Origin of the sequence: Pseudothauera nasutitermitis, from assembly GCF_004801295.1 — a bacterium.
Lineage (GTDB): Bacteria > Pseudomonadota > Gammaproteobacteria > Burkholderiales > Rhodocyclaceae > Pseudothauera > Pseudothauera nasutitermitis.
Window position 1 is genome coordinate 571,966 of record NZ_SSOC01000002.1, and the last position, 56,791, is coordinate 628,756.

At 66.3% G+C, this 56,791-nt stretch carries 50 protein-coding genes (2 of these 50 running past the window's edge); 26 read left to right on the forward strand and 24 right to left on the reverse strand.

Annotated features, from left to right (window positions below):
- A protein-coding gene (locus tag E6C76_RS06765; RefSeq protein WP_136347474.1) for a nitronate monooxygenase crosses the window boundary here: on the reverse strand, window positions 1-654 show its 5' portion. The gene continues 594 nt to the left of window position 1, outside the view; only the first 654 of its 1,248 coding nucleotides appear in the window; the start codon lies at window positions 652-654; the stop codon falls past the left edge of the window.
- A 279-nt stretch (window positions 655-933) separates the two neighbouring features.
- On the opposite strand from E6C76_RS06765, the gene E6C76_RS22220 reads away from it, so the two are divergent.
- The 3 genes from E6C76_RS22220 to E6C76_RS06780 all read left to right on the forward strand — a co-directional run bounded on the left by E6C76_RS22220 (window position 934) and on the right by E6C76_RS06780 (window position 2,972).
- Window positions 934-1,134, forward strand: coding sequence for a hypothetical protein (locus tag E6C76_RS22220; RefSeq protein WP_211090128.1), 201 nt, complete (start codon window positions 934-936; stop codon window positions 1,132-1,134).
- A 227-nt stretch (window positions 1,135-1,361) separates the two neighbouring features.
- Entirely contained in the window at window positions 1,362-2,168 is an 807-nt protein-coding gene (locus E6C76_RS06775) for an acetoacetate decarboxylase family protein (RefSeq protein WP_168734262.1), read from the forward strand.
- 180 nt (window positions 2,169-2,348) lie between these two features.
- A complete protein-coding gene (locus E6C76_RS06780) occupies window positions 2,349-2,972 on the forward strand; it encodes a TetR/AcrR family transcriptional regulator (protein ID WP_136347476.1) in 624 nt (207 codons plus the stop codon).
- Window positions 2,973-2,989: 17 nt separating this feature from the next.
- Here E6C76_RS06780 and E6C76_RS06785 read toward each other — a convergent pair whose 3' ends face one another.
- The 3 genes from E6C76_RS06785 to E6C76_RS06795 are packed head-to-tail and all read right to left on the reverse strand — an operon-like array spanning window position 2,990 to window position 3,706.
- Complete coding sequence (locus E6C76_RS06785) at window positions 2,990-3,265, reverse strand: hypothetical protein (RefSeq protein ID WP_136347477.1); 276 nt, start codon at window positions 3,263-3,265, stop codon at window positions 2,990-2,992.
- A 23-nt stretch (window positions 3,266-3,288) separates the two neighbouring features.
- Complete coding sequence (locus E6C76_RS06790) at window positions 3,289-3,489, reverse strand: hypothetical protein (RefSeq protein WP_136347478.1); 201 nt, start codon at window positions 3,487-3,489, stop codon at window positions 3,289-3,291.
- Between the two features lie 19 nt (window positions 3,490-3,508).
- On the reverse strand, window positions 3,509-3,706 hold the full coding sequence (locus E6C76_RS06795; protein WP_136347479.1) for an oxidoreductase: 198 nt from the start codon (window positions 3,704-3,706) through the stop codon (window positions 3,509-3,511).
- A gap of 111 nt (window positions 3,707-3,817) precedes the next feature.
- Here E6C76_RS06795 and E6C76_RS06800 point away from each other — a divergent pair, with 111 nt between their 5' ends.
- Genes E6C76_RS06800 through E6C76_RS06815 form a run of 4 tightly spaced genes read left to right on the forward strand, consistent with a single transcriptional unit; the run spans window position 3,818 to window position 7,807 of the window.
- A complete protein-coding gene (locus E6C76_RS06800; RefSeq protein ID WP_136347480.1) occupies window positions 3,818-4,786 on the forward strand; it encodes an acetoacetate decarboxylase (ADC) in 969 nt (322 codons plus the stop codon).
- A gap of 16 nt (window positions 4,787-4,802) precedes the next feature.
- Window positions 4,803-6,242 (forward strand): coniferyl aldehyde dehydrogenase, encoded by a 1,440-nt coding sequence (locus tag E6C76_RS06805; RefSeq protein WP_136347481.1) that lies wholly within the window; start codon window positions 4,803-4,805, stop codon window positions 6,240-6,242.
- Window positions 6,239-6,727, forward strand: a complete 489-nt coding sequence (locus E6C76_RS06810; RefSeq protein WP_136347482.1) for a MerR family transcriptional regulator — start codon at window positions 6,239-6,241, stop codon at window positions 6,725-6,727. The genes E6C76_RS06805 and E6C76_RS06810 overlap by 4 nt, the downstream gene beginning before the upstream one ends.
- Complete coding sequence (locus E6C76_RS06815) at window positions 6,728-7,807, forward strand: saccharopine dehydrogenase family protein (protein ID WP_211090129.1); 1,080 nt, start codon at window positions 6,728-6,730, stop codon at window positions 7,805-7,807.
- A gap of 249 nt (window positions 7,808-8,056) precedes the next feature.
- Here the strand turns inward: E6C76_RS06815 and E6C76_RS06820 are convergent, their stop codons facing one another.
- Genes E6C76_RS06820 through E6C76_RS06835 form a run of 4 tightly spaced genes read right to left on the reverse strand, consistent with a single transcriptional unit; the run spans window position 8,057 to window position 11,823 of the window.
- Window positions 8,057-8,809 (reverse strand): SDR family oxidoreductase, encoded by a 753-nt coding sequence (locus E6C76_RS06820; RefSeq protein WP_136347483.1) that lies wholly within the window; start codon window positions 8,807-8,809, stop codon window positions 8,057-8,059.
- A 23-nt stretch (window positions 8,810-8,832) separates the two neighbouring features.
- Window positions 8,833-9,528, reverse strand: a complete 696-nt coding sequence (locus E6C76_RS06825) for a histidine phosphatase family protein (protein WP_136347484.1) — start codon at window positions 9,526-9,528, stop codon at window positions 8,833-8,835.
- A gap of 2 nt (window positions 9,529-9,530) precedes the next feature.
- Window positions 9,531-10,598 (reverse strand): phosphotransferase family protein, encoded by a 1,068-nt coding sequence (locus tag E6C76_RS06830; RefSeq protein ID WP_136347485.1) that lies wholly within the window; start codon window positions 10,596-10,598, stop codon window positions 9,531-9,533.
- On the reverse strand, window positions 10,585-11,823 hold the full coding sequence (locus E6C76_RS06835; RefSeq protein WP_136347486.1) for an acyl-CoA dehydrogenase family protein: 1,239 nt from the start codon (window positions 11,821-11,823) through the stop codon (window positions 10,585-10,587). The genes E6C76_RS06830 and E6C76_RS06835 overlap by 14 nt, the downstream gene beginning before the upstream one ends.
- Before the next feature lie 97 nt (window positions 11,824-11,920).
- On the opposite strand from E6C76_RS06835, the gene E6C76_RS06840 reads away from it, so the two are divergent.
- Window positions 11,921-12,844, forward strand: coding sequence for a LysR family transcriptional regulator (locus tag E6C76_RS06840; protein WP_211090130.1), 924 nt, complete (start codon window positions 11,921-11,923; stop codon window positions 12,842-12,844).
- Between the two features lie 47 nt (window positions 12,845-12,891).
- On the opposite strand, the gene E6C76_RS06845 is transcribed toward E6C76_RS06840, so the two are convergent.
- Window positions 12,892-13,839: an SDR family oxidoreductase gene (locus tag E6C76_RS06845; protein ID WP_211090131.1), complete on the reverse strand. Its 948-nt coding sequence runs from the start codon at window positions 13,837-13,839 to the stop codon at window positions 12,892-12,894.
- A gap of 90 nt (window positions 13,840-13,929) precedes the next feature.
- Between E6C76_RS06845 and E6C76_RS06850 the strand changes: the two genes are divergently transcribed.
- Window positions 13,930-14,379 (forward strand): MerR family transcriptional regulator, encoded by a 450-nt coding sequence (locus E6C76_RS06850; RefSeq protein ID WP_136347488.1) that lies wholly within the window; start codon window positions 13,930-13,932, stop codon window positions 14,377-14,379.
- 304 nt (window positions 14,380-14,683) lie between these two features.
- Here the strand turns inward: E6C76_RS06850 and E6C76_RS22225 are convergent, their stop codons facing one another.
- Both E6C76_RS22225 and E6C76_RS06860 read right to left on the reverse strand, forming a co-directional pair.
- Window positions 14,684-15,175: a hypothetical protein gene (locus tag E6C76_RS22225; RefSeq protein ID WP_211090132.1), complete on the reverse strand. Its 492-nt coding sequence runs from the start codon at window positions 15,173-15,175 to the stop codon at window positions 14,684-14,686.
- Between the two features lie 110 nt (window positions 15,176-15,285).
- Window positions 15,286-16,230, reverse strand: a complete 945-nt coding sequence (locus E6C76_RS06860) for an SdiA-regulated domain-containing protein (RefSeq protein ID WP_168734263.1) — start codon at window positions 16,228-16,230, stop codon at window positions 15,286-15,288.
- Window positions 16,231-16,362: 132 nt separating this feature from the next.
- Between E6C76_RS06860 and E6C76_RS06865 the strand changes: the two genes are divergently transcribed.
- From E6C76_RS06865 to E6C76_RS06915, 11 genes are all read left to right on the forward strand, one after another.
- A complete protein-coding gene (locus E6C76_RS06865; protein ID WP_136347490.1) occupies window positions 16,363-16,836 on the forward strand; it encodes a tellurite resistance TerB family protein in 474 nt (157 codons plus the stop codon).
- A gap of 84 nt (window positions 16,837-16,920) precedes the next feature.
- A complete protein-coding gene (leuE, locus tag E6C76_RS06870; RefSeq protein ID WP_136347491.1) occupies window positions 16,921-17,580 on the forward strand; it encodes a leucine efflux protein LeuE in 660 nt (219 codons plus the stop codon).
- A 77-nt stretch (window positions 17,581-17,657) separates the two neighbouring features.
- On the forward strand, window positions 17,658-18,164 hold the full coding sequence (locus E6C76_RS06875; protein WP_136347492.1) for a sigma-70 family RNA polymerase sigma factor: 507 nt from the start codon (window positions 17,658-17,660) through the stop codon (window positions 18,162-18,164).
- A gap of 10 nt (window positions 18,165-18,174) precedes the next feature.
- Window positions 18,175-19,188, forward strand: coding sequence for a FecR domain-containing protein (locus tag E6C76_RS06880; RefSeq protein ID WP_136347493.1), 1,014 nt, complete (start codon window positions 18,175-18,177; stop codon window positions 19,186-19,188).
- A gap of 105 nt (window positions 19,189-19,293) precedes the next feature.
- Window positions 19,294-21,786: a TonB-dependent siderophore receptor gene (locus E6C76_RS06885; RefSeq protein ID WP_168734264.1), complete on the forward strand. Its 2,493-nt coding sequence runs from the start codon at window positions 19,294-19,296 to the stop codon at window positions 21,784-21,786.
- A gap of 38 nt (window positions 21,787-21,824) precedes the next feature.
- Window positions 21,825-23,099, forward strand: a complete 1,275-nt coding sequence (locus E6C76_RS06890) for a YncE family protein (protein WP_211090133.1) — start codon at window positions 21,825-21,827, stop codon at window positions 23,097-23,099.
- 249 nt (window positions 23,100-23,348) lie between these two features.
- On the forward strand, window positions 23,349-24,515 hold the full coding sequence (locus E6C76_RS06895; protein ID WP_136347495.1) for a YncE family protein: 1,167 nt from the start codon (window positions 23,349-23,351) through the stop codon (window positions 24,513-24,515).
- A 92-nt stretch (window positions 24,516-24,607) separates the two neighbouring features.
- Entirely contained in the window at window positions 24,608-25,312 is a 705-nt protein-coding gene (locus E6C76_RS06900; protein WP_168734265.1) for a 2'-5' RNA ligase family protein, read from the forward strand.
- Between the two features lie 83 nt (window positions 25,313-25,395).
- The gene (xpt, locus tag E6C76_RS06905) at window positions 25,396-25,995 is read left to right on the forward strand and encodes a xanthine phosphoribosyltransferase (protein ID WP_136347497.1); all 600 of its coding nucleotides are present in this window, start codon (window positions 25,396-25,398) and stop codon (window positions 25,993-25,995) included.
- A 66-nt stretch (window positions 25,996-26,061) separates the two neighbouring features.
- A complete protein-coding gene (locus E6C76_RS06910) occupies window positions 26,062-26,919 on the forward strand; it encodes an HDOD domain-containing protein (protein WP_136347498.1) in 858 nt (285 codons plus the stop codon).
- Between the two features lie 79 nt (window positions 26,920-26,998).
- The gene (locus E6C76_RS06915; protein WP_136347499.1) at window positions 26,999-28,132 is read left to right on the forward strand and encodes an HD-GYP domain-containing protein; all 1,134 of its coding nucleotides are present in this window, start codon (window positions 26,999-27,001) and stop codon (window positions 28,130-28,132) included.
- A 48-nt stretch (window positions 28,133-28,180) separates the two neighbouring features.
- Here the strand turns inward: E6C76_RS06915 and E6C76_RS06920 are convergent, their stop codons facing one another.
- Window positions 28,181-29,125, reverse strand: coding sequence for an alpha/beta hydrolase (locus E6C76_RS06920; RefSeq protein WP_168734266.1), 945 nt, complete (start codon window positions 29,123-29,125; stop codon window positions 28,181-28,183).
- A gap of 161 nt (window positions 29,126-29,286) precedes the next feature.
- On the opposite strand from E6C76_RS06920, the gene ppk2 reads away from it, so the two are divergent.
- Together ppk2 and E6C76_RS06930 are read left to right on the forward strand one after the other, a co-directional pair.
- Complete coding sequence (gene ppk2, locus E6C76_RS06925; protein WP_136347500.1) at window positions 29,287-30,471, forward strand: polyphosphate kinase 2; 1,185 nt, start codon at window positions 29,287-29,289, stop codon at window positions 30,469-30,471.
- A gap of 26 nt (window positions 30,472-30,497) precedes the next feature.
- Window positions 30,498-31,637 carry a trans-sulfuration enzyme family protein gene (locus E6C76_RS06930; RefSeq protein ID WP_136347501.1) on the forward strand — a complete coding sequence of 380 codons (1,140 nt, stop codon included), beginning with the start codon at window positions 30,498-30,500 and terminating at the stop codon, window positions 31,635-31,637.
- Between the two features lie 90 nt (window positions 31,638-31,727).
- Here the strand turns inward: E6C76_RS06930 and E6C76_RS22230 are convergent, their stop codons facing one another.
- The 9 genes from E6C76_RS22230 to E6C76_RS06970 all read right to left on the reverse strand — a co-directional run bounded on the left by E6C76_RS22230 (window position 31,728) and on the right by E6C76_RS06970 (window position 50,041).
- On the reverse strand, window positions 31,728-31,886 hold the full coding sequence (locus tag E6C76_RS22230) for a hypothetical protein (RefSeq protein ID WP_211090134.1): 159 nt from the start codon (window positions 31,884-31,886) through the stop codon (window positions 31,728-31,730).
- Window positions 31,873-32,286 carry a DUF6036 family nucleotidyltransferase gene (locus E6C76_RS06935; RefSeq protein ID WP_211090135.1) on the reverse strand — a complete coding sequence of 138 codons (414 nt, stop codon included), beginning with the start codon at window positions 32,284-32,286 and terminating at the stop codon, window positions 31,873-31,875. Before E6C76_RS06935 ends, E6C76_RS22230 begins: the two co-directional genes overlap by 14 nt.
- Entirely contained in the window at window positions 32,283-32,984 is a 702-nt protein-coding gene (locus E6C76_RS06940) for a helix-turn-helix transcriptional regulator (protein ID WP_136347502.1), read from the reverse strand. The genes E6C76_RS06935 and E6C76_RS06940 overlap by 4 nt, the downstream gene beginning before the upstream one ends.
- Before the next feature lie 55 nt (window positions 32,985-33,039).
- Window positions 33,040-33,762 (reverse strand): S-layer family protein, encoded by a 723-nt coding sequence (locus E6C76_RS06945; protein WP_136347503.1) that lies wholly within the window; start codon window positions 33,760-33,762, stop codon window positions 33,040-33,042.
- Between the two features lie 151 nt (window positions 33,763-33,913).
- Window positions 33,914-34,321, reverse strand: a complete 408-nt coding sequence (locus E6C76_RS06950) for a hypothetical protein (protein ID WP_136347504.1) — start codon at window positions 34,319-34,321, stop codon at window positions 33,914-33,916.
- An 8-nt stretch (window positions 34,322-34,329) separates the two neighbouring features.
- Window positions 34,330-36,735, reverse strand: coding sequence for a hemagglutinin repeat-containing protein (locus E6C76_RS06955; protein WP_211090136.1), 2,406 nt, complete (start codon window positions 36,733-36,735; stop codon window positions 34,330-34,332).
- Window positions 36,699-37,163: an SMI1/KNR4 family protein gene (locus E6C76_RS06960; protein WP_136347505.1), complete on the reverse strand. Its 465-nt coding sequence runs from the start codon at window positions 37,161-37,163 to the stop codon at window positions 36,699-36,701. Before E6C76_RS06960 ends, E6C76_RS06955 begins: the two co-directional genes overlap by 37 nt.
- Before the next feature lie 5 nt (window positions 37,164-37,168).
- Window positions 37,169-48,298 carry a hemagglutinin repeat-containing protein gene (locus E6C76_RS06965; protein ID WP_136347506.1) on the reverse strand — a complete coding sequence of 3,710 codons (11,130 nt, stop codon included), beginning with the start codon at window positions 48,296-48,298 and terminating at the stop codon, window positions 37,169-37,171.
- Between the two features lie 24 nt (window positions 48,299-48,322).
- Entirely contained in the window at window positions 48,323-50,041 is a 1,719-nt protein-coding gene (locus E6C76_RS06970; protein ID WP_136347507.1) for a ShlB/FhaC/HecB family hemolysin secretion/activation protein, read from the reverse strand.
- 331 nt (window positions 50,042-50,372) lie between these two features.
- On the opposite strand from E6C76_RS06970, the gene E6C76_RS06975 reads away from it, so the two are divergent.
- The 4 genes from E6C76_RS06975 to E6C76_RS06990 all read left to right on the forward strand — a co-directional run bounded on the left by E6C76_RS06975 (window position 50,373) and on the right by E6C76_RS06990 (window position 55,375).
- A complete protein-coding gene (locus E6C76_RS06975) occupies window positions 50,373-53,060 on the forward strand; it encodes a DUF2339 domain-containing protein (protein WP_136347508.1) in 2,688 nt (895 codons plus the stop codon).
- A complete protein-coding gene (locus E6C76_RS06980) occupies window positions 53,060-54,457 on the forward strand; it encodes a DUF3999 domain-containing protein (protein ID WP_136347509.1) in 1,398 nt (465 codons plus the stop codon). Before E6C76_RS06975 ends, E6C76_RS06980 begins: the two co-directional genes overlap by 1 nt.
- Before the next feature lie 81 nt (window positions 54,458-54,538).
- Entirely contained in the window at window positions 54,539-55,153 is a 615-nt protein-coding gene (locus E6C76_RS06985) for a YitT family protein (protein ID WP_136347510.1), read from the forward strand.
- A 9-nt stretch (window positions 55,154-55,162) separates the two neighbouring features.
- Window positions 55,163-55,375: a hypothetical protein gene (locus E6C76_RS06990; RefSeq protein WP_136347511.1), complete on the forward strand. Its 213-nt coding sequence runs from the start codon at window positions 55,163-55,165 to the stop codon at window positions 55,373-55,375.
- 15 nt (window positions 55,376-55,390) lie between these two features.
- Here the strand turns inward: E6C76_RS06990 and ureG are convergent, their stop codons facing one another.
- The 3 genes in view from ureG to ureE are tightly spaced (at most 39 nt apart) and all read right to left on the reverse strand, a layout consistent with a single transcriptional unit that may run on beyond the window.
- Window positions 55,391-56,014 carry an urease accessory protein UreG gene (gene ureG / locus E6C76_RS06995; RefSeq protein ID WP_136347512.1) on the reverse strand — a complete coding sequence of 208 codons (624 nt, stop codon included), beginning with the start codon at window positions 56,012-56,014 and terminating at the stop codon, window positions 55,391-55,393.
- Window positions 56,015-56,053: 39 nt separating this feature from the next.
- A complete protein-coding gene (locus tag E6C76_RS07000) occupies window positions 56,054-56,752 on the reverse strand; it encodes an urease accessory protein UreF (protein WP_136347513.1) in 699 nt (232 codons plus the stop codon).
- Window positions 56,753-56,765: 13 nt separating this feature from the next.
- Window positions 56,766-56,791 carry the 3' end of an urease accessory protein UreE gene (gene ureE / locus E6C76_RS07005; RefSeq protein WP_136347514.1) on the reverse strand. It continues 460 nt past the right edge of the window, so only the last 26 of its 486 coding nucleotides appear in the window; its start codon lies off the right edge, out of view; the stop codon is at window positions 56,766-56,768.

Consider the following 56,791-nt stretch of genomic DNA (forward strand, 5'->3'; position numbering starts at 1 on the left):
GGCCAGGTCGTACTGCGACCAGTCCATGCCGAAGCCCAGGTGGCCGCCGGCCAGCGGGCCTTCCACCACCACGTAGTCGGGCAGACGGTTGGTGCGCGCGCTCTTCTTCAGGAAGAGCTGCAGCGCGCGCAGCGACGAGACGATGATGCCCAGCCTGGCGTCGCGGAAGCGCGGATGGTCCTCGATCAGCGCAAAGGAACCCAGGTGCAGGCCGGCCGCCAGCGTGATGCCGTCGATGCCCGCATCCAGCGCGGCCGTCAGGCGCACCTTCAGGGTTTCCCTGGGGGCGTTCATCGTCAGCTTTTCCATGCAGTTGATGAACACCATGCCGGGGCCGCGCTTGGCCTCCATGGTGCGCCCGACGTGCAGGGCGGTGGCCTCGGCCAGCAGGCCCAGGTCGAACTGCACCACCGACTTGTCGGAGTTCTCGACGTTGAACTTGTACTGCTGCAGCTTGTTCTTGACGTACTTGGTCTTGAAGCGGCGGTCGGTGACCGTGGGGACCATGGCATCCGAGATGTGACCGATGCCTCCCAGCCGCGCGGCCTCCAGCGAGAGTTCGGCGGTCGAGATGTCCACCCCCATGCCGCCTATCATGATCGGCACGAACTCCTGCTTGCCGAACATCAGGCGAAAATCGTCCACACGCTTCATTACTTCGGTATCCCCTCCAGGCGTAGCCCGCGATTATCGCCCGGAACGTGCTTTCTATCTAGGGCAAGCAGCAGAACCACAGCCCCCGGCCTGTTCCCATGCACGGGACGCCATGCCCCCGCCAGGCTGGAAGCGCCAGACCGATCTGCCCTCCCCGGCCTCACCCGGCCGCCTTGCATACGATTTGACGTCGCATGGCAAATCAAAAAATGGGAACGATTCGCAATAATAAAGGCGAGCCACCCCATCGCCCGGCGGCGCTTTTCCCCGGAGATTTGCGTGAGCAGCGCGGCAACGCCCGAATCGATTTCCACGCTCTACCAGGACCACCACGGCTGGCTGCTCGCCTGGCTGGGGCGCGAGGTCGGCTGCTCGCAGCAGGCCGCCGACCTCGCGCAGGATACCTTGACGTTCTCGGTCCTGGGCAGCAGCCCGAGCCGCAGCTTCTTGGTCGTGCTCATTGCAAAGCTCCCCGATTGAGGCTCGCGTGTGGCCGGTGCCATCTGCCCCCCAGACTTGAGTGGTTCACACGGAATTCCCCGTTGACCACATCACAATGCTCAAATACATTCCGACTGGTCGGTATGTATTGTTTGACCTTCCGGGTGTGCCCTGTCCTTGAGCGGACTGTTCATGCTCAAGGCCCCCAGGGGAGCCATTCGAGCCCTTCCGACGAATCCCTCCATACGAATCGAAAGGAAACTGAAATGAGCTTCGTGAAGACCATTGATGAAATCGAAAGCAAGAAAAGGGAGTCGGTTGACTTCTTTGGGGCCGAGATGCTGACGGTTGCCTGGGAGACCAGGCCAGAGATCATCGAGCGGCTCTTGCCCGCACCGCTGAAGCCAGCAGCAGCGCCATTGGCATTCGCCTTCATCGGGTGGTACCCGGCCACCAACTTTGGCGTGACCTACCACGAGGCCGCCTTGTTCGTGCGCGCCTCCTACAACGGCGAGGAGGGCAATTACTGTCTGTCGATGCCCGTCGACAACGACATTGCCATGGCGGGAGGGCGTGAGGTATTCGGGTTTCCGAAGAAGATGGCGACCTTCCATTTCGCCAAGGAGGGCGCCAGGGTTCAGGGCTGGGTCGAGCGCAAGGGTCATCGCTTCGTGGAGCTGAGTGCCGACCTGGATGCGCCGTTCAATGACGCCGAGGCCATGCAGCAGTTCATGCTTTCCACCAGCACGGCCGATGGCAAGGTCCGTGGGCTTTCCTACAACGTCAAGCATTTCATCACGCCTGACAGTTCGGGCTTCGAGTTCAGCCCCAGGCTGGTTCGGCAGGAAACCGTCATCCATCCCAAGGCCCTCCAGGTCGGCAAGGCCACGGTCAACCTCGCGTTCTCGCTGGATGATCCGTGGGCGGAAGTGGAGGTGGTCAAGATCCTGGGTGCCATGTACACCGTGGGGGACAATGCCATGCTGAAAGGTTCGGTTGTCGCCGAGATTGATCCGGATAACTTCCGTCCCCATGCGTTCCTCAAGTGGGACTCGGATCTCATGCCTTGTTGATTCGCAAGCATCTGCTGCCCGCGCCCGATGTCGGCGCGGGCGCAGAAAACTGCTAGGGTGTTATGCGCCGACGCCAGCACGCCAGACAAGTCGGAGGGGTGCTGACAAAATTCATGAATGATCCGGGAGGCTCCATATAGAATCAGGCGCCTCCCTGTTGCTTGATGAAGGAAACTCACCTTGCCCGATGCGCCGAAGAAAAGTACCCGGAGAAAATTGCCGGAATCGGTGCGGCGAGAGGCCATCCTGAAAGCCGCCCAGCTTTGCTTTGCCAGGCGGGGCTACACGGAAACGTCGGTGAGCGACATCGCGGATGCCGCGCAACTCACGAAGGGCGGTGTGTACTTCCACTTCGCTTCAAAAGAGGAAATCAGGCTGGCACTCATCCGTGAATTCACCAGTCAGACCTTGAGTGCCATCGACAATATCGTCGATGGCGATGCCGGGGCGACGCAAAACCTGCGAAAGACACTGGCACTTCTGCTCGAACGCATGAGCAGAGAGGACGGGCTGCTTCTGTCCGTCATCGAGGCCGTGGCCAGGCACCATTCAGGCATAGATGAGATACGCGCCTACTACCAGGCGCTGAGCACGAAGATCATCCACTTGATTCTGGATGGGCGTGCATCGGGTGAGTTCCATGGGGAAATTGATGCCGAAATGGTCGCCGAGGCCCTGCTGTCGATGCTCAGTGGACTGGCCCTGCACCATGAACTCGACCGTGCGGGCGTGCATTTGTGCAAACAGCAAGACCAGATGATCGACTACATGATCGGCATTGCGCGAGGCGCAGCCAACGGATGACTCCGTTGGCTGCAGCGTCAAGCCTGTGACAGGCGCCGAATCCAGCGGCGGTATCTGGCGTTGCGAATGACAGTGTCCACCTGTTGCTCCAGGAGCGCACACACAGGAGACACGTTGGGATTGGTCGTCCGCCCCAGACTCAACCGACGCATCTGATGCTTCACCATCGCCATGTAGCCGATGGATGCAAGCACCTTGTTCTTCCAGGTGATGCCTCGCATCATCGGTGCATTCCGAGCACCTTCACGCCACACTTTCGGCAGATGTGGGTCCATCGCCAATGCAGTGGCCATACCCACCATCTCTATTCCACTGTTCAAGACCTGTTCTGCAATCGGCGGATGCCGCCGGTGACCATGATCGGGATCGTCGCCACCGATGAGATGTCCCTGGCGAACTCCAGGAAGTAGGCTTCACGTGCCAGGGTCTGACCGTCGCGGGCCTGCCCGTGCATGGCGGGCGCCTCGTAGCTGCCGCCTGACAGTTCGATCAGATCGACCCCCAGGGGATTGAGCATCTCGATGACCCTCTTGACATCATCCGAACTGACCCCCGCGTTGAAAGTCCGCTGAATTGATCTTGACTGCAACTGCGAACTGCTTGCCCACACTGGCCCGAACGCCTTTGACGATCTCGACCAGCAGCCATGCCCGATTCTCGACCGAACCGCCCCACTGGTCTTGCCCTTTGTTTGTGATCGGGGAAAGAAACTGGCTGAGCAGGTAGCGGCACATCGTCGAGGCGGAATGCTCGATTGAGCGTGAGCTGACACGAGGGGGTTGACCTTGAAGTTAACTTAAAACTTATGCTCTGCGGTGATGTCATTTCATCTCCGAGGCAACACTATGAAAATCACTTCCCTGGCCCCCATCTTCGGCGCATGCCTGCTGGCTGCGGCTACATTCGCGCAAGCGACCGAGACCACAGTAATCAAGATCGGTGACCACGATGTCCCCGTGGTGAAAGGCGGCCTGTACGATCGCTTCCGCTCCAATCCGCCGCTTTCCGTCATCGCCGCCGAGTCGCCGGGCACCGACCTGAGCTGGTTCAAGGGGATCGCCAAGGAAAAGGTCGATATTGGCTTTGAAAGCTATTCGCCGAACTTCTATTACGAAAACAGCCGTGTAACGGCCATCTTCACCGCCGATCTGGCACGGCTGCGCGAGTTGATGCCGCCCGAGGTTCTGGAACAGGTGCAGCCGCTGCAAGTGTGGCCGGGCCGGGGCGTTGTCGCGCTGACCGCCTACGCCTACCACTACTGCGACAACGACCGCTACAACGAGATCGGCCTGTCCGTCGTCACCAACAAACCCGGCTCGTCGAGCTGGGGGCCGTTCTCCTTGATGGGTCAGTCGTTTTCCGATGACTTCTGGGGCTACGTGCTGAAGCTGCCCGTCGATACCGAACTGGCCGAGGTGCGCGGCGTGGTTGGCTACAACCTGCCCAAGTGGCTGACGCGCATCGACTACAACGAGGATGAGAACAACGTCGTCGTAAAAATCTTCGACAGCGAAACCCAGGCGCTGGACGTCACGCTTCAGACGCGCAAGCTCGACGTTTCTTCCAGCAAGGAAAATCGGGTGACGACCCGCTTCACGAACATCGACCAGCAAGGGCAACTGACCACTGGCTACAGCACTTCCCGCCAGTTGCGACACGCCAGCACGTCCAGCGCGGACGCCGTGAAGCTCACGCTGACGGACGGCAGCCTTTCGCGCTTCATCGAGTCGCTGAAGCTGGGAAAGATGGTCAAGTACGAGTACGTGCCCAACTTCCAGGCGGCGCTGTACGCGCCCAAGCCGCTGAAGCCCTAACCGCCGGAGAAACATCATGACGCTCGATGAAGACAGCACCCGCATGGCCGACCTGCTGCACCGGCAACGCCACGCATTCCTGCACGACGGCCCGCCGGGCCTGCCGCTGCGCAAGGCCCGGCTCGCCCGGTTGCGCGCCGCCGTGCTCGCGCACCGCGAAGCGATCAAGGATGCGGTCAGCGCCGATTTCGGCAACCGTTCGCGCCATGAGACTGACATCATGGAGCTGGCCTGCGTCGTCCAGGCCATCGACTACCTCTCCAGCCACTTGCGCCGCTTCATGAAGCGCGAGCGCCGCCATGTGCATTTCTTCTACCGCGCGGCGCGCGCCTACGTGGAATACCAGCCGCTGGGTGTCGTGGGCGTGATGGCGCCGTGGAACTACCCTATCTCCCTCACGCTGGTGCCGCTGGCCACCGCGCTGGCCGCGGGCAACCGCGCCATGCTCAAGCCCTCGGAGCTGACCCCGCGCACCAGCGAGGCGCTGCGGCACATGCTGGCCGAGGCCTTTTCCGAGGAGGAGGTGGCCGTGGTGCTGGGCGGCCCCGAGGTCGGCGCCGCGTTCAGCGCACTGCCGTTCGACCACCTGCTGTTCACCGGCAGCACGCAGGTGGGCCGCAAGGTGATGCGCGCCGCCAGTGACAACCTGGTGCCCGTGACCCTGGAGCTGGGCGGCAAGAGCCCCGCCATCGTGGCGTGCGGCCACGTCAACGACCGCACCGTGCAGAGCCTGGTGTACGGCAAGCTGTCCAACGCCGGCCAGACCTGCGTGGCACCGGACTACGCCCTGGTACACGAAGACGACCTGGAGGCGTTCATCGCCCGGTACACCGCCACGGTGCAACGCTTCTACCCGGACGGCCCGGCCAGCCCCGACTACACGACCATCATCAGCGACCGCCACTACGACCGGCTGCGCGGGTTGGTCGATGACGCGCGCCGCAATGGCGCCCGCGTGATCGAGGTGGGCGAACGCCCCGCCCACCTGCCTGGGCGCGAGCGCACCCTGGTGCCGACGCTCGTCGTCAACGCGGGCGACGAAGCGCCCCTCATGCAGGAGGAAATCTTCGGCCCCATCCTGCCCGTGCGCACCTACGGCAGCATCGACAAAGCTATCGCCTACGTGAACGCGCGGCCTCGCCCGCTCGCGCTCTACTACTTCGGTGCCGAGGACGGTGACTGCGCCCGGCTGCTGGCGCGTACCACGTCGGGCAACGTGGGCATCAACAACACCTTGATGCACGTGGCGCAGGACGATCTGCCTTTCGGCGGCGTCGGCCCCAGCGGCATGGGGGCCTACCACGGCATCGAGGGCTTCCGTGCGATGAGCCATGCCAAGGGTGTCTTCGTGCAGGGCCGTTGGAACTTCCCCGGCCTGCTGCACGCGCCGTTCGGCAAGCTCGCCGACATGGCCATCTCGTTCACGCTGGGAAAAAACAAGACGTCATCGCAATGAAGATCGGAGAACTCGCCCAGCGCACGGGCCTCGCGCCGTCGCGTATCCGTTTTTACCAGCGCATTGGCCTGCTGAAGACGGTGGAGCGGCAGGCCAACGGCTACCGCAGCTATCCCGAAGATGCGGTTCTCGTGCTCCGGCTGATTTCGAGCGCGCAGAAAGCAGGCTTCAGCCTGGACGAGCTACGCGCGCTGCTGCCTGACGACCTGGTCACCTGGGAACACGGTGACCTGATCGGCACCCTGCGCCGCAAGGTGCAGGACATCAAGGTATTGCAAGTGCAGCTTGCCGAGAACAGAGCGCACCTGCTTGCGCTGCTGGCCCAAATTGAAGCCAAACCTGTCGGCATGGATTGCGCCGCGAATGCCAGGCGAGTGCTGTCAGAAATGCAACTCGGCGTGCAGCCAGAGCAGCCGCCCGGCCTTGAGCAAGCGATGACGGTTCCCGCCGTCAGATCTGTTCCATCTCCCAAACAGGAGCGATGAATGAGCAAGCAAAGCGGAAGTCCCGAGCACATGCGCTGGATGATCTACGGTGCGAATGGCTACACCGGGGAACTGATCGCCCGCGAAGCGGCGCGGCGCGGGCTAAAGCCCGTGCTGGCGGGCCGCAGGCGCGAAAGCGTCGAGGCGCTGGCGCGCACCTTGGGGCTGGAGGCGCGTGCTTTCGGTCTCGATGACGTGACGGCGCTGACCGCACAAATCCAGGGCCATGCGCTGGTGCTGAACTGCGCCGGCCCGTTCTCGGCCACCGCCGCGCCGATGATGGAAGCCTGCCTGCGCGCGGGTGCGCATTACCTGGACATCACCGGCGAGATTGCCGTGTTCGAGCACGCGCAGTCGCTTGATGCCCGCGCGCGGGAGGCCGGCGTGGTGCTGTGCCCGGGCGTGGGCTTCGACGTCATCCCCACCGACTGCGTGGCCTCCGCGCTGAAAGCGGCGCTGCCGGATGCCACGCATCTCGCGCTGGGTTTCGACTCGCGCTCGGGCTTCTCGCCCGGCACCGCCAAGACCTCGGTAGAGGGATTGGCCCAAGGCGGCAAGGTGCGCCGCGACGGGCAGATCGTCACCGTGTCGCTGGCCTACGAGGTGCGCCGCATCGACTTCGGCGACGGGGAGAAAGACGCGATGACCATTCCCTGGGGCGACGTATCCACCGCCTACCACACCACCGGCATTCCGAACATTCAGGCATTCATTCCAGGCTCGCCCCGCATGATCGCCAGCGCCAGGCGCGCCAACTATGTCCGGCCGCTGCTGGGGTTGTCGTGGGTGCAGAAGCTGATCAAGGCGCACATCGCCAGAACGGTGAAGGGGCCCAGCGAGGAAAAGCGCGAGCAGATGCCCACCTTCGTCTGGGGCGAGGCCACCAATGCGCGCGGAGAGAAAAAGACCGCGCGCATCCGCACCGCCAACGGCTACAGCCTGACCATCACCGGCTCGCTGGCCGTGGTCGAACACCTGATGACGGCCCGGCCCACGGGCGGCGCCCACACGCCGGCCAGGCTGGTGGGCGCCGATCTGGTGACGCGCCTGCCCGGATCAGGGCCTCTACAGATCGTCTAGGTGGATGGTCGAATCGACCTGAAGTGACCAACCAACAGGGCGTTCATGTCGTTTGGCGTGTGTGGATGGTTGCGTGGGTGTTGTCGGCCGCTGGGGCGTTGGCGCCTTGCGGATGCCTGCGTGGCTCTTTCCTTCTTGCAGACGGCATGGCTCCAGGGTTGAACCTGAATTGAAGGTCAAGTGCCTTGTTCGCCCCTGGACATGAGGTCCTGGGGGTTCCTGCGAGGCGCCGTCCACCATCGGGTTGGCTCAACTGAACCGGGCCACCCAGCGCAGAGGCAGCATCTGCATCAACCTGCCTACCAGGGCCCAGGGCCAGCCAGGAACACAGGCCTCGTGCGGCGCGCGCTCTATGGCTTGCACCAGGTATTGGCAGCCCAGCGCCTCGGGGATCTCGAAGGGCAGCTTCTTCGCCCCGGCGTTGAGTTCGGTGCGGATGTAGCCCGGGTAGAGGGTGCTGACCTGGATGGGCGTCTGGAGCAGTTCGGCTCGGATGCCTTCGGCCAGGTGGGCCACCGCCGCTTTGCTGGCGGCGTAGGTGGTCAGATGCCTGGGCAGGCCGCGCTTGGCGCTCATGGACGACATGACGACCAGGTGCCCGCTGTTTTGCCGCCGGAAGATTTCCACGGCGGCTTCGCACTGGGCCAGGGCTGCGATGAAGTTGGTTTCGGCGGTGCGCTTGTTGACGGCGAAATGGCCGGTGCCGATGCGCCGCCCTTCGCCGATACCCGCATTCACGATGACCCGGTCCAGGCGGCCGAACCGCTGGGCGAAGGCGGTGAAGACCGCGAACACCTGGGCATGCTCGTTGACGTCCAGGGCCTCGATTTCGACCGCCACGCCGTAGGCGCTGCGCAGTTCATGCTGGAGCGTTTGCAGGCGTTCCGTGCGGCGGGCGCAGAGCGCCAGGTCGTAGCCCCGCGCGGCGAACTGCCGGGCCATGCCGGCACCAAGCCCGGAACTGGCGCCGGTGATCAGAACGGTTTTGCGTGCTTGTGTCATGGTGGTTGAGTCTTGCCTGGCCTTCAGCGCCAGGTCAGCAGGTAACGGTGGTGGCCGCGAAAGTGCGAGTGTTCATTCAGGCTCAGGAGCTGCCATTGGCGTGTATTGCCAGCTTGCAGGGTGGTCATGCCCGCGTTGGCCAGTGTCCAGTTGATCCGCATCGTGGCTGCGTTGCCCAGGCCCAGCATGGCTTGGACAAGCACGGCGATCACCCCGCCGGAGGTGACCACCAGGTGCGTCTCGTCGCGCCCGGCCCGGTCGATCACCTGTTCCAGCGCGGACTGGCACCGGGTCTGGAAACGGTTCCAGGGTTCGTCGTAATCGCTGTCAGCCGTGCCGCCATACCAGCGTGCCAGGGCTTTGCCGTACATCCTGGCGAAGGCTTCGTGCGGATCGGTCGCAGCGCCGATCTCGTCGACCATCGTTTGGTGGTTGCTGTATCGGGGCTCGTACCGGGCAATCACCTGCTGATGGTCGAATTCGTCGAAGCCTGCCAGGCTCCTAGGCTCCAGTGCCCACGCGCTGCCCTGCAACAGGTTTGCTGCGGTCTGCTGGTGGCGCAGCAGCGTGCCGCACCAGAGCGCGTCGATGTTCTCTCCACGCGCGTGCAGCACCTTGCCCAGATGTCTGGCCTGCTCGACGCCTTGGCTGGACAGGCAGTCGTAGTCCGCTGCACCGAAAGAGGCCTGCCCATGACGAACCAGGATGATGCGTGGCATGTTCAGCGCCTTTGGCTCTGGCGGATCAGCCTGCGGCAGCGCCAATACAGGGCATGCACCATCAGCCAGAAATGCTTGAAGGCCGGATTGCGGGTCTGGCCATGGTGGTAGCGGTAGTAGATCTGCTGGGCGATGACGGCCAGGCGGAACAGCCCAAAGACTTCGTAGAACACCCAGTTGTCCACAGTGAGGCCGGTCTTGGCGAGGTAGTAATCGACGACCTCCCGGCGCGTCAGCATGCCGGGCAGATGGGTCGGCTGGCGGCGCGCCGCACGCATCACGGCGTTGTCGTCGGCTTGCACCCAGTAGGCCAGCATGCTGCCGAGGTCCATGAGCGGGTCGCCCAGCGTGGCCAGTTCCCAGTCCAGCACCCCGATGACCCTGGTGGGTTCTTGCGCGGACAGCACCACGTTGTCGAAACGCCAGTCGTTATGGATGACGCAGGTGCGGCTGTCCTCGGGAACATGGGCCTGAAGCCAGGCGCGCACCTTGCGAAAGCGCGGCACGTTCCACGTCAGGCTTTTCTCGTAGCGGCCGCTCCAGCCCTCGACCTGGCGCCTGCAGTAGCCGGCGCCCTTGCCCAGCGATTCGAGTCCGGCGGCGCGGTAGTCCACCTGGTGCAGGGCGATGAGCTGGTCCAGCACGTTCAGGCACAGCTCGCGCACACGTGGCGCAGTGAAGTCCAGTTCACGCGGCAGGTTGGCTCGCGGGATGATTCCCGCGATCCGCTCCATGACATAGAAGTCGCAGCCGATCACCGACGTGTCCTGGCAGAGCGCCACCGTCGCCGGGACGGCCGGGTAGGCCTGCTTGAGCCTGGTCTGGATGAAATACTCGCGCGCCATGTCGTGCGCACCCGCGGCCTTGGTGCCTGCCGGCGGGCGGCGAAGGATCAGGTCGCGGTGGGGGTATTCCAGCCGGTAGGTCCAGTTGGAGGCACCGCCGGAATACTGGGTGACGTTGGGCTGGCCGGTCAGCGTGCCGTCCTGCTGTTTGAGCCAACGATCCACGGCCGCCACGTCGAGTTCCTCGCCGGGGCGAATGGCGCCCCCCTGGTCAACGGTCGCCATGGCTGGCTCGCTTGGCGATTTCCATCTTGGCGATGACGCTCTTGTGGACTTCGTCGGGGCCGTCGGCAAGACGCAGGCTGCGGGCCTGGCTGAAGAAGGCCGTCAGCGGCACGTCCCGGCTGACCCCGGCCCCGCCGTGGATCTGAATGGCGAAATCCACGACCTGTTGCAGCACGTTGGGCGCGACGACCTTGATCGCGGATATTTCGCCCATCGCGGCGAAGGTGCCCACGCTGTCCATTTTCCAGGCCGCGAAAAGGGTGAGCAGGCGGGCCTGGTCGATGGCGATCCGGGCCTCGGCGACGCGCTCACGGTTGCCCCCCAGGCTCAGCAGCGGCTTGCCGAATGCGACGCGCTGCGTGCCGCGGTCAATCGCCAGCTCCAAGGCTTTTTCCGCCGCGCCGATGCAACGCATGCAGTGGTGGATGCGCCCCGGGCCAAGGCGGCCCTGGGCAATCTCAAAGCCCATGCCAGGGCCCGCGATGAAGTGGTCGAGCGGCACCCGCACGTTGCTGAAGTTCACCTCGCCATGCCCGTGCGGCGCATCGTAGTCGCCGAATACCGGCACCATGCGTTCGATCTGCACGCCGGGCGCATCCAGCGGCACCAGCACCATGGAGTGCTGGTGATGGCGGTCCTTGCTGGCATCCGGGGTGTGGGCCATGAAGATCGCCACCTTGGCATGCGGATCGCCAATGCCGCTGGACCACCACTTGCGCCCGTTCAGGACGATCTCGTCGCCCTCGACGATGGCGGTGGCCTGCATGTTGGTGGCGTCGGAGGAGGCCACCTGCGGCTCGGTCATGCAGAACACCGAACGGATCTCGCCGGCCAGCAGCGGCATCAGCCAACGCTGTTTCTGCGCTTCGCTGCCATAGCGCCAGAGCACCTCCATGTTGCCGGAGTCCGGCGCGTTGCAGTTGAACACGGTCGGCGCCAGCAGGCTTCGCCCCGTCTGCTCGGCGAGCAACGCATAGTCCTTGATCGACAGGCCGGCCCCAAGGGTTTCATCGGGCAGGAACATATTCCACAGGCCCTGTGCCCGAGCCTTGGCCTTGAGTTCTTCGAGGATCGCCGGCACCTGCCATTGGCGCCAGTCGCCGCCCGGGCAGGTGGCGGTCACTTCGCTCCAGAACGCCGCCTCGACGGGTTCGATCTCGTTCTTGATGAAGGCCTTTACGCGATTGAGGTAGTCCTGCCCCTTGGGGCTGATATCGAAATGCATGGTGTAGCCCTGTAATGGTATGTCGCGATCCTAGGGAACCTTCTATGATGAGTGAAGTGATATATCTTCATTTACAGTCATGAATAATAGTAATGGCATGAACTCTTTGGCGCGGCTTGACCTCAATCTGTTCCGGGCCTTCGCGGTCATTTACCAGGAGCGCAACCTGACGCGCGCGGCCGAGCGCCTGTGCATCAGCCAGTCGGCGGTCAGCCATGCTTTGGCACGCATGCGCCAGCAACTGGATGATCCGCTGTTCGTCCGGGAGGCCCAGGGCGTGATGCCGACTGCCCTGGCCACGCAGATGTGGCCGGACATCGAGGATGGGCTGGGCTTTTTCCAGCGGGCCATCGACCGTGGCACGCGCTTCGACTCAGCACGCGACATCGAGCAGATCACGCTGGCGATGAACGATGAGGTCGAGCCTATCCTGCTGCCTGTGCTGACGCAGGCGCTGATGAAGGAGGCGCCTGCGGCGCGAATCTCCAGCGTGCGGGTCAGCCGGTCGACTCTCAGGACGGACCTGGCCACCGGCCGCCTGGACTGCGCCATCGACGTGGCGCATGTGGCCGAAGAATCCCTGCAACACGCGCTGTTGATGCGCGACGAACTCGTGGTCGTCAGTCGCTCATCTGCACCTATCGACCATGCGGGCTATCTGGCGGCGGGCCATGTCACGGTGTCGGCACGCCGCACGGGCCCCAGCCTGGAGGATTGGGAACTGACGCGGCAAGGGATCGAGCGCCGCGTGGTGATGCGTTGCCAGCACTACCAGTCGGCATGCCAACTGGTGGCGGCCAGTGATCTGCTGCTGACGATTCCGCGCAGCTTGGCGCTTGCCACCCATGCGCTTGCTGGCAACCACATCCACACCTTGCCCATCGCCATTCCTCCAGTCGAACTGCATTTGTTCTGGCATCGGGAGCGTGAAAAGAACCCTGCCAATGCCTGGCTCAGGAATACCTTGTTCGACCAGTTCGCGAAGGGGCGTCCAAGCCGTGGCGCAGGGGCTGCGGCGTGAGATTTTGAAGCGGGGCATACTGCCCCTTTCATAGAACGCCGGAAGACCTATTTGCCCGACCACTCCCGCCGGATCAGCTCCAGGCCCTCCCGATAGGTCGTCACCTCGAACTCGGGGAACCGGCGCTTGAACTTCGTGGAATCGAAAAGGTTGTCCTGCTCGTAGCGGGGCAGCAGTTCCTGGATCTCACGCACCTGCTTCGAGAACAGCCCAGCCGCAGCCAGCGCCCATTTGCCGATGACCGAATAGGAAGGCTCGCGCCCGAAAACCTGGCTGGCCATCGTGACGAACTCCTTGTACGTCGGCCTGTCGTCGCAGCACGGCAGATGCCAGGTCTGGCCGAAGGCATCGGGCGCGTTGCCGAGGGCCGCCAACGCCCGGCTCGCGTCGGGCGTCCAGATGAGCGTGCGCCGCGTATCGTCGCGCACCGGCACACGCGGCTTCTTGCCGGCCTGGAGTTTTTCGATGACCAGCGCGTTGGTGAAGCTCTGCGTCTTGCCTGGGCCATAGAACTCGGGGGCCCGGCCAATGAGCACGGGGATCACGCCGCGTGCCATTTCTTCGAGCACCATCGAGGCCATCGCAGCACGCACCTTGCCCTTGCGGCCCACCGGGGCAAAAGGCGTTTCCTCGGTCAGCCGCCGCGCATCCTGCGGATACATGTAGGTGTTGTCGAAATAGGCGAAGCTCGCGCCCGCCACGCGGCAGGCATCCAGGGCATTCTTCAGCATCGTGGGGAACTGCGCTTCCCATAGCGCCGTGTCCGGCGGCAGGCCGGCCGTGAAGTAGACGATGCTGCTGCCCTTGACCGCATCCAGGGTCTGCTTCGCATCGAGCAGGTTGGCGGACACCAGACTGTCGGTGTCGTTGACCTTGCGCGGGTTGCGGCTCACAAGCCGCAGGTCGTTCGTGTATTTGCGCTTGAGTTCCCGCGCCAGTTCCACGGCGATCTGGCCGTTCGCCCCCAATATCGTCTGCATTGCGTCCGCCTTCATGAAGTTGCACCTGGTCGTGCGATGGCCTCAAGGTTAACTTTGAAGTAATGTTTAATGTCAAACTCTGTGGCCACTCGGAACACCTCGATCATGAAAATTGGAGAACTCGCGCAACGCACGGGCCTGGCGCCTTCGCGCATCCGCTTCTACGAACGCATCGGCCTGCTCAAGGCGGTCGAGCGCCAGGAAAACGGCTACCGCAGCTACCCCGACGACGCGGTATTGGCGCTCAAGCTCATCGCGGCCGGGCAGCGTGCGGGCTTCAGTCTGGACGAACTGCGTGCGCTGTTGCCCAGCGATCTCGCCAGCTGGGAACATGGCACCCTGCTCGACACGCTGCGCCGCAAGGTGCAGGACATCGAGGCCCTGCAAGCCCAGCTCGCACAAAGCAAGGCCCATCTGGTCGAACTGATGGCGCAGATCGAAGCCAAGCCGCAGGACATGGATTGCGCCGCCAACGCCCGGCGCGTGCTGTCGGAAATGCAGTTGATCGAGGCGGACAGTGCCCCGGCCACCAGGAGGGCCCGTCGCCGCCATTAGAGGGATATCGCACCAAGGTGCATATGCCGCTTGACATTGAAGTTGCATTCAACGTTAGAGCTTATCCACTGGTTCCTTACTGGAAAGGTCTACGAGATGGACTGGATGCTGAAACTTTCCGCCAGCCACCTGCGCAGCGAACGCCGCTATGCGTGGGTCGGCGCGCGGACTTACAACACCACGGTCGCCCGGAATACCGGAGCAATGACCCTGCTGTCGGAAAGCGATGATGCCGATCCCCGGCACCCGCTTCAGCGAATACACCAACGATTAGCCGTACCGAGGATGCGGACGGAACCCGCACTCAACGGCCCCGACGGGAAACCCGCCGGGGCCGCTTTTTGCGCGTTTCCCGCGACCAGTCGCAGGGCACCGCGATTCCTCGATCCGGACTCAGCCTTCGCCGAACACTTCGCCCAGCGTGTGCGCATCGAGGAGGTTGTCGGCCCGCGTTCGATCCCTTCTTCGAGCCCTTCCTGCCTCTGCACAGTTCGGCGAGGTCAAGGCAGTAGCGGCCGAGCCGATGAATGGAAAACCGGGCGGGATCGCTTTCTTCTTCGAAAAGGAACAACAGCGCTTCCCGCCGACCATCCGGCCATTCAACGAGCAGCGGCACGTCGAGTTCATGGAAACGGTCGCCGAGACGGCTCTTCAACTGTTCCTGGCGGATCGGCGTGATGCGCACCGAATCGTCGATGCCCCCCGCTTCGCCCGGCGCGAAGAAGGCCAGCGCCTGGCGCGGGTAGTCGAGGATCAGGTTCTTGAAGTTCTGGTCGTGACTGACGGGACCGGACATGGCGAGGGGGCAGGAAGTACGGATTCGCCATTGTCATTTTCATGAAATAACAAAGTCAACTCATCGCCAATTTTCCGCGACGAATGCGAAGTCCGTCCGGCGCATGCCGATCAGTTCCCCGCCGCCTTCATCCACGAGGCCGGTTCGCGGCGCTCGAAACGGTAGAACAGGTTGGGTTCGGAGAGCAGGTACAGGGCGCCCTGGTCATCCAGCGCGATGCCTTCGGGCTGCGGCACGCTGCGCGCAAGACCGTGGCGGCCGCGCCACAGGGGCATCAGACTCACCGGCTCGCCTTCGGCATCGTATTCCACCACCAGCTTCGATTCGTCACTGAGCACCAGCATGTGCCCGGTCGGCTCGTGCAGCGTGAGGGAGGACAGATCGCGCATGAACAGCCCCGGCGAGCGGGATTCCAGCCATTCGCGGATCTGCACGTCGAACCTGCTGCCCGCCAGTGCCTCCGGCAGACCGGTGATCTCGAAGATGCGCAGCGGCGACTTCTCCTTGGCGACCAGCAGGCGCTGGCGTTCCTGGTCCCAGGACACCCCCTCGAAACCCAGGTTGCCGCTGAGGTCCACCGCCAGCCCCAGACGCGGGGCGCCCTGTGCGTCGAGTTCCGTCGCATCCTGCGCAATGCGCAGCACGATCAGTTGCTGGGAGCGTTCTTCGGCCAGCACGAAAAGATCATCGTGCATATGGGTGATCCCCTCCGGGTCGACCACCCCTTTCAGCGGCAGCTGGCGCAGCACGCGTCCCTCGCGGCTCAGTTCGGCGACCGCGGGCGGTTTGTTGATCACCGTGAACAAGGTTCCGGTGTGCGGGTTGTAGGTCAGCCCGGACGCATTGTCGGCAATGCCTTCGAGCGGCAGCGCATCCTGCGTGACCCGGTAGGCCGGCAGCCAGATGCCGTCGGCGGACCAGCGCGCCTCGTTCCGCAAGGTCTGCGCCCAGTGGTAGGCCAGGCCCACGAGCTGGTACTTCCACACCGCCACCGCCCCCGGCAGCACGATACCCAGCGCCAGCACCCACCACCACTTCCTGCTCCGTCGGTCCAATCCGCCACTCCTCTTTCCGTTCGCGCCCGGCCTTGACGCCGGCAGGCAGGCGAAGTTCCCCGGCGCACGGAACTCTTTCGCCCCGCCGCCGATCATTCGATACTCGCGTTCTGCCACACAACCCCGCTCATCATGCTCCGTACCCTCAAGGAACTGTTCGGCGCCCTCGCCGAGCCCCTGCCCGCCGGCCAGCCGGCCGATGCCGAACACCGTCTGCAACTGGCCACCGCAGTGCTGCTGGTGGAGGTCATGCGTGCCGACGACGAGACTGGCGAGGCCGAGCGCGAGGCCATTCTGGCGGCGCTGCGCACGCAGTTCGACCTGCACGCCGACGAACTGGAGCGCCTGTACGACCTAGCCCATGCCGCCTCGCGCGACGCGCCCGACCTGTACAGCTTCACCTCGCAGCTCAACAAGGGCTACAGCGCGGCGGAAAAGGCGCGCATCGTCGAATACCTGTGGCGCGTGGCCTACGCCGACGGCCGCCTGAGCCATTATGAGAACCACCTGATGCTCAAGCTCGGCGACCTGCTGTACATCCCGCGCGGGGATTTCGTCGCCGCCAAGCAGCGCGCCCGCGCAGCCGCAGGGCTGGCGCCGGACTGAGCCCGCCGCGCCCACTGCCGCGCAGCCGCGCGGCTTGCTAAGATCGCTGCTTGGCGCTGCGCGCCCTACCCCATTGGTGTTTTCATGTTCTACGGCGTCACTGATCTGCCCACCTTTGTGCTCGGCACGATCTTCATCGTCCTGCTGCCGGGCCCCAACTCGCTGTACGTGATGTCAGTGGCCTCGCGCCTGGGGATCGCCCCCGGCTATCGCGCGGCCTGCGGCGTATTCGCCGGCGATGCGGTGCTGATGGTGCTGGCCGCCACCGGCACCGCCTCCGTGCTGCGCGCCACGCCGGAACTGTTCATGGTCATCAAGTACGCCGGCGCGGCCTATCTGGCCTGGGTAGGGCTGAATCTGCTGCGCGCCGCGCTGCGCTCCTGGCGGCGCGGGCAGCCTGGTACGGACGCCCCCCCGGCCGCCGCCCCCGCACCCAGCACCAGCCGGCCGTTCCGCGGCGCGTTGCTGATCAGTCTGATGAACCCGAAGGCCATCCTGTTCTTCGTGTCCTTCTTCATCCAGTTCGTCGATCCGGCCTACGCCCATCCGGGCCTGTCCTTCCTGATCCTCGGCACCATCGTGCAGATCGTCAGCGCGCTCTATCTTTCCGTGCTGATCTTCGGCGGCGCCTATCTGGCCGCCCAGTTCCGCCGCCGCAGGCGGCTGGCGGCGGCAGCCACCGGCGGGGTTGGCGGACTGTTCATCGGCTTCGGCGCCAAGCTCGCCACCGCCACGCTCAACTGAGCCATTCCCACAAAAACAATAAAAAGAATTATTATCAATAGCGATCCGCCGGGTGATCTCCCACGACGCCGCATCGCATGAATACGCATCTCAAACAGGAAATCCGCACGCTGTACACCGATCACCAGCCCTGGCTGCAGGGCTGGCTGAGCAAGAAGACCGGCTGCATGCACCTGGCGGCGGATCTGCTGCACGACACCTTCATGCGTCTGCTGTCGCGGCAGACGCCGATCGAGGCCAGCGAACCGCGCGCCTTCCTGACCACCGTGGCCAAGCGCGTGTTTGCCAACCACCTGCGCCGCCAGCGCCTGGAGCAGGCCTACCTGCAGGCACTGGCCGCCCTGCCGGAATCGCTCGCGCCGTCCGCCGAGGAGAGCGTGCTGCTGTTCGACACCCTCGACCAGATCGACCGCATGCTCGACGGCCTGCCCCCGCTCGCCAAGCGCGCCTTCCTGCTCTGCCAGCTCGACGGCCTCAGCCAGTCGGCGGTGGCCGCCGAACTCGGCATCTCGCTCACCACGGTCAAGCGCTACCTGGTGGCGGCCGGGCAGCAATGCTATTTCGCCGCGCTCAACGAAGACTGAAGCACGCACGATGAATGCAACGCTTGCCGCCCCCGGCACCCCTCTGATTCCGCCCGAAATCGCCCGCCAGGCGGTGGAATGGCAGGTGGCCCTGCAGGCCGACGACGCCACCGAGGCGCAGCGCGAAGCCTGGCGCCGCTGGCGCGCCGCCCACCCGGACCACGAGCGCGCCTGGCAGCGCATCGAAAGCATCAATCGCGGCCTTTCCCAGCTTTCCGCCCCGTGCTCGGCGCAGCTTGCCCGCGCGACGCTGATGCCCGCCAAGCCGCGCCACCGGCGCCGGGCCATGCAGGCCCTGGCGGTGCTGCTCTGTGGTGGCGGCGGGCTGTGGCTGGCCGAGAAACAGGTCCGCTGGCAGCCCATGCTCGCCGGCAATCGCACCGCGCCGGGCGAACAGCGCGAACTCCAGCTGGCCGACGGCACAGCGCTGCTGCTCAACACCGACTCCGCCGTCGACGTCGAGTATTCGGCGAGCCTGCGCCTGGTGCGCCTGGTGCGCGGGGAAATCCTCGTCACCACGGCCGCCGACAACGCGCCCGGGGGCAGCCCCCGCCCCTTCCTGGTACAGACGCCGCACGGCCAGCTGCAGCCGCTGGGCACGCGCTTCAGCGTCCTCCTGCACGAGGACGACACGCACCTGGCCGTGTTCGCCGGGGCCGTGGCGGTGCAGCCCCGCAGGGCCGGCACGCCCGCGCTGACCGTGCCCGCCGGCATGCAGGTGCGCTTCGGCGATGACGACGCGCCGCCGCCCCGGCCGCTGCCCCCGCATGCTGACAGCTGGCAGCGCGGCATGCTGGTGGCGAGCGACATGCCGCTGGCCACCCTGCTGGCCGAACTGGGCCGCTACACCACCACCCGTTTCAGCTGCGCCGCGGAAATCGCCGACCTGCATCTGTCCGGCAGCTATCCGCTGCGCGATGTGGAAAACGTGGTCGCCTCGCTGGCCCGTTCGCACGCCTTGCGCAGCGAAAGCGTCACCCGTTTCTGGGGGCGGCGCGAAATCCGCCTGCTGCCCGGCGGCTGACACCCGGACGCCAGTCAAAAAAATTTCACGCAGGGTGGTCCACTTTGCCCCGCTCGCGGGACTTGGAAAACGAAACCTTTCCAATCCGCCGTGAGGAGCATGCTCATGCATCACCCCGCCAAGGCCCCCCTGCACTACAGCGTCCTGCTGTGTGCCCTGCTGGCCACACCGCTGTTCGCGCAGTCGCCCGCCTCTCCCGTGCCGTCCAGCAGCGCCAGCCGGCACTACGCCATTCCCGCCGGCCCGCTGGAGGCCGCGCTCAACCAGTTCGGCCAGCACGCCGGCATCCTGCTGAGCTTCCCGACCACGCTGACGCAGGGCCGCAGCAGCCCCGGCCTGCAGGGCGAGTACAGCGTCGAGGCGGGCCTTGCGCGCCTGCTTTCCGGCACGGGGCTGCGCGCGGTGCGCGCGGAAGACGGCGGGTACTCGCTGACCGCGCTGCCCGGGCCGCTGGAAGGCACCGCGCTGGATACGGTGACAGTGACCGCGCAGCGCGAACGCAGCGCCGTCACCGAATACTCCGGCCTGTACACCGCGTCCGGCCCCAGCACCACCGCCACCCGGCTGGAACTGGACATGCAGCAGACGCCGCAGTCGATCAGCGTCATCACCCGCCAGCAGATCGAGGATCTGGGCCTGCAGACCATCGACGACGTGCTGCTGCACACCACCGGCGTCACCGCCGCGACCGCCGCGGTGGGCGGCGGCTACCAGTTCACCTCGCGCGGCTTCAACATCACCAACATGCAGGTCGACGGCCTGCAGGGCAGCTACCGCGAGGCGGGGCGCGGCCCGTTCAACGCCAGCGTGCTGGATTCGGTGCTTTACGACCGGGTCGAGGTGGTACGCGGCGCCACCGGGCTGATCACCGGCGTGGGCGACCCCTCCGCCACCATCAACATGATCCGCAAGCGGCCGGAGAAGGTGTTCACCGGCACGCTGTCCGCCGCCGTCGGCTCCTGGGACCACCGGCGGCTGATCGCCGACCTGTCCGTCCCCATCACCGAGGACGGCCGCGTGCGCGCCCGGCTGATCGGCGCCTACAAGGAGGCGGACTCGTTCCGCAAATTCCGCTCCGACGAGCAGACCACCCTTTCCGGCACGCTGGAAGTGGATCTGACGGCGCGCACCATGCTGACCCTGGGGCACGACTTCCAGCGCACGGACCTGGACAGCGAATCGAACACCGGCCTGCCGCTGTTCGACAGCAACGGCAAGCGCATCGACGTGTCGCGCTCGAAAACCGTGGCCCCGCCCTGGACGTACTGGAACAAGCGCTACAGCAACACCTTCGTCTATCTGAACCATGAATTCGCCAACGGCTGGAAGGCCAAGGCGGCCTACAGCCGCAACAAGAACACCGGCGACGCGGTGATCACGGCCAACCGCGCCACCGCGCTGACCTACGTGAACCCGGACGGCTCCGGCATTCCCATCCGTCCCGACCTGGCCGCCAACGGCTACCGCTATCAGGACAACTTCGAGATCCACGCCAACGGGCCGTTCACCCTGTTCGGCCGCGAGCACCAGCTGACCGTCGGCGCCAACGGCACGCGCAGCCGCGACACCAACCACACCATGCGCTTCGACAGCACGGCGGACTACTGGATACCGGACATCTACGACTGGGACGGCGGCATGCCGGAACCGGGCGTGAGCCGCAGCGGCGCCAAGACCCGCACGCTCACCCGGCAGCACGGGCTGTACACGGGCGCGCGCTTCAACGTCAGCGACCCGCTGAAGCTGATCGTCGGCGCGCGCCTGTCGAGCTACAAGACCGAGCGCGACAACTACAACACCGCCGGCCAGTTCACCGGCACCGACGCGAAGCTGCGCAACGACGACGAACTGACCCCGTTCGTGGGCATCACCTACGACCTCCACCCGGCATTCACCGTGTATGCCAGCTATGCGGAAATCTTCAAGCCGCAGAACTACCGCGACCGCAACAACGACTACCTGGACCCGATCGTCGGCGACAACGTCGAGCTGGGCTTCAAGGCCAGCCTGCTGCAGAACCGGCTGAAGCTCAACTTTGCCGTGTTCGAGGCGCAGCAGGACAACATCGCGGTCATCGACGACAGCGTACCGGTGAATTCCCTGCCCGACGGCGCGCAGGCCTACGTGTCCTCCGGCAAGGGCAACAAGTCCCGCGGCTTCGAGCTGGAGGCCTCCGGCCACGTCACCCGCAACTGGCAGATCTTCGCCGCCTACAGCGACACCATCACCCGGGACGCGAACGGCCAGACCATCAACACCTACATTCCCCGCCGCATGCTCAAGCTGGGCACCAGCTACCAGTTCAACGGCGCGCTGCGCGGCCTGAGCCTGGCCAGCACGGTGCACTGGCAGGACAAGCGCGACATGTGGACGGCCGGCCGCACGCTGGTCATCCCCGGCGTCGGCACGGTCTCCGCGCGCCACGCCAGCTATGCGGTGGTCGGCCTGCACGCGGGCTATCGCATCAACGATCAATGGCAGGCCACGCTGAACATCAACAACCTGTTCGACAAGAAGTACTACGACAACTTCGTGGCCTTCCGGGCGCAGTACGGCGCGCCCCGCAATGCCCAACTGGCCCTGCGCTACCAGTGGTGAACACCATGCATGCCCAACTCATTTCCCAAGGAGTCCCCATGAACAAAACCGCCCGGATCAGCCTCGGCCTGCTGGCCGCCGCCAGCATCACCGCCTGCGGCACCCAAGCCGTCTCCACCGCCACCACGCCCGCCGCCGCGCCCGCGCCGGCGGCCGCCACCCAGCCCACGCCCTACACGCCGGTCAGCGCGGAACGCATCATGCAGCGCGCCATTGCCTCCGACCTGGTGGAACTGGCCTACAGCGCGCGGCAGAACGCCGTGTTCGTCGCCGCGCCCGACTGGGAGGTGGAAACCCGTTCGCGGCTGCTGAAGCTGCACCCGGACACGCTGGGCATCCAGGCCGAAGTGCCGCTGACCGGCAAGGGTTTCGGCGTGGCGCTGGACGACGCGGCCAACCGCCTCTATCTCACCCAGGGCTTCAACGGCTCGATCAGCGTGGTCGATACGGCCGCCGGCAGGCTCGTCAAGCAGATCCCCCTGCTGCAGAAAATCAACTTCGCGCAGGCCTACAAGGAGCGCGGCTTTTCCGAAAAGCGCACGGAGTTCCTGCTGAAGGCGCTGGAACGCTTCAAGGTGGTGGACGACTACCCCTACAAGCTGCGTGAAATGGCCCTGGACCGCGCCAACGAACGCCTCTTCGCCCCCGGCCTCGGCCTGGGCTTCGACAGCGTGCTGTTCGTCGTCAATACCCGCACGCTGGAACTGGAGAAGGTGATCGAAGGCTTCGGCTACAACGCCGTCGGCGTGGTGCTCGACGAAAAGAACGGCCGCGTCTTCGTCTCCAACATGCGCGGACAGGTCATGGTGGTGGATGCCAGGACCCTGCAAATCACCAGGACGCTGGAAGTCGAGGCTGACCAACTGCTCAACCTCGCCTACGATCCGGCGCACAACCGCCTGTTCGGCGTCGACCAGGGCATCGACCGCGACAGCTGGCGCAACAATCACCTGGAGCGCGAGTACCAGCATCGCAGCGAAGGCCACCGCCTGTTCGTGCTCGACGCCGATACCGGCAAGACCATCGCCAACCTGCCCAGCGGCCAGGTGCCCATCGGCCTGCGCTTCGACGGCGAGCGCCAGCGCCTCTACGTGACCAACCGCGGCGGCGTGCGGGTGGATGAAGGCCGGGGTTCGGTCACGGTGTACGACACGGCCGCCTATCAACTGCTGCAGACCATCGACCTGCCCCCCCACCCAAACAGCCTGGCACTCGATGAACAGGCCAACGTGCTGTACGTCACCGTGAAGAACGACGGCAGCAGCAAGAAGGCGGGCACGCTGGAGAACGTGACGCGCATCGAACTGCGCTGAGCCGCCGCCCCCGCCCGGAAGCGGAAAGGCACCGAGGAAACCGACAGCCGAAGTGAAACAACATGTAAATATCTGACGTTTTCGGGCTTCTCAAACGACATTGCTAATGAGAGCGTGCAAACCGCCGGCCTTCTGGTGAGAAGGCCGGCGGTTTTGCATGCGGCGTCCGTTTGCACGCCCTGCGCAACTCAAGGTGTCACGCCTTGGCTCTTGTCACGGGGTTCCCTGCCCCACTGCATAGGATTTCCCATGTCCCGCCACCATCGATTCAAGCTGAACGCCCTCGCCCTGGCCGCCGCCACCGTGCTGCTGGGCGCCTGCCAGACCGCTGCGCTGCAGTCCCCGACGGCCACGAGCGCCGCGGCCGCGCTGTCCGCCTCGCCCGTGCTGCGCCAGGATGCCTTCCAGGGTATCTACGAAGTGGCGGTTTCCGCCGACGCAACGGCGGTGTTCGTCGCCACCATCACCGGCTTCGATCCGCAGAACGGCGGCTTCATCCACCGCCTGGACGCGCGCAGCCTGCAGACGCTGCAGACCACCCAGACGCCGCGCCGCTCGTTCGCGCTGGGGCTGAACCGCAGCACCAACACGCTGTACGTGGGCAACACCATGGAAGGTTCGCTATCGATCGTGGATGCATCCAGCGGTGTGGTGAAAGGCGTGATCCAGTTGGCCGAAGCGAAGCAGGACGCGGAAGGCAAGACGAGCTATGCGCACACCCGCAAGGTGATCGTGGACGAGAAGCACAACCGCGTGTTCGTCACCAGTCCCGGCCAGCCGGGTCTGATCTGGATCGTCGATGGCGCGACCAATACGCTCACCCACACCATCACCAGCGAAGGCATCTGGACGGCGGGCGCGGCCTATGACGCCGGCAGCAACCGCCTGTACGTGAGCCAGGGCGGGGTGCATGAAATCCTGGAAATCGATCCGGATGCCGGCAAGGTGGTGCGCAGCTTCAGCACCGGTGACAGCACGGCCAATACGTCCGAAGGCGCCAAGCACTTCTTCATCAACCTGGCCATCGACACCAAGGGGCAGCGGCTGTTCAGCACCGACGCCAACACCAGCCAGGTCTACGTGTTCGACATCGCCAGCGGCAGCGTCGTCAAGCAGATCCCCATCGACGGCATCAGCCTGCTGGACGTGGTGTACAACCCGCAGCGCGACGAGATCGTCACCACCCATCGCGGCGCGGCGCGCAGCGCGCCGACCGGCACGGGCGCGGTCACGCTGATCGACGCCGCCACCTACGCCGTCAAGCGCACCATCGATCTGCCGATGCATCCGAACAGCCTGGCGCTCACCCCGGACGGCCAGACGCTGTACGTCACCGTCAAGGCGCCGCACGGCGACAAGCACCCGGGCTTCCGCAAGGACGCGCTGGACAGCGTGGTACGCATCGACCTGCGCTGAACGCGCCGGCCCGCCCGGCGGGCATGGAGGGGGCCGGCAGCCCGGCCCCCTCCACGACGCCTCTTCCCGGCAACCGGCTATCATCGGCTGCCATGCCCCGCTACCCCGACCTTCCCCCCGGCAGCCGCTGCATCCGCAACGTCCAACGGGACTTCCCCGAATGGCACCGGGGGCGGCCGCACTATGCCCTGTGGGGGCTGGACGTGGATGTGCCCGAAGTACGGCGGCAGGTGGACGCCGCCCGCGGCGGGCTGAATGGCCTGCTGCTCGACGGCTACGTCCGCCAGCCCCACGTCACCCTGGGCCTGTGCGGATTTCCCTGCGCCGACCCGCAGCGCAGCGACGATTTCGGGCCGGCAATGCTGCGGGCGCAGCTTGCCGCCCTGCGGGCCCTGCGCCCGGCACCGTTCGAGATCGCCATCGGCGGCCTGAACAGCTTCGCCTCCGCGCCCTATCTGACGGTTTCCGACACGCAAGGGCAGCTCGCCACCCTGCACGAGAGCCTGTCTGCGGGCGGCCTGAAGCGGACCGATGGCGGCTTCGTGCCGCACGTGACGGTCGGGCTGTATGCCGATGCCTGGCCGGCCGGGGCGGTGCGCGCGCGGCTGGCGGATTGCGCCGCTGGCGAAACGCTACGCCTGTCGGTACCGCGCATCACCCTGTTCAGCTATGCGGCCCGGGAGATCGGCGGCACGCTCGCACGGCTGGCCGAGTATGCGCTGGACGGCGGCGAATTGTGCTGGCGGGAGAACCTGCCGGAGCAACTGGCGGCGCACCGCGCCCCACACTGCAACTGAATTCCGCCCGAGCGCATCCACGCTGATAGAATCGCGCCTTCTCCCCCGGTGACGCCGGGGCTTTTTCGTTTCCGGACCCACGCATGGAACCGCAAGACCTCAACGCCCCCTACCTCCCGCTCGTGCGCCGCATCGAGACGGAAGCCACGATCATCGGCGACCAGATCCTCAAGATCGACCACTTCCTCAACCACCGCATCGAACCGGCCTTCATCGTCGAACTGGGCCGCGAACTGGCCCGCCGCCTGTCGGCCTGCCACCCGACGATGATCCTCACCGCCGAGGCCAGCGGCATCGCCCCCGGCCTGGTCGTGGCGCAGGCGCTCAACGTGCCGCTGGTGTATGCCAAGAAGTACGCTCCGCAGGTCGAGTCGCCGTACATCTCGCGCGTCATCCCCTCGCCCACCAAGGGCGGCGAAACCAAGCTGGTGCTCTCGCAGCGCTACGTGCAGGCCGGCGCGCGCATCGCGCTGGTGGATGACTTCCTCTCCAACGGGCGCACCGCCGTGGCGCTGGTGGAAATGGCCCGCGAAGCCGGCGCCGAAGTGCTGGCCGCCGGCTTCATCGTGGAAAAGCGCTTCAAGAACGGCCACCAATCCATCGCCAGGCTGGGCGTGCCGGTTGCCACCCTGGCACAGGTCGAACGCCTGGAAAACGGCAAGGCCATCCTGCTCGGCGCCTGAACCCGGCAGCGCGCAGAGACACACCGGCGCGCTACACTGCGCGCAATGCGCCCCGGAGATATCGACATGCAGGATTTCGAACACGAGGCCCAGGCCTTCGCCGCCCAGATCGAAGAGGAACTGCGCGAAGGCAGGCTGAGCTTTCCCACCGCGCTGGACGTGTCGCTGCGCATCAAGCGCCTGGCCGACAACCCCGAGACCACGCTGGAGGAGATCGCCGCCGTGGTGCGCGCCGAGCCGGTGCTCAGCGCCAAGGCGGTGCGTATGGCCAACTCCGTGCTGCTCAGCCCGTATGGCCCGCAGATCACCACGGTGGGCGACGCCGTGCGCCGCATCGGCCTGTCCGCGCTGCGCTGCCTGGCCTACGCGGTGGCCGCCGAACAGCTCGCGCAGGACCAGCGCTCGCAGAAGATGCGCCTGCTGGCTTCCGGGCTGTGGATGCATTCGATCGACGTGGCCGCCTGGTCGCACGCCATCGCCCGCCATCTCGGCGCGGTGAAGCCCGACACCGCCATGCTGGCCGGCATGATGGTGGATATCGGCCAGTTTTTCCTGCTCGCGCGCGCCGCCGACTACCCGGCGCTGGAAGAGAACATGGAACGCTTCGCCGAGTTCGTGTCCACCTGGGACCAGCCGATGGGCCGCGCCGTGCTGGAAGCCTTCGAACTGCCGGATACCATCCTCGACGCCTTCCAGTACGAGAACCCCTACGGCGGCGGCTGGCCCCCGCAGGATCTCTCCGACGTGGTGTTCCTCGCCGGGCTGGCCGCCGAAACCCCCAACCCCTTCGACACCCTGCTGGGCGTGCATCCGCGCGCGCTGCTGGAAACCTGCACGGCCGGCATCGACCGCGCCAAGTTCGACGAACTGCTGACCGCCGCGCGCAACGGCCGCGAGGAACTGCTCGCCGCGCTGGTGCATTGAACAGCGGACGCGGGCGGGTGGAATTCACCCGCCGCCACGCGGTCAGACCGGAACCTCGAGGCTCTTCAGGAGGCCACCGATGCCCGCCGACAGCGCAACCCGCAGCACTCCCGCCACCGATCCGACGACCCTGGCCGCATCCTTCCTGGCCGGCACCCTGCCGCCCCAGCTCAAGGCCCTGCAAGCGCGCATCCGCGCCCTGGTCCCCGATGTGAAGCGCGTGGGCGCCTTCCTGACCGACACCACGCAGACCACACTGAGCCATTGGGCCGACAGCGAAGGGCAGACCCTGCCCTGCCCGCAATCGCTCGCCGCGCTGGCGGACAACCCCCTGCTCTCCCGTTGCGCGGACACCGGCGAAGCGCGTGCCGCCTTCGTCCAGGTCGATCCGGCGCTGGAATGGGCCGCCGACGGGCGCACCTGCCCGCTGATCGCCCTGCCCCTGGGCCCCGGCAACGCCCGGCAGGGCTTCCTGGTCGTGGAAACGGCACCGGGCGTCCTGCTGCCGGCGCAGCAGATCCACCAACTGCTGGCCTGGACGCCGCTGGCCGTCGACCTGCTGGTCCAGGGCATCGACACGGTACGCGCGCTGGTCGGCACCACGCGCTTCGCGCTGGATTTCACCCTGATGCGCGACCGCGACACCGGCGAGCACCAGCTGCGCCTGCGCGACTACGTCCAGCTGCTGAGCCGCGAACTGGCCCGCGTGCACGGGCTGGACGACTCCTTCGTCGCCGAGCTGGCGCTGTTCGGCCCGCTGCACGACATCGGCAAGGTCGGCATTCCGGACGCCATCCTGCTCAAACCCGGACAGTTCGAACCGCGGGAATGGGAAACCATGAAGGAGCACGTGGTACTGGGGCGCGGCATGATCGAACGCATGATCGACGACTTCCAGCTGCACGACACCCCGGGCATGCACACCCTGCAGGCGGTGGTCGCCCATCACCACGAGTGCCTGGACGGCAGCGGCTATCCGGAGGGCCTCCAGGGCGACGAGATCCCCCTGGCCGCGCGCATCGTCAGCACCGCGGACATCTTCGACGCGCTGACCTGCCCGCGCCCCTACAAACGCTCTTGGTCCATCGATGAAGCCTTCGAGCAGTTGCGCACGCTGGCCGGCCATAAACTGGACCGCGAGTGCGTGAGTGCGCTACAGGCCGCGCGGCCGCAGATCGAGGAAGTCTGGCAGCGCCACGCCGCCATGCATTAGGGCGTGTTCACGCGATCCGCCGCGGATAGTGTGAACACGCCCTAAGGTTCAGCCGCGCAGCGCGGCGCGCAAGGCGGCGGCGACGGCGCGCACGGTTTCATTCGCTTCCGGAAACGTTTTTCCCAGCGGCAGAAAGCCATGCACCATGCCGGCCACCGGCAGGTGCGCCACCTCCACCCCTTCCGCCCGCGCGCGCTCGGCGAAGGCCAGGCAGTCGTCGCCGAGCGGGTCGTATTCCGCGGTCACCAGCAGCATCGGCGGCAGGCCGGCAAGCGACTCGGCGCGCATCGGCGAAGCGCGCCAGTCCTCGGTGTTGCCGTCGGGCAGGTAGCGCTCGAAAAACCAGTCCAGCATCGTGCGGTCGAGGAAGTAGCCCTCCGCGTAGCGCCCGCGCGACGGCCGCGCACTGACGATCTCGGTGCTCGGATACACCAGCAGCAGAAAGCGCGGCAGCGCCCTGCCCGCCTCGCGGCGTGCCAGCGCGGCGACGATGGACAGATTGCCGCCCGCGCTGTCGCCGCCCAGCGCGATGCGGGCCGCGTCGATGCCCAGCAAGGCGGCATTGTCCTCCGCCCAGTCCAGCGCCAGCCGGGCATCATTCACCGCTGCCGGAAACGGATGCTCCGGCGCCAGCCGGTAATCCACCGACAGCACCGCGCAGGCGGACAGATTCGCCAGTTCGCGGCACAGCACGTCGTAGCTGTTCACATCCCCCACGCACCAGCCGCCGCCGTGGAAATACAGCAGCAGCGGCAGCATCTCGTCGGCCTGTGCGGAGAGCGGGCGGTACAGGCGCCCGAGCAGCGCGCTGCCGTCCGCGCGCGCCATCGGCACCTCGGTCACCGAAGCCACCGGCGGCGCTTCCGGGCGGAACACGAACAACAGCTTCTCGAAGGAATGCCGCGCCTGCGCCACCGACAGTTCATGGAAACGCGGCGCACCGGCACGGTAGGCCATGTCGAGCAAGGCACGGGCCTGGGGAGTAAGAGGCATGGCGATCGGGGAAAAAGCAGGAAAAACCGAGCGCCGGATTCTAGCCGGTTTGGCGGGCAACGCCAGAAGGCACACGACACACCGACACACAGGATTCGCGCCGGTGCCATGTTCAGCGCTTAGAATGGTCGTTTCGCATAGCCAGCACAGGAGCCGCCCCGATGCCCGCCGAGCCGAAGAAGACCCCCCCCGCCCGCAGCACCTCCCGCCGCGCACCGCGCCGCAGCACCAACGGGCAGGCCGACGCAGTCCGCCCGGCGCGCAACGGCGACATCGCGCCGGCCGACGCCGCCGGCGGCATCGCCGGCTTCGAGATCGACCAGGCCGTGCAGGCCGCGCGCGAATCCAAGCAGGTCGCGGTGAAGGACATCATCGACAAGGTCGCCAAGGAGGATCTCGGCGCGCTCGCGCAGACGCTGGAAACCATCCTCGCCGGCGTCTCGCCGGACGACGCCGAGGTGCTGCGCAAGACGCTCGGCAAGAGCGAACCGCCCCCGCCGGCGCGCCCGGCGGTGCCGCCGGACGAGCAACTCGCCGACGACTGGCGGGTAGGCGGCTATCCCTACAAGAACCTGATGTCGCGCAAGAACTACGAGAAGCAGAAATACCACCTGCAGGTGGAACTGCTGAAGCTGCAGGCCTGGGTGAAGGAAACCGGGCAGAAGGTGGTGATCGTCTTCGAAGGGCGCGACGCCGCCGGCAAGGGCGGTACCATCAAACGCTTCATGGAACACCTCAACCCGCGCGGCGCGCAGGTGGTGGCGCTGGAAAAACCCAGCGAAACCGAGCGCGGCCAGTGGTACTTCCAACGCTACATCCAACACCTGCCCAGCGCCGGCGAGATCATCCTGTTCGACCGTTCCTGGTACAACCGCTCTGGCGTCGAGCGCGTCATGGGCTTCTGCAGCAACGACGAATACAACGAATTCATGCGCCAGGTGCCCGAATTCGAGCGCAATCTGGTGCGCAGCGGCATCCATCTGATCAAGTTCTGGTTCTCGGTGAGCCGCGAGGAACAGCGCCGCCGCTTCAAGGAACGCGAAAAGCACCCGCTCAAGCAGTGGAAGCTGTCGCCCATCGACCTGGCCTCGCTGGACAAGTGGGACGACTACACCAAGGCCAAGGAAGCGATGTTCTTCTACACCGACACCGCCGACGCGCCGTGGACCGTGGTCAAATCCGACTGCAAGAAGCGCGCGCGCCTCAACGCCCTGCGCTACGTGCTGCACAAGCTGCCCTACGCCAACAAGAGCATCGACGCCATCGGCCCGCTCGACCCGCTGCTGGTCGGCCGCGCCAACGTGGTGTACGAACGCGGCGAAAACCAGGCCGCCCCGCTACTCTGAAAAACAAGCAACCACCCCCGACCCTCATGTCCGACGCCAAGCACGCCCCCGACACCCTCGCCGCCCAGGGCCTGGGCTGGATCGCCCCCATCCACCGCGATCTGGCCCCGCCCATCCACCCCTCCAGCACCTTCGAACGCGGCGCCGACGGCAGCTTCCCCGGCGGCCGCGTCTACGCGCGCGACCAGAGCCCGGCCTACGACCAGGCCGAAGCCCTGCTCGCCGCGCTGGAAGGCGCCCACCAGGCCCTGCTCTTCCCCTCCGGCATGGCGGCCGCCACCACGCTGCTGCAGGCCCTGGAACCGGGTTCCCGCGTGCTCGCCCCGCGCGCCATGTACTGGGCGCTGCGCAACTGGATGCAGGAACTGGCCGCGCGCGGCCAGATCGCCCTGGATTTCTACGACAACGCCGACACCGCCGCGCTGCGCGCACGCATCGCCACCCAGCCGCCCCGCCTGCTGTGGGTGGAAACCCCGGCCAACCCCACCTGGGAAATCACCGATCTCACCGCCGCCTGCGCGGCCGCACGCGCGCATGGCAGCCTGGTGGCGGTGGATTCCACCGTGCCCACCCCGGTGCTCACCCGCCCGCTCGAACTCGGCGCCGACTTCGTCATGCATTCGGCCACCAAGTACCTCAACGGCCATTCCGACGTGGTCGCCGGCGCGCTGGCCTGCCGTGCCGATTCACCGGTCTGGACGCGCGTACGGCAGAACCGCGCGCTGGGCGGCGCCATCCTCGGCCCCTTCGAAGCCTGGCTGCTGCTGCGCGGCATGCGCACCCTGGCGCTGCGCGTGCGCCACGCCAGCGCCTCCGCGCTCGCCATCGCACGCACCTTCGAACGCGACCCGCGCCTCGCCGCCGTGCTCTACCCCGGCCTGCCCGGCCACCCCGGCCACGCCACCGCCGCCGCGCAGATGCAGGGCGGCTTCGGCGCCATGCTGTCGATCCGCGTCGCCGCCGGCGAACAAGCCGCCCTCGCCGCCACCGGCCGCCTGCAGGTCTTCAAGCGCGCCACCTCGCTGGGCTCGGTGGAAAGCCTCGCCGAACACCGCTTCAGCGTGGAAGGCCCCGGCTCGCAATGCCCGCCGGACCTGATCCGGCTGTCGGTGGGCATCGAAGCGGTGGAGGATCTCCTTGCGGATCTGGATCAGGCGCTGGGGTGATTCAGCAGTCTCAGCCTATCTGAGGCACATCAGTTTGCGAAGCTGTACAGATCAGTCCACCCGCAACGAACTTCCGTAGTCTTGCTCCGCTCACGCCTCTGGGACGTTGTGGCCGGCGTCTCGCACGGCCTTCGCCCAGCGGCGAATCGTTGCGCGCAGTGCTCGCTGCTCCTTGTCGTCTACGGGCATGGCCGGCACCAGCTCCAATACCTGCGCTGGGGTGACGTAGCCGTGCTCAAACAGCGCCATGCAGAACTCGCGGCTTGCTGCGTCCGGCCGCGGCCTTCGCGAGAAAGAGGTCGAGCACGCCCAGGCAATAGCCCACCCGGTCGTTGGTGTTGCCGTTTTGAACCCGATGCACGCGTTGCATCCAGTCCTTTGGCAACGTGGCGGTATCCGGGCCCACCCCCTGGGCGTAGTAGCCATAGCTCTGGTGAAACTGCGAGCCTTCTCCGATGGCGCCGTCGATCCTGTCGGCCAGTTCGGGAGCCTGGAGCGGGTAGATGTCAGCCTCCATGGACACCGTGAACACCGCTTCCGGGCTGGGCACGGAGCCGAGCATCGACTGGCTTCCGACGATCACGAATTCGCACTGGTCCGTGATGTCGCCGCTGGCTCGGATGATATGTTCGAGTTCTTCTCGCATCATGGGGTTTTCTGGAACTCTTCCCCGTCCTGCGGCGTGCTTGGCGTGCCGCCGATCACAATCCCTTTCTTGAGATCGCCCACTTGCTGCAGGATGTGCTGGCGCGCCTCTTCCGGAAGGATGGTAACGAGCGGCGAGGCCTGCCGTAGTTGCTGGGCATGTCGGGTGCGGCCGAGCGCTTTGCGCCAGGAACCCGCCCCCAAGATGCTCTCCCACTCGCGCCATAAGCTTGCAGAGCGCAGGTCGCCGGTGGCGAGCCAGCGCCTGACGGTGTCCTGGGCCTGTTGCACCAAGGCCGGGTCGGCCTTGGCCAGCCGCACAGCCTCCTCGTGGAGAGCCAGACTTTGCAGGTCTTGCAGCCGGTGCCTCGTGTCATCCGCTGAAACACGCACCTGCACGACCGGCGCCGCACGCCGCGATCGCGCCGCGGCAGAATCGGCCGGTGGCGGCTGAATGGTATCTCCGGCCAGCAGGGCCAACTCTCCACTGACGCCAAGGACGGACATTACGCGCAGGTAGGTACCGATAGCGGGCGCCGGATCGCCAGCTTCGACTGCCCGCAGGGTGTTGCGTGTGATGCCGGCGCGTGCGGCCATCTCGACCGTGCCAACCCCCTGCGCCTTCCGCAGGCGCTTGAGGCGGTCGCCCAGTTGCAGCAACAACTGTCGTTCCAGGATGGGGCTGATTTCCGAAGCGCTCATTTGGTCAAAATTTTAACCAAAATACATCTATATGATCAATATAATGACCAAATCGTCAAGTCAACACAAGGCAACGCTGGGGCACCTGCGAGCAAAGAGGGCACTCAGTCCGATCACCACTGCCTGCAGTTGCATCCACGATCTGTTCGCTGCGACTGAACGTGCCGCCCAGGTTGAGCAGGTTGTCCGCGTCGATGGCGAGCACGCTGCGTCCGGCGATGGTGCCGCTGTTGGTGAGGTCGCCGGTGAGCTCGATGCGCACTTCGTTGCCGGCCAGCAGGCCGGTGGTCGGCTGCAGGTCGTCGGGGCGCACCTGCACATAGACCTGCGGCACCAGGGCCTGGACGGTGCTGCCGTCGGGCAGCGTGACGCTGCGCTCGACCAGCCAGACGATGTCGCTGGTGAGCTGGGCGATCTGCTCGGCCGAGAGGGCCACGCCGGGCACCAGCTGCAGCTCGCCGGCCACGGTCACGCCCGCGTTCATCAGCGCCTGGTACTGCGCTTCGTCGTCGGCGTGGCCGTCGAGAAAGCGCCGGCCGGTGAGCTGGGCGACCTGTTCGCGCACCAAGCGCTGTTCGTAGAAGCCGTCGCCCAGGCGCTTTTGCGTCATGGCCGGATCGAGCCCGAGCGCGTCGAGCATGTAGGCGCTGGAGAGCCATTGCGCTTCGTTGGCGAAGCGCGGGTCGGTTTCGATGAAGTGCCCCGCCTGCGGATCGGGGTTGGCCTGGAACAGCGCGTTCAGTTCGATGCGCAACTGCTCCACCGGCAGGGTGGCCACGCCGGTGGCCGGCGCCGACGGGGCGGAGACTGCATCCGGGACGAACAGGTTCTTGCAGAAGGCGCCGGCACCAATGCCAAAGAAGGCAGATTTATTCTGTGGCCCAGAGAAGGAAATCACACTGCCCCCTTTGCCTCCCTTTTGTGTTTTTCTATGATTTAGACATAGAAAACAACTCATTAAGAAACGCATTCACTGCATCACGGTCATCGGATGTTTGGGCAGCCTTTTCCAGAACAGCCTGAAGATGGTAGACAAGCAAATCCACATCAGCTCTTCGCTTCGGCAATAACTCTTTAAGCACAGAGATAAACAACTTGATCGACATGAAAGAAGCAAATACTTCGTATGGTTTTTCACTGGCAAACGGTATTTTCTGAAGATAATACCGCGCCAGTCGAATTTGATCCACCCGCTTCCATGATCTGACTCTCAACAACTGGAAAACATCCCCATACTCAGGATTACTTAATGGATATGTAGCGATAAGCCATGAAGCTGCCTGATCTGACTCCATTGCTCTCAAACCAAGACTGATTGCTTGCAGCTTGCTATCCATACCCTACCTCAATGTGAATTGAAAAGATCAACTGGCAGCCCGGCGTTATTTTTCAAAGATGCCGGCGGCTCATAATGCCCAGAATTGTTAGTCCAATTGATGATCGTGCCGCGATTTGGGCCAGTATTGTTACTGAATCGAATTGACCCCGCATAACTAACATCTGCACCACCACTCAACCCTAAGTGAGTCGAGAACTCAGGATTCGAGTTGGGTCGTGACACACGAATCGTTCCATTTGGCATCGTAACAAAATCATAAGCCCCTGACGGAGTAATTCGATTGCCTGACGGGCTTTGAAGCCAGTAACGACCACTATCGTCTTGCACCAATGTTCGAACTGGGCGTTGCGAAAAAACTGCATCTCCAGGACGTAGATTTTGTAGAGTGCCATTCTTCGTGAGATTGGATACTCCCTTGCTTGTTGCACTGCTCTCCGCCCCCGTTTTCCCGCTGGTCACTTTACCAACGGCCCCTGATGCTTTCAATCCGCCCAGCGCCAGCACAGCATCACTGAAGGTCTTGCTATGTTCCTCCGAGGTCCATTCGCTGAACGGAATGACGTCGCGCGAATTACGCCATGTCTGATCGTAGGACTTGAGCGCATCTGTTAGATTGAGCGAGATGCTGAGCGCCTCATAACGCTCCTCCGGAGTCAAATTCCGCTTTTCTTCGAAGTAAATCTGTTCCAGCTCTCTCGCCCGCGCCGCAAGTTCTGCCATGTCCTGTTCGATTTCCAAACGGGCCGCGCGGCAGGCTTCCGCTGTATCGCAGCTTTCATGGGCACGATCCCTTTCTTGGCTACGTTGGGAGTACTCTTCTTCGATCTGCCGCCGGCACGCACTATCGCCACTGGCGCATTCCTGCTTCTTGCGCGCCTCTTTTTCCAGTATCTCTGAATGCTTGAGATAGTTGTTCGCCACCTCGTTGAGCGCTGCCCCAGCGCCGGCCGTGCCCCCCACGGCTGCGCCTGCGGCAGTACTGGCAATCGCCGTGATGACCGTGTTCAGGTCCGCGTCGATGCCCGCCTTGTTCAGCGCATCAGCCACCGCCGGTGCAGTGAGCGTTCCCGCTGCCGCCCCCAGGGCGCCGTCGATACCACCCGTGAGTCCGCCAACCACCGTATGGGCGGCCAGCCGCAGCGTGCCCTGGCTGCCCCACTGGTCTTCCAGTTCATCGGCGCGGGCGTGCAGTTCCGCGCTGCGCGCAGGGTCGGTTTCCCGGTCGGCTTGATCGCGTAGTGCCGTGGCTTCCTTGAGCCGGGCTTCGGCATAGTCGCCGATGGCCTTGCTGGCCAACTGCCCGAACACTTGCGTGATCTGCACCTGCGCATCAATTTCCTTCTGCACCTTGTCCGCATCGAAGATCGGAGCGATGCCGGTGGGCGCATCGCCCGTGCGCACATCGGTGTCCCCGGCGATGCCGCTGATGCCGGCGGTGGTCACGCTTTCCGCTTCGCCGCTGTCCTCGCCGTAACCCGCGCTGGTGCCCTGGGGCTTGAGCTTGCCGTCGGTACTGATGCCCGTGCCGATATTCACGCTCACGGCTTCGGCTTCGTATTCGGCGTGGTTCTTCAGGTCTACCAGGGCCAGTTCGCCACCAGTCTGGAAGTGGTTCTTCCCATCATCAACGGCTTGCTGGGTGCTGGCGATGGCGCCGCCAATGAGGGTGGTGTCGCCGCCGACGGTGACCTGGAAGCCCCCGTCGCCCGCCTCGATGCCGCTGCGCTCGGTGACGCTCGCGTAGTCGCTTTCCACCTTGCTCTTGCCGGCGCTGATATTGCCGCCGATGCCAGCCAGGCTCGGTACGCCGCCGGTGATCGGGATGCTGATGCTGAAGCCGCTGTTCTTCTGCTTGCTGTCGTAGGTGCTGACGTCCTGCAGGCTTTCCACATGCAGGTTGCCGCCCACCTCGGCGATCACCCGCTCGCCCTCGACCCGCGCACCGGCCAGGGTGGTGTCGCCCCCGCTGCTGAGTTGGACGGTGTCGCCGGCCTGGACCAAGGTGTTGGACCAGGCCAGGTCGTCGCCGCTGGCCTTGCCCTTGCCCTGGCTCGCGGCGGCGGTGATGGCCAGGCCCCCGGTGCCGATCGAGAAACCGATGCTGGCACTGCTCGATTTGTTCTTGCTGCGCAGTTCGGCGGTGTTGCGCGCGGCCAGCAGTTCGATGGCGTCGTCCGCGGCCAGGAGGACGTCGCCCCCGGCGCCGACTTGGCTGCCCTGGATGGTGAGATCGCTGTCTGCCCCGGCGCCGCGGGCGGTGATGGTGCCGCTGTTGGTGAGGTCGCCGGTGAGCTCGATGCGCACTTCGTTGCCGGCCAGCAGGCCGGTGGTCGGCTGCAGGTCGTCGGGGCGCACCTGCGCCAGCACATCAAATGCTAATGCCTTGTATGCGTTTGTGGTATATCGGTCCACGGACGTATAATTTCGAGAAACTCCATGAAACTAGATGCAACAACAAATTCTTTTCCTTCATGGCCTTCCAAGTCGCAGTAGACAATACCTTGAGTTTTATCTTCCATTGCACGAAAGCAGAATAAATTTCCCCCAGAATCGCACGCTATAGGAATTAATTTTCGATCAGGAAACCTCTCTTTCATCAATTTTAAATTCCACTCTATATTACTGCTATTAATAGACTGGTTAATCCCAAAAAAAACCTGCACATCCACCGGAGATTCATTGAAATTCGGAATATCTATGATATTTCTATCTGCCGGAGGAACCCCTCCATTATGGCAAAGAATAAATTCTTTGTAATCTTTCGGAAGTCCAAAATCAAGTTTTTTTTCTAGATCGTTTATTTGCTCCATGGAAATGGAGGGTCCGCTATTTTTGAGCATGGCACTTATTCTCCATCGGATGTTTTGAATCCGCCTGTATGTCCTGTTTTGGCATGCACCTCTCTAGGAACAAGCTGCATAGTTTCACCATCTTGGTGGTGATGCCATGTATACCCTACAGGCGTACTTTCTAAGCCAGCAGCAATATTCGCAGCTCGATTATCCCCTGCGCGCGTTCCTGTCTGAGTGATTTTTACTTCAGTTACAACTACATTAGAAAAATCTGGATACCCTCTATTGTCAAATGGAATACCGGTTACTGGGTGGCTGCTCCCTGCCAAATGTCCATTTCTCAGTCTTGCAGCATCCTGCGCTGCCTGCAAAATCAAATCACTGTAGTGCAACTGCGCAGCGGCCGGCAAGGTGTGAATCAGATCGCGAGCCCATTGCTCGGCCTGTTCGGCTGGATACCCGTCCAGCGCATTTGCAAGCCATGCCTTCAGTTGTTCAGGGTCCTCCAGCGGAGGCGTGCCAATAGGCCCGTATCCGTCTGGCACATTGATCAACGGCTCTGCCGGCTGCGGCCCATACCCCTCACCGTAGCCTGGAATCTGGGCGACCAGCGGGGACTCGGGTTCGGGCGTATTTTGCGCGATCAGCCAGCCCATGACCCCTGCCGGAACGATGCTGCTGATCAACTGACGGCAGGCAGGACTGTTCGCGCAACTCTGCAAAGCCGCTGCTTCTGCTGCGGAGAGCTTATCTATTCCAAAGCGTGCAGCTTGGCTGGCAAGCTGCCCCGCCCGTTGAAGCATATTTACATAGTTGTTCGCGGTTTCATTCAGCCCGGCGGCAGCTCCTTCGGCGCCCCCCGTTACGCCGCCAATGGCCGTACCCATACCCTGAATCAACAGCATCTTGAGTTCGAAGGGCACATCCAACTCAATGATGTGTTCGGCAAGCACCGGCGTCAGGGCTGCGCTACTGCCTGCTCCCACGGCACCGTCCATGCCTCCGCTCAGGCCGCCCACCAGCGCATGCAGGGCAACTCGCGCTGTGCCGCCTTCGGCCCATGAATCTGCTTCTTTGAGCAGACGTTCCTTTTCTGCTCCTTCTGCCTGATTGGCTTGTTGCCGGAGTTCGTTTTCCCGATTTGCCGCATAGGTGCCAACGGCCTTCGGGGCCAACTGCCCGAACCTCTGCGTGATCTGCACCTGCGCATCGATCTCCTTCTGCACCTTGTCCGCATCGAAGATCGGAGCGATGCCGGTGGGCGCATCGCCCGTGCGCACCGAGGTGTCCCCGGCGATGCCGCTGATGCCGGCGGTGGTCACGCTTTCCGCTTCGCCGCTGTCCTCGCCGTAGCCCGCGCTGGTGCCCTGGGGCTTGAGCTTGCCGTCGGTACTGATGCCCGTGCCGATATTCACGCTCACGGCCTCGGCTTCGTATTCGGCGTGGTTCTTCAGGTCCACCAGGACCAGTTCGCCACCCGTGCTGAAGGTGTTGCGGCCTTCTTCCACCGCCTGGTCGGTGCTGGCGATGGCCGCGCCGATGAGGGTGGTGTCGCCGCCGACGGTGACCTGGAAGCCGCCGTCGCCCGCTTCGATGCCGCTGCGCTCGGTGACGCTCGCGTAGTCGCTTTCCACCTTGCTTTTGCCAGCGCTGATATTGCCGCCGATGCCAGCCAGGCTCGGTACGCCGCCGGTGATCGGGATGCTGATGCTGAAACCGCTGTTCTTCTGCTTGCTGTCGTAGGTGCTGACGTCCTGCAGGCTTTCCACATGCAGATCGCCCCCCACCTCGGCGATCACCCGCTCGCCCTCGACCCGCGCACCGGCCAGGGTGGTGTCGCCCCCGCTGCTGAGTTGGACGGTGTCGCCGGCCTGGACCTGGGTGTGGGTCCAGGCCAGGTCGTCGCCGCTGGCCTTGCCCTTGCCCTGGCTCGCGGCGGCGGTGATGGCCAGGCCGCCGGTGCCGATTGAGAAACCGATGCTGGCGCTGCTCGACTTGTTCTTGCTGCGCAGTTCGGCAGTGTTGCGCGCGGCCAGCAGTTCGATGGCGTCGTCGGCGGCCAGGAGGACGTCGCCCCCGGCGCTGACCTGGCTGCCCTGGATGGTGAGGTCGCTGTCTTCTCCCGCGCCGCGGGCGGTGATGGTGATGTCCCCGCCAGCGGCAAGCGTGGAGCCTGCGGCCGTGTCATGGGTCTGTTCGCTGCGGCTGCTGCTCTTGCTCGATCCCAGACTGATGCTCAGGTTGATGCCGCCGGCCTTCTCGGCGGCGCTGGCGTCGCGCCCGGCGATGGCCTCGCCCTTGTCGTTGAATTCGGTGGCGATCTGCCCGTCCTTGCCGGCGATGGTCGTGCCCTGCCCGGCCTGCACGGCGTCGTAGGCGTTCTTGGCCGACAGCGCCGTACTGGCGGCAGCCAGTGCCTTCATGCGGCTGCTGTCGGTGTTGCTGGCCGCACGGCTCATCTGCTGGGCGGTCTGCACGGCCGAGATCACCGGGCTGGACAGGCTGAGGGTGAGGCCGCTTTGCTTGAATTTCGTTTCCGTCACGCTGCGCCCGGTTTCCCGTGCTTCGTCGATCAACACGGTCTGCGCGGCGATGTCGATGTCCCCGGCCGGCGCGAGCACGTCGCTGCCGGTCTGGGTGTAGTGCCGCCCGGCCACCAGGGTGACCTCGCCCTCCACGCTGCCCACCGTGCTGGCCGCCGCGTAGGTGGAGGTGGTGTCGGTGTTCTGGCTGAGCTTCTGCGTGCCGATGGACACGCTCATGCCGCTGCCCGACAGCCCGCTCTTCTTGACCTTGCGCTCCTGGAATTGGTGGCTGCGGTCTTCGCCGGCAACGATCGACAGATCCCGCCCGGCGGACAGCACGGTGCCCTGGTCGCTGACCACGGTGCTGGCGATCACGCTGAGGTCGCGCCCTGCACTCACCGCGACGCTCTGCCCGCTCAGGCTGCTGCCCACGCTGGTGTCCGATCCGAAGTCGAAGCGCACGCTCTTGGTGGTGCTGCTGAAGGTGCCGCTGCGCTTGGTGCGCCGGGCCGATTCGAACTCGTCGGTTTCCCGCCCCGCCTCCAGCGTGAGGTCGCGCCCGGCGGACAGTTCGAGCGCGCCTGCCTCGCTGCTGACGGTGGCCGCGCGGGCGCTGAGGTCCTGACCGGCGATGAGGGTGAGGTCGCCGATGGTTTCGATGCGGGTGCCCACTTCGAGGCTGCTGCCGTCGGCGACGAAGTTGCGCGCGTCGCGCACGCTGCGGTTGGACTCGGCGGTGGCGACGGTGGAGAGCGTGAGGTCGCGGCCAGCGGACAGGAGGGTCTGCCCTTGGTCGCCGGTGTTCTGGACGAGCGCGCCGGCCAGATTGAGGTCCTGGCCGGCCGAGGCCACCAGCAGGCCGTTGTCGCCGGTGACGTAGAGGCCGGCGATGCGGTCCAGGTTGGTGCGGCTGAAGCTGCTCGCGCCGACGGTATGGGCGCTGCTCTGCGTGGTGCTCTCCAGGGTGAGGTCGCCGCCGGCGCGGGCGATGAGCTGATCGACGGCAACGATGCTGCCGCCCAGGCTGGTCAGGTCGCCCACGGCATCGATGCGCACGGCCTCGGCGGAGAGCAGGCCGCCCAGGTTGCGCAGGTTGTCCGCGTCGATGGCGAGCACGCTGCGCCCGGCGATGGTGCCGCTGTTGGTGAGGTCGCCGGTGAGCTCGATGCGCACTTCGTTGCCGGCCAGCAGGCCGGTGGTCGGCTGCAGGTCGTCGGGGCGCACCTGCACATAGACCTGCGGCACCAGGGCCTGGACGGTGCTGCCGTCGGGCAGCGTGACGCTGCGCTCGACCAGCCAGACGATGTCGCTGGTGAGCTGGGCGATCTGTGCGGCCGAGAGGGCCACCCCGGGCACCAGTTGCAGTTCGCCGGCCACCGTCACGCCCGCGTTCATCAGCGCCTGGTACTGCGCTTCGTCGTCCGCGTGGCCGTCGAGAAAGCGCCGCCCGGTGAGCTGGGCGACCTGTTCGCGCACCAGGCGCTGTTCGTAGAAGCCGTCGCCCAGGCGCTTTTGCGTCATGGCCGGATCGAGCCCGAGCGCGTCGAGCATGTAGGCGCTGGAGAGCCACTGGCCGTGGTTGGCGAAGCGCGGGTCGGTTTCGATGAAGTGCCCCGCCTGCGGATCGGGGTTGGCCTGGAACAGCGCGTTCAGGTCGATGCGCAACTGCTCGACCGGCAGGGTGGCCACGCCGGTGGCCGGCGCCGACGGGGCGGAGACGGCATCCGGCGCGCTGGTGGGAGTGGGCAGGTCGTGATCGCGCAGGGCGGTGTCCACGGCGGCGTCGGGCAGGTTCTGTTCGGGCAGGGTGGTGTCCACGGCGGTGCCCGGCAGGTTCTGTTCGGGTAGGGCGGTGTCCACGGCGGTGCCCGGCAGGTTCTGTTCGGGCAGGGTGGTATCCACGGCAGTGCCCGGCAGGTTCTGCTCTGGCAGGGTGGTATCCACGGCGGTGCCCGGCAGGTTCTGTTCGGGCAGGGTGGTGTCCACGGAGACGTCGGGCAGATCCTGGCTTGGCAAAGCGGTATCGGGCAGGGTGGCACCGCTGCCTGCGGCATGGGTGTATTGGGCTACTTCGGCGATGGGCAGCGCGAAGGTCTCCACGGTGGCGGCTGGCCGGTAGGATCGAGGGACGGGTGTGAAGTAGCAGCCCGTCGTCGGTGTACTGCACTTCCAGTTGCCGTTGTAATCGTAGTAGGTGACGGTGCCGCTGTGGTAGGTGGTCACGCGCGTGCCTTCGGAGTTGAGATTCTCCAGCGTGGCGCCAGTGATATCGAGCAGGCTGCCGGCGATGATGCGGCTATCGTGGTTGAGGAGGTCGCCGGTCAGGGTGAGGTTGCCGCCGGAGAGCAGGCTGCCGGGGCGCGATTCGAGCACCTGGGTTTCGCTGGTCGTGCCGCTGTATTGGTAGCGGTAGTATTCACGGAAGCGGTAGGGGCCAGCGTTGCGGTAGCTGATGTGGACGTCGCCGATCCTCGCGCCGGGGTAGTCTGCAGTGTTGAAAATGACGCTGGTGCCACCAGGTCTGAATTGATCGTAGTGGGTGGTGCCGAGGACGACCTGATGGGTGGTGATCCCGGCATTGAGGTTGCGGATGCGCTGCGCGGCGATGTCCAGGTGGCCCAGGGCTTCGATGGTGGCGCCGGTATTGACGAGCAGTTCGGCCGTGCCGCTGGCGTGCTGATCGGCGTCGAGCGCGCCGCCGATGGACAGGTCGCCGATGCTGAAGATCAGCGCGTCTTCGCCGTTGTCGAGCGTCTGCGTGCCGATGTCCAGGCGCTCGCGCGCGGCGATGACCGGAGCGCTGCCGCCTTCGCCCAGGTTGTCGAGCACGGGCGCGGAGATGGCCAGATGGTCGCCGTAGATGCGGCCGGCGCCCAGGTTGCGCAGGGCGGCGGTTTCGATGAGGGTGTTCTGCCCGTCGATGAGGCCGCGGTTGTTCAGCGTGCCGCCGATGAGCAGGTGGGTCTGCCCGCCGACGATGCTGCCATCGGCCAGATTGTCCAGTGCGGCCGCCTGCAGGTGGAGCGCCGCGCCGGCGAGCAGATCGGCCTGGTTGGTGAGCGTGCCGGTAGTGCGTAGGGAGGCATCGCCGGTGGCCTGCAGCCGGCCGGTGTGGGTGTAGTCGGTGGCCAGCTGGATGTCGAGGCTGCCGGCACTGAGCAGGTCGCCGTCGCCGCCGAGTTCATGGGCGTTCAGCTGCAATGCCTGCCCGGCGGCCAGGGTGCCGTCGGTGTTGCTAATCTGCAGTCTGGTGTCCGCAGCCGTACCACGGATGTGCAGGGTGTGCCCGGCGCTGACCAGCCCGCCGGCGTTGTCGAGCGCGCCGCCGCTGCGCAGGTCGAGGTTGCCTGCTGCGCGCAGGCTGCCGTCGTGGTTGTCGATGTCCTGGGCGACGATATCGAGCGTGTGGGCTTCGATGCCTTGGCCCTCGCCCAGGGTATCGGCGTTGGTGAGTTGCCCGGTGGTCAACGTGAGCGTGCCGGCCGAACGGATCAGGCCGCCGGTATTGTCGATGTCGGCGGCTGCGAGTTGGAAGGCCCCACCGGCCAGCAGGGTGGCCTGGTTGGTGAGCATGCCGCCGGTGCGCAGGGTAACGGCGCCATTGGCCTGCAGCCAGCCGGTGTGGGTGTAGTCGGTGGCCAGTTGGATGTCGAGGCTGCCGGCACTGAGCAGGTCGCCGTCGCCACCGAGCGCATGGGCGTTCAACTGCAATGCCTGCCCGGCGGCCAGGGTGCCGCCGGTGTTGGTGACGCCCAGTCTGCTGATCGGGTTGGTGTCGCGGATGTGCAGGGTGTGCCCGGCGCTGACCAGCCCGCCGGTGTTGTCGAGCGTGCCGCCGCTGCGCAGGTCGAGGTTGCCTGCGGCGCGCAGGCTGCCGTCGTGGTTGTCGATGCCTTCGGCGCTGAGGTCGAGTACCCGGGCTTCGATGCCTTGCCCTTCGCCGAGGGTATCGGCGTTGGTGAGTTGCCCGGTGGTCAGGGTGAGCGTACCGGCCGAACGGATCAGGCCGCCGGTGTTGTCGATGTCGGCGGCTGCGAGTTGGAAGGCGCCACCGGCCAGCAGGGTGGCCTGGTTGGTGAGCATGCCGCCGGTGCGCAGGGTGACGGCGCCATTGGCCTGCAGCCAGCCGGTGTGGGTGTAGTCGGTGGCCAGCTGGATGTCGAGGCTGCCGGCACTGAGCAGGTCGCCGTCGCCGCCGAGTTCATGGGCATTCAGCTGCAGTGCCTGCCCGGCGGCCAGGGTGCCGCCGGTGTTGGTGACGCTCAGTCTGCTGGTCGGGTTGGTGTCGCGGATGTGCAGGGTGTGCCCGGCGCTGATCAGCCCGCCGGCGTTGTCGAGCGTGCCGCCGCTGCGCAGGTCGAGGTTGCTTGCGGCGCGCAGGCTGCCGTCATGGTTGTCGATGTCCTGGGCGACGATATCGAGCGTGTGGGCTTCGATGCCTTGCCCCTCGCCCAGGGTATCGGCGTTGGTGAGTTGCCCGGTGGTCAGCGTGAGCATGCCGGCCGAGCGGATCAGGCCGCCGGTGTTGTCGATGCCAGCGGCGTCGAGTTGAAAGGCGCCGCCGGCCAGCAGGGTCGCCTGGTTGGTGAGCGCGCCGCCGAGGCGCAGAGTGAGGGCGCCGTTGCTCTGGACCCAGCCGGTGTTGGTGTAGTCGCCGCTGAGCAGCAGGGAAACGTTGCCGGTGGCGAGCAGGTCGCCGCTGGTCAGGCGGTGGGCGTCGATGCCGAGGGTCCCGCCGGCCGCCAGCGTGCCGCCGGTGCTGGTGATCGCCAGCGTCTTGGTGTCTGCGTCGTCGTGGATCGACAAGTGCTGCCCGGCGGCGATCAGACCGCCGGTGTTGTCCAGTGTGCCGCTGCTGGCGATGTCCAGGGTGGTTTCAGTGCGCAGGGCGCCGCTGCGGTTGTCGATGTCCTGGGCGACGATATCGAGCGTGTGGGCCTCGATGCCTTGGCCCTCGCCCAGGGTATCGGCGTTGGTGAGTTGCCCGGTGGTCAGCGTGAGCGTGCCGGCCGAACGGATCAGGCCGCCGGTGTTGTCGATGTCGGCGGCGTTGAGTTGGAAGGCCCCGCCGGCCAGCAGGGTGGCCTGGTTGGTGAGCGCGCCGGTGGCGTGCAGGGTGAGGACGCCGTTGCTCTGGACCCAGCCGGTATTGGTGTAGTCGCCGCTGAGCAGCAGGGAAACGTTGCCGGTGGCGAGCAGATCACCGCTGGTCAGGCGGTGGGCGTCGATGCCGAGGGTCCCGCCGGCCGCCAGCGTGCCGCCGGTGCTGGTGATCGCCAGCATCTTGGTGTCTGCGTCGTCGTGGATCGACAGATCTTGCCCGGCGGCGATCAGGCCGCCGGTGTTGTCCAGGGTGCCGCCGCTGGCGATGTCCAGGGTGGTTTCAGTGCGCAGGGCGCCGCTGCGGTTGTCGATGTCCTGGGCGACGATATCGAGCGTGTGGGCCTCGATGCCTTGGCCCTCGCCCAGGGTATCGGCGTTGGTGAGTTGCCCGGTGGTCAGCGTGAGCGTGCCGGCCGAACGGATCAGGCCGCCGGTGTTGTCGATGTCGGCGGCGTCGAGTTGGAAGGTCCCACCGGCCAGCAGGGTGGCCTGGTTGGTGAGCGTGCCGCCGGTGCTCAGGGTGAGGGTGCCGTTGCTCTGGACCCAGCCGGTGTTGGTGTAGTTGCCGCTGAGCTGAATGTCGAGGCTGCCGCTGCTCAGCAGATCGCCGCTGATAAGTTCGTGGGCGTCGATGCGCAGGGCGTGGCCGGCGGCCAGGGTGCCGTCGGTGCCGGTGATGCGCAGTCCAGTGCCCGGGGCGGAGCCCGGGTTGGTGTCGCGGATGTGGAGGGTGTGCCCGGCGCTGACCAGACCGCCGGTGCTGTCCAAGGTACCGCCGGCGCTTCGAAGGTCGAGGGCGGTTTCGGCACGCAGGCTGCCGTCGCGGTTGTCGATGTCCTGGGCGACGATATCGAGCGTATGGGCCTCGATGCCTTGCCCCTCGCCGAGGGTATCGGCGTTGGTGAGTTGCCCGGTGGTCAGGGTGAGCGTGCCGGCCGAACGGATCAGGCCGCCGGTATTGTCGATGCCGGCGGCGTCGAGTTGGAAGGCGCCGCCGGCCAGCAGGGTCGCCTGGTTGGTGAGCGCGCCGCCGGTGCGCAAGGTGAGAGTGCCGTTGCTCTGGACCCAGCCGGTATTGGTGTAGTCGCCGCTGAGCAGCAGGGAAACGTTGCCGGTGGCAAGCAGGTCGCCGCTGGTCAGGCGGTGGGCGTCGATGCCGAGGGCCCCGCCGGCCGCCAGCGTGCCGCCGGCGCTGGTGATCGCCAGCGTCTTGGTGTCTGCGTCGTCGTGGATCGACAGATCTTGCCCGGCGGCGATCAGACCGCCGGTGTTGTCCAGGGTGCCGCCGCTGGCGATGTCCAGGGTGGTTTCAGTGCGCAGGGCGCCGTCGTGGTTGTCGATGTCGCGGGCGGCCAGGTCGAGTGCCCGGGCTTCGATGCCTTGCCCCTCGCCGAGGGTATCGGCGTTGGTGAGTTGCCCGGTGGTCAGCGTAAGCGTATCGGCCGAGCGGATCAGCCCGCCGGTGTTGTCGATGCCGTCAGCCTTGAGCAAGAAGGTGCCGCCGGCCAGCAGGGTGGCCTGGTTGGTGAGCGCGCCGCCGACGCGTACAGTGAGGGCGCCGTTGCTCTGGACCCAGCCGGTGTTGGTGTAGTCGCCGCTGAGCAGCAGGGAGACGTTGCCGGTGGCGAGCAGATCGCCGCTGGTCAGGCGGTGGGCGTCGATGCCGAGGGTCCCGCCGGCCGCCAGCGTGCCGCCAGTGCTGGTGATCGCCAGCATCTTGGTGTCTGCATCGTCGTGGATCGACAAGTGCTGCCCGGCGGCGATCAGGCCGCCGGTGTTGTCGAGCGTGCCGCCGCTGCGCAGATCGAGATTGCCTGCGGCGCGCAGGCTGCCGTCGCGGTTGTCGATGCCCTCGGCGCTAAGGTCGAGCGTGCGGGCTTCGATGCCCTGGTTTTCGCCCAGGGTGTCGGCGTTGGTGAGTTGCCCGGTGGTCAGCGTAAGCGTATCGGCCGAGCGGATCAGCCCGCCGGTGTTGTCGATGCCGTCAGCCTTGAGCAAGAAGGTGCCGCCGGCGAGCAGGGAGCCCTGGTTGGTGAGCGCGCCGCCGTTGCGCAGGGTGAGGGCGCCGTTGCTCTGGACCCAGCCGGTATTGGTGTAGTCGCCGCTGAGCAGCAGGGAAACGTTGCCGGTGGCGAGCAGGTCGCCGCTGGTCAGGCGGTGGGCGTCGATGCCGAGGGTCCCGCCGGCCGCCAGCGTGCCGCCGGCGCTGGTGATCGCCAGCGTCTTGGTGTCTGCGTCGTCGTGGATCGACAAATGCTGCCCAGCGGTGATCAGGCCGCCGATGTTGTCGAGCGTGCCGCCGCTGCGCAGATCGAGGTTGCCTGCGGCGCGCAGACTGCCGTCGCGGTTGTCGATGTTCTGGGCGGTGAGATCGAGGGTACGGGCTTCGATGCCCTGGTTCTCGCCCAGGGTGTCGGCGTTGGTGAGTTGTCCGGTGGTCAGCGTGAGCGCGTCGGCCGAACGGATCAGGCCGCCGGTGTTGTCGATGTAATCCGGCGCGTGCACCGTGACGGCTCCCTGCGCCTGGATGCTGCCCGTGTTCAGGAGCCAGCCGTTGGCGCTGAGGACAACTTCGCCCGCAGCCGCGCCGAGTTTGCCGGCATTGCGCACGCCGACTCCGGCCTCGGTGCCGACCAGATGGATCTTGCCCGCGTACATGCCGCCGAGTGCGGCGACGTCGATGGCGAAAGCCGCCTTGGGCGCCGTATCCTCGCCGGCCTCCACGGGGACAACCGCGGTCTGCGCCCCGGTCGAGTCGATGTCCACCTGGTTGAGGCCGGTGGTCACATTCAGCGCATTGGCCCAGATGCCGGCGTTCACTTCGACCGCGCGCGCGATCACTTCGGTGAACGGCGTGGCGGTGTCGTTCATCCCCTCCCCGGTGAAGCGGATGCTGCCCCCGCCCACGCGATAGCCGAGCAGGTTGCCGCCGTTCATCACCGGTGTGCCGGTGGTCAGCGTGCTGCGGCTGGCGTTGATGAAGCCGCAGCCGTCGCACTGGATGCCGGCCGGATTCGCGATGACCACCTGCGCGCTGCTGCCGGCGACTTCCACGTGGCCGCGCAGGAAGCTCGGGTGCTGGCTATTGACCTCGTTGAGAATGACCCGGGCGGTGCCGGCGGTCAGATGGGGGTTGCCCTGCACCCAGCCGCCCAGGTCGGTCTTCACGCTGCCACGGCTGTTGTTGAGAATGGCGCCACGCGTATCGACGTCGAACTGGCTGTATGTGTTGCGCGACACGCCAGCGGTGCTGGGGGTGCGGATGTTGATCTGTGGCACGCCACTGGCGGTTTCCAGGATGGTGGGGCGCTGGGCCGCGGCGGCCGACGGATCGGCAACGATCTGGGCATGCAGCGGGGTGAGCCAGAACACCGCGCCCGACGCCATCAGCATCCTGAAAACCAATGGCCGCAGCACCGCCGTGGTCTCCTTGCCGGCGCCGCCGCGGGACGAGGCGTCGGAGACCGCTCTGCCGCAGCTGCGAGCGGACTCGCCCACCACCATCTTCATGGCGCGGGCCCGGTTGTAGATGACGCGGAAACGGTTGGCGTTCATGGGTAAACCTCGTTGCGCGAAAGTTCAGAATGTCCAGTGGAGGTTGAAGCCGGAGGTGGTGCTGTCCGTCTGGAAACCATGCGGTTTCTTGAGGGGCTTGCCGAGGAAGACGTCGTAGCCGAAACCGCGATAGCCGCCGCGCAGGCCCACCACGGCACCCGCCAGGCGCTTGCCCGGCAGCCATCGGCTGGATTGCCCGCCGACTTCGCCGTAGTCCAGGCCCAGGTAGAGCGCCTGCCCGCTGGCCCCCAGCTGGGCGGTCAGGTCGTTGCGGATGAGCCAGCCGTTGTCCGCGCTCAGTACGTACTGCCCGTCGAAGCCGCGCACGGTGAAACGCCCGCCAATGGAGAAGCGGTCCTGCGGAGTGAGCGGCGTGAAGTTCTTCTGCGCGCGCACCTGGGCGCGGTAGCTCATCGCCTGCCGGCCCCACGGCGCATCCAGCGCGAACGGCTGGACGAAGCCGAGTTCGGCCGTGAGCATTTCCAGGCGCGAGGTGCCTTCCCGGGACGATTCCTCCGGGGCCTTGAGCGCCCCCCACGCGCCGGTGCCGCGCCGGTAGGCCAGTTGGTAGTCGAGCATGGCCTGGCCGATGAACCAGCTCTGGCTCAGGCCGACTTCCCAGCCGGCGGTGCGCCGGCGCTGGACCTCGATTTCCGTGTCATCGATGAAGTTGGACGATTTGCGCAGGAAGCCGCGCAGATGGAGGTGCGTCTTGTTGATGGCGTTGCGGTACACCAGACGCGTGACGCGCACTTCCGCATTCCTGCTGAATCCGCTGTATTGATACGACTGGGCAATGCCCGCGACGTGCTGGTGGAAATCGTGCCCGGACGCGCTGAGGGCGAACAGCCAGTGCCCATGGGGCACCGAGTAGTGGAAGGCGTAGCCGTCCGAGCCGCGCTTGCCGGATTCGCCGCCGCCGAGATCCTGGTTGTGGCTGTAGTAGAGCAGGTCGTTCAGGGCGAACAGGTTGTCCGCGGACAGCGTGACGCTGCCCTGGTATTTGCCGGTGGATTCGGAACCGCTGTCATCGGCGTTGAGCATCAGCCGGAAGGGAAAGCCCTGGCGGTAGACGATCACCACGTCGCTCTCGCCCGGCCGGGCGTCCGGGCCGTCGGCGGGTTCGATGCGGATGTCGGCGTCCGCCGTCGGCGCGCGCTTGAGGTTTTCCAGCCCCTGTTCGATGTCGCGCAGGTTGAGGATGTCGCCGGGCGCAACCGGTATCGCGTTGCGCAGCGCCACCCGCCGCTCCGAATCCGCCGCGAAGCGGATTTGCCGGACCTTGCCGGGAATCACCGTGAGCTGCAGTTCGCCGGTGGACAGGTCCTGCGGCGCGGCCAGCACCCGCGTGGTGACGTAGCCGTGCCGGATGATCTCGTTCTGGATGCGCTCCATGACCAGATTGATGCCTTCCGCCCCGAGGCAGCGCCCCAGCGGATCATCCAGCGCGCTGGCGGGATTCGACAGCGCGAAGTCGAAATGCCGGGCGGACTCGCCGGCCAGGGAGATCCGCTCGATGGCGAAGCACGGTGCTTCGCCCTCCGGCAGCAGCTTCGCCGATTCGCTCACGCCAGGAGGCTGCAGGCGCACATCGGGACGCGACTCCAGCTGCTCGCGCAACGCACGGCTGCGTTCTTCCTGCAGGCTGTATTCATGCGCATCCCTCTGCTCCAGGGGAGTCAAGCCTTGCGCCTGAACCGCGGCGCTGAGCAGCAGGCCGACCGCCAGGGTAGCCCCACCCATCCATTGCGACGCCCTCGCCTGGGCGCTCAAAGCCCACCTGCATCCACTTTCATGAATACCCATGCAGAACACGTAATGCCTTTCAAATAATCCGAAACAAACCAGCGGATGATAAGTAGATTCAAACGAATTCCGTTGACCTACATCAAAGTCATATACGAATGAATTTCATTAGCTCAATTTCATCTTTCAAGTACACCTGCGCATGCAAACAGGCGCCGCCTTCCTGCCCTTCCCATGCCGGACGGGAGTATCCTTCCGCCACCTCGCAGGCGGCTCGCGTGAAGGCGCGGGCCGGCGCGGCATTCCATTCAACATGGGAAGATGAGCCATGGCGGGACTTGTCCTCGGCATCCTCGCCGGTCTGTTCCTGATCGGCTTTCTCGGCGGCCTGGTGGGCGCTCGTATCGGTCGACGCGGCACGGATCGCGAGCTTCTGGAACGTCTGGAAGCACGTCTGGAACGCCTGGAGCGCAACCAGACCGAATACAGCGCTCCACCGGTGCCGCTCCCGGATGTTTCCCGGACACCGCCAGCCGCTCCGGCGTCCTCGCCCACGCCGGAAACGCTGGAATTCGATCTCGATCTGCCTCGGCAGGCACGGGACACGGGCGCCGCGCCCGAGCCGGACACGGCCGGCGCGGGAACCCCATCCGATTACCCACCGCCGACGCCGCTTCCTGCGCCCGCCCTGCCCGCCTGGCTGCGCGACTGGCTGTTCGGCGGCAACACCGTGGTGCGCGTGGGCATCGTCATCCTGTTCTTCGGCGTGGCCTTCCTGCTGCGCTATGCCTATGAGCACGTGCAGGTGCCGGTGGAGCTGCGCCTCACCGGCGTGGCGCTGGGCGCCGTCGTGCTGCTGGTGCTGGGCTGGCGGCTACGCGAGAAGCGCGCGGGTTATGCGCTGGCCCTGCAGGGCGGCGCGGTGGGGTTGCTGTATCTCACCGTGTTCGCCGCCTTCCGGCTGTACGGGCTGATTCCGCCGGCGGCGGCGTTTGCCCTGCTGGTAGTGGTCGCCGCTTCCTCAGGGCTGCTCGCGCTGGCGCAGAACGGCCGTTCGCTGGCCGTGCTGGGCACCTGCGGCGGCTTCCTGGCGCCCATACTGGCGTCCACCGGCAGCGGCAACCACGTGGCTTTGTTCTCCTATTACGCCCTGCTCAACGCGGGCGTGCTGGCGCTGGCCTGGCGGCGCACCTGGCGCGAACTCAACGTGCTCGGCTTCCTGTTCACCTTCGTCATCGGCGGGCTATGGGGGGCGCGCTACTACCGCCCGGAACTGTTCGCCAGCGTGGAACCCTTCCTGCTGCTGTTCTTCCTGATGTACCTGGCCGTGCCCATCGGCTACGCCTTGCGCCGCCGCGCGGAACAGGCGGACGGCAAGGCGGGCGCCTATGTGGATGCCACGCTGGTGTTCGGCACGCCGCTGGTGGCCTTTGGCCTGCAATTGCGCCTGGCGGGCGGTTTCGAGTACGGCGCGGCATTCAGCGCGGTGGCGCTGGGCGCGCTGTATCTGGGCCTCGCCCACCTGCTGTGGCGGCGCGCCGGGCAATCGCTGCGGCTGCTGGTAGAGGCTTATTACGCGCTGGGGGTGGTGTTCGCCACGCTGGCCATTCCGCTGGCTTTCGACGGACGCTGGACGGCCGCCGCGTGGGCGCTGGAAGCCGCCGCCGTGCTGTGGATCGGCGTGCGCCAGCGGCGCGTGCTGGCACGTGCCTTCGCGATTCTGCTGCAACTGGGTGCGGGTGCGGCCTTCCTGCTCGACCTGCCCGCAGCCGGGGCGCTGCCGCTGCTCGACGCGCAGTTCCTCGGTTGCGCGCTGATCGCGCTGGCCGGCCTGTTCAGCGCGGCCTGGCTGGACCACCACGCCGCGCTCCTCGATGAGCAGGAAAGCGCCGCGGCGCGCGTGCTGCTGGTCTGGGGGCTGGGCTGGTGGGTGGCGGGCGGCTGGCTGCAGGCCGGCCACCATCTGCACGGACTCGCAGCGAACAACGCCTTCCTCCTCTACCTGGCCGCTTCCGCCGCCGCACTGGCCGGCGTGGCGCGGCGCGCAGCCTGGCCCCAGGGCGGCGGCGCCAGCCTGTGGATCGGCCCGGCCACGGCGCTGGGCGCGCTCGGCCTGCTCGCCTTTTCCATCGACAATCCGCTGGCCGCCTTCGGCTGGCTGGCCTGGCCGGCCGCGCTGGGGGCGCATCTGTTCGCCCTGCGCCTGCACGAAGCCGCGTACCCGCGCATCGCGCCCTGGCTGCATGCGCTGGGTGCATGGGTACTGGCACTGGTCGGCGGACTGGCCGCCGCGCGCGGCATCGGCCCGCTGGTTGGCGGCGCCTCGGCCTGGGCGCTGCTGGGCGCCGCGCTGGTGCCGGGCGCGCTGATCGCCGTACTGGCCTCGCTGCGCACCGCGCGCTGGCCGTTCGGCCCATGGCGGCACGCCTATCTGGTGCGCGGCGGCGCGCCCTTGGCGGTGTTCCTGCTGGCCTGGAGCCAGTTCGCCAACTGGACGCATGCCGGCCATGCCGATCCGCTGCCCTACCTGCCGCTGCTCAATCCGCTGGAACTCGGCCTGATCGCCGCTGTGCTGCTGCCCGCGTGGTGGCTGGCCGGCGCACGGCGCGCAGGACTGGGCGCGAACGCCTCCTGGCCGGCGGCCGTGCCCGCGCTGTTCGCGCTGCTCACCTTCGCACTGGCCAACGGCGTGCTGCTGCGCGCCCTGCACCACTTCGCCGGCGTGCCCTGGGATCTGGGCGCGCAGCTGGATTCCCGCCTGGTGCAGGCCGCGCTGTCGCTGTTCTGGACGCTGATCGCCCTGGGCGTCATGCTGCTCGCCACCCGCCGCGCATGGCGCACGCCCTGGCTGGCCGGCGCCGCGCTGATGGGCGTGGTCGTGGTAAAACTGTTCCTGGTGGATCTGTCCAACATCGGCGGCGTCGAGCGCATCGTCTCCTTCATCGGCGTGGGCGTGCTGATGCTGGTGATCGGCTGGTTCGCCCCCGTACCCCCGAGAATTCCGGAGAAAGCCTGATGATGCTGTTGTCCGCCCGCCGGCTGTACGCGCTGCTGGCCGCGCTGAGCGCCCCGGGAGTGCTGGCCGCGCCCGCCGAGCGGCCCGATGATTACGCCTATGCCGCCCCCATCCTCACCAGCGCGCAGGCTCCGTACCAGCGCATCGAGCTGCCCGAGGCGGTGTATCGCGGCCTGACCCATGCCGATCTGGCCGACCTGCGCGTGTTCAACGCCGATGGCGAGGTGGTGCCGCACGCCGTGGAGCCGCGCGCGCTCACGCACAGCACGCCGGGCGCGCCGCTGGAAGTACCGCTGTTCGCGCTGGGCACCGCCGCCGACGCCGGGCGCGCATTGAATCTGCGCATCGAAACCAACGAGGCCGGCGCAGTGGTCAGCCTGGGGCCGGAACTGGGCCGCGCGCGCGGCCCGGCCGGCGCCTGGCTGGTGGACGCCAGCCAGTTCGGCCAGCGCTTCCAGGCGCTGGAACTGGAACTCGGCGAACCTTCCCGGCAGTTCTCCGGCCGCATGCGGGTGGAGGCCAGCAACGATCTGGCGCAATGGCGCACGCTGGTGGCCAGCGCCCCGCTGGTGCAGTTGCAGACCGACGAACACGCGCTGCAGCGCCTGCGCATCGACTGGCCGGCCACCCAGGCGCGCTACCTGCGCCTGACTTGGTCCGGCGCGCCACCGGCCGGCGTGCGCGAGCGCGTGTTCGCGCGCGTGCGGCTGGAACCTGCGCCCGCCGCGCGGGACGTGCCGCGCGACTGGCTGGCGCTGGACCGGCCCGCGCTGCGCGAGGCCGGCGGCCGGCAGGAATACCTGTTCACCGTGCCGCGTGCCCTGCCCGCCGACCGCCTGCGCATCGGCCTGCCGCAGCCCAACAGCGTGGTCGAGGTGGAGCTGTTCGGCCGCGCACATGCCGACGCGCCGTGGCGCTCGCTGGGCCGCCATTCCATCTACCGGCTGGCCGAAGGCGGCGGCGAAAAGCGCAATCCCGATCTGGCCGTGAGCCCCGGTGCCGAACTGATGCTGCGCACCGACGCGCGCGGCGGCGGCGTGGGCGCCGGACAGCCGGAAGTGGAGGTCGGCTGGGTGGCGCACCACCTGGTGTTCGCCGCGCGCGGCACGGCGCCCTTCACCCTGGCCTGGGGCCGCTTCCGCGCCACCGGCGGGGCCTACCCCATCCACACCCTGGTGCCCGGCTACGGCCGGCAGGATGCGCAGGCCCTGCCGATCGCCGAGGCCACGCTGGGCGCCCCCGCCGAGGCCGGCGGCGCCGGCCGGCTGGCCGAGCCGCTGGATGCGCGGCGCTGGATGCTGTGGGCGGTACTGGTGCTCGCCGTGGGCCTGCTCGGCCTCATGGCGTGGAAACTGTCGCGCATGGTGGATGCCGGCCCTCCGCCGCCGGCGGACTGAGCGCCTGCCCACGCTCTTTTCCGGGGGGCACGGCGCCGCGTTATCATCGGCGCCCTGCCCCGCACAATCCCGTCCGCCCGAATGTCCGCCCCCAATCCAGCCGCCCCCCGCCACACCCTGTTCGAAGACATCCAGGGCCTGCTGGCCGGCACGCTGTTCGTCGCGCTGGCGGTGCTCTTTTTCAAGCAGGCCGGGCTGCTGTTCGGCGGCACCGCCGGGCTCACCCTGCTGGCGCACTACGCCACCGGCTGGAACTTCGGCCTGCTGTACTTCTTCGTCAGCATGCCGTTCTACGTGTTCGCCGTGCGCGCCCTGGGCTGGGCCTTCACCATCAAGACCTTCTTCGCGGTGGCCCTGCTGTCGGTATTGAGCGAACTGTTGCCCCACTTCATCCACCTCGACTGGATGCACCCGGTGTTTGCCGCGCTGATGGGCGGCCAGTTGGCCGGCGCCGGCCTGCTCATGCTGATCCGCCACCAGTCCAGCCTGGGCGGCGTCGGCGTGCTGGCGGTCTGGCTGCAGCGCACGCGCGGCTGGAACGCGGGCACGGTGCAGCTGGTGGCCGACGCGCTGATCCTGTCCGTCGCGCTGATCTGGCTCTCGCCCTGGCTGGTGGCGATCTCCGCGCTCGGCGCGGTGGCGGTCAACATGGTGATCGCCATCAACCACCGCCCGGGCCGCTACTTCGGCGTGTAGCGGGCGGCCGTGCTCGCCGAATTGCGCCGCTGTTCGACCTGCAGACGCTGGGGCGGCCCGCGCCGGGCCGACGCCGAGGGCAATACCCTGCTCCCCGACGACGTGCCGCGCCCCACCGGGCCGTGCATCGAGGGCCCGTGGCACGGCAGCCCGCGCGGGCCGCGCAATGCCTGCGGGCAATGGGTGTTCTGGCTGGAAACGGAAACGCCGCGCGAGCCCTGACGGCCGCGCGGCGTCTCAGGCCGCCACGGGCTTCAGCAGTCCCTGGCGCTCGATGAAGCCGATGATCTCGGGCAGGCCCTGCCCGGTCTTCTGGTTGCTGAAGATGAACGGGCGTTCGCCGCGCATCCTGCGCGCGTCGCGGTCCATGACCTCCAGCGAGGCGCCCACCAGCGGCGCAAGATCGATCTTGTTGATCACCAGCAGGTCGCTGCGGGTGATGCCGGGGCCGCCCTTGCGCGGGATCTTGTCGCCAGCGGAGACGTCGATGACGTAGAGGGTCAGGTCCGACAGTTCCGGCGAGAAGGTGGCCGCCAGGTTGTCGCCGCCGGATTCGACGAACACGATGTCCAGCCCCGGAAAGCGGCGGTTGAGGCGGTCGACGGCCTCCAGGTTGATCGACGCATCCTCGCGGATCGCGGTATGCGGGCAGCCGCCGGTTTCCACACCGATGATGCGTTCCGGCTCCAGCGCCTGGTTGCGCACGAGGAACTGCGCGTCTTCCGCCGTGTAGATGTCGTTGGTGACCACGGCGATGTTGTACTGGTCGCGCAGCGCCAGGCACAACGCCAGGGTCAGCGCGGTCTTGCCGGAGCCGACCGGGCCGCCGATGCCCACGCGCAGGGGTTGCTGGTTGTTCAAGATGGCATTCCTTGTTCGTCGTGGCCGGCCGTGCCCCTTTCAGGAGCGGAACAACCGGGTGTATTGGGTTTCGTGCCGGCTGCTGGCGATGGCCAGTGCCGGCGAGAAGTTGCTCCATTGCTCGCGCGGCACCGCCAGCGCGCGCTCGGCCACCGCCGGAATGCGCTCGCCCAGCGTGGCGAGCAGGCGCTGCCCGGCGCTCTGGCCCAGCGGAATGGCCTTTACCGCCGCCATCACCTGATTTTCCGCCCAGGCCCACAGATAGGCCGCCACGGCATCTTGCGGCGGCACCCGCCAGGCGGCGGCGGCCGCGCTCCAGGCGGTGGGAAAGGCGGGTTCGTCGATGCGCGCCAGCCGCTCCCGCCAGCCCGGCAGGCCGGCAAAGGCCGGCAGGCCATCGAGCAGGCGCACCAGGGAATAGCCCATCTGCGCGGTTTCCGCGCGCAGTTCGGACGTTTCCCGGCTGGCAAGGAAATCCGCGTTGAGCGCATCCACCTCGTCCAGTGCCCCCGCCTCGCCGGCCTCCGCACGCGTCCAGGCGGCCAGCAGACGAGCCAGCAGGGGCGCCTCGAAGGCGCCGGTGCCGTGTTCGAGCAGGTCGCCGATCCAGCGCGCGCAGTCCACCTCGTTGTTCACCGTGCCGGCTTCCACCGCCCATTCCAGGCCCTGCGAATAGGTGTAGGCGCCCACCGGCAGCGCGGGGCTGACCAGTTGCAGCAGACGGACGAGCGGCAGCATGGCGGCGGAGAGCTCAGTGCGCGCCGGCCATCAGATGGA

Coding starts and splice junctions, on each gene's coding strand:
- E6C76_RS06775 (WP_168734262.1), top strand. CDS start 1,362: ATGAGCTTCGTGAAGACCATTGATGAAATCGAAAGCAAGAAAAGGGAG.
- E6C76_RS06785 (WP_136347477.1), bottom strand. CDS start 3,265: ATGGCCACTGCATTGGCGATGGACCCACATCTGCCGAAAGTGTGGCGT.
- E6C76_RS06790 (WP_136347478.1), bottom strand. CDS start 3,489: ATGCTCAATCCCCTGGGGGTCGATCTGATCGAACTGTCAGGCGGCAGC.
- E6C76_RS06795 (WP_136347479.1), bottom strand. CDS start 3,706: ATGTGCCGCTACCTGCTCAGCCAGTTTCTTTCCCCGATCACAAACAAA.
- E6C76_RS06800 (WP_136347480.1), top strand. CDS start 3,818: ATGAAAATCACTTCCCTGGCCCCCATCTTCGGCGCATGCCTGCTGGCT.
- E6C76_RS06805 (WP_136347481.1), top strand. CDS start 4,803: ATGACGCTCGATGAAGACAGCACCCGCATGGCCGACCTGCTGCACCGG.
- E6C76_RS06810 (WP_136347482.1), top strand. CDS start 6,239: ATGAAGATCGGAGAACTCGCCCAGCGCACGGGCCTCGCGCCGTCGCGT.
- E6C76_RS06815 (WP_211090129.1), top strand. CDS start 6,728: ATGAGCAAGCAAAGCGGAAGTCCCGAGCACATGCGCTGGATGATCTAC.
- E6C76_RS06820 (WP_136347483.1), bottom strand. CDS start 8,809: ATGACACAAGCACGCAAAACCGTTCTGATCACCGGCGCCAGTTCCGGG.
- E6C76_RS06825 (WP_136347484.1), bottom strand. CDS start 9,528: ATGCCACGCATCATCCTGGTTCGTCATGGGCAGGCCTCTTTCGGTGCA.
- E6C76_RS06830 (WP_136347485.1), bottom strand. CDS start 10,598: ATGGCGACCGTTGACCAGGGGGGCGCCATTCGCCCCGGCGAGGAACTC.
- E6C76_RS06835 (WP_136347486.1), bottom strand. CDS start 11,823: ATGCATTTCGATATCAGCCCCAAGGGGCAGGACTACCTCAATCGCGTA.
- E6C76_RS06840 (WP_211090130.1), top strand. CDS start 11,921: ATGAACTCTTTGGCGCGGCTTGACCTCAATCTGTTCCGGGCCTTCGCG.
- E6C76_RS06845 (WP_211090131.1), bottom strand. CDS start 13,839: ATGAAGGCGGACGCAATGCAGACGATATTGGGGGCGAACGGCCAGATC.
- E6C76_RS06850 (WP_136347488.1), top strand. CDS start 13,930: ATGAAAATTGGAGAACTCGCGCAACGCACGGGCCTGGCGCCTTCGCGC.
- E6C76_RS22225 (WP_211090132.1), bottom strand. CDS start 15,175: ATGTCCGGTCCCGTCAGTCACGACCAGAACTTCAAGAACCTGATCCTC.
- E6C76_RS06865 (WP_136347490.1), top strand. CDS start 16,363: ATGCTCCGTACCCTCAAGGAACTGTTCGGCGCCCTCGCCGAGCCCCTG.
- leuE (WP_136347491.1), top strand. CDS start 16,921: ATGTTCTACGGCGTCACTGATCTGCCCACCTTTGTGCTCGGCACGATC.
- E6C76_RS06875 (WP_136347492.1), top strand. CDS start 17,658: ATGAATACGCATCTCAAACAGGAAATCCGCACGCTGTACACCGATCAC.
- E6C76_RS06880 (WP_136347493.1), top strand. CDS start 18,175: ATGAATGCAACGCTTGCCGCCCCCGGCACCCCTCTGATTCCGCCCGAA.
- E6C76_RS06885 (WP_168734264.1), top strand. CDS start 19,294: ATGCATCACCCCGCCAAGGCCCCCCTGCACTACAGCGTCCTGCTGTGT.
- E6C76_RS06890 (WP_211090133.1), top strand. CDS start 21,825: ATGAACAAAACCGCCCGGATCAGCCTCGGCCTGCTGGCCGCCGCCAGC.
- E6C76_RS06895 (WP_136347495.1), top strand. CDS start 23,349: ATGTCCCGCCACCATCGATTCAAGCTGAACGCCCTCGCCCTGGCCGCC.
- E6C76_RS06900 (WP_168734265.1), top strand. CDS start 24,608: ATGCCCCGCTACCCCGACCTTCCCCCCGGCAGCCGCTGCATCCGCAAC.
- xpt (WP_136347497.1), top strand. CDS start 25,396: ATGGAACCGCAAGACCTCAACGCCCCCTACCTCCCGCTCGTGCGCCGC.
- E6C76_RS06910 (WP_136347498.1), top strand. CDS start 26,062: ATGCAGGATTTCGAACACGAGGCCCAGGCCTTCGCCGCCCAGATCGAA.
- E6C76_RS06915 (WP_136347499.1), top strand. CDS start 26,999: ATGCCCGCCGACAGCGCAACCCGCAGCACTCCCGCCACCGATCCGACG.
- E6C76_RS06920 (WP_168734266.1), bottom strand. CDS start 29,125: ATGCCTCTTACTCCCCAGGCCCGTGCCTTGCTCGACATGGCCTACCGT.
- ppk2 (WP_136347500.1), top strand. CDS start 29,287: ATGCCCGCCGAGCCGAAGAAGACCCCCCCCGCCCGCAGCACCTCCCGC.
- E6C76_RS06930 (WP_136347501.1), top strand. CDS start 30,498: ATGTCCGACGCCAAGCACGCCCCCGACACCCTCGCCGCCCAGGGCCTG.
- E6C76_RS22230 (WP_211090134.1), bottom strand. CDS start 31,886: ATGGCGCTGTTTGAGCACGGCTACGTCACCCCAGCGCAGGTATTGGAG.
- E6C76_RS06935 (WP_211090135.1), bottom strand. CDS start 32,286: ATGATGCGAGAAGAACTCGAACATATCATCCGAGCCAGCGGCGACATC.
- E6C76_RS06940 (WP_136347502.1), bottom strand. CDS start 32,984: ATGAGCGCTTCGGAAATCAGCCCCATCCTGGAACGACAGTTGTTGCTG.
- E6C76_RS06950 (WP_136347504.1), bottom strand. CDS start 34,321: ATGGATAGCAAGCTGCAAGCAATCAGTCTTGGTTTGAGAGCAATGGAG.
- E6C76_RS06960 (WP_136347505.1), bottom strand. CDS start 37,163: ATGCTCAAAAATAGCGGACCCTCCATTTCCATGGAGCAAATAAACGAT.
- E6C76_RS06965 (WP_136347506.1), bottom strand. CDS start 48,298: ATGAACGCCAACCGTTTCCGCGTCATCTACAACCGGGCCCGCGCCATG.
- E6C76_RS06970 (WP_136347507.1), bottom strand. CDS start 50,041: ATGGGTGGGGCTACCCTGGCGGTCGGCCTGCTGCTCAGCGCCGCGGTT.
- E6C76_RS06975 (WP_136347508.1), top strand. CDS start 50,373: ATGGCGGGACTTGTCCTCGGCATCCTCGCCGGTCTGTTCCTGATCGGC.
- E6C76_RS06980 (WP_136347509.1), top strand. CDS start 53,060: ATGATGCTGTTGTCCGCCCGCCGGCTGTACGCGCTGCTGGCCGCGCTG.
- E6C76_RS06985 (WP_136347510.1), top strand. CDS start 54,539: ATGTCCGCCCCCAATCCAGCCGCCCCCCGCCACACCCTGTTCGAAGAC.
- E6C76_RS07000 (WP_136347513.1), bottom strand. CDS start 56,752: ATGCTGCCGCTCGTCCGTCTGCTGCAACTGGTCAGCCCCGCGCTGCCG.